The organism is Janthinobacterium sp. 1_2014MBL_MicDiv, from assembly GCF_001865675.1.
Classification (GTDB): Bacteria; Pseudomonadota; Gammaproteobacteria; order Burkholderiales; family Burkholderiaceae_D; genus Janthinobacterium.
In genome coordinates, this window is record NZ_CP011319.1 from 3,813,695 (window position 1) to 3,871,216 (window position 57,522).

The window sequence follows — 57,522 nt, forward strand, 5'->3', positions numbered from 1 at the left end:
AAAGCCGGGGCCATACTCTTCGCTGCTGAAGACGGCATCGACGGGCAGCTCCAGCACCGTCCAGCATAGCCAGCCCATGAAGTGGCGATGGAGATCGCCATCATCATCGTTATGCGGCAAGGTCCGTGCCGGCAGGCCGCGCGCCGCGCACAGGGCGGCCAGGCGCGCATCGTCCAGCACCACGACCGCCGCCTGAGGAAATTGCGCGCGCAGCCAGCCTTCCCTGCGCGCCGGTTCCAGTCCTGGAAATTCGGACTTGGTGTAGCTGACCACCAGCAGCTCTTCGCTGGCATCCAGCGCGCGCCGTATCAGCAGCTCATGACCCAGGTGCAGCGGGCAGAATTTACCCACGACGAGACCGCGCTTGTATTTGTTCACTGCAAATCCTGTCATGCCACCGCTTCCCGCAAATCCGACGTGTATTGAATGATCTTGTCTTCCGCCAGCAAGACTTCCACGCCGATGGCGCCAAAGAAAGGCGCCAGCAAGGCGCGCGCCTGATCCTCATGCGGCATGGCGTTCGGCGCCAGGCGCAGCACGACGGAGGCGTCGCCCTGCTGGTGCACGCCAAACACGGCGATGGCCAGCGGCTTCAGGGCGTGCGTGATGTCGATATTATTGATCCACCCGCCGTGGATCGTTTTGTAGCGCAGGGGACTGCGGCCCGCCAGTCCCACCAGCACGGGGCCGTGCGGACCATGCGCCAGCGAAGCGTAGTCGCCCGTGCGGTAGCGCACGAGGGGCAGGCAGAAATTGAAGCCGCCCGTCAGCGTGATCTCCCCGCGCGTGCCCTCGGGCACGGGCCGGCCAGCCGCATCGAGGATTTCCACGTACAGCCGGTGCTGCAGCAGCACGTGGCCGCCCGCCTGCTCGTCATAGACGGCCACGGGTCCCACCTCGTTGAGCGAATAGATATCGAGCACGGGACAGCCGAAAGCCGCTTCGAGACGCGCGCGCATGCCCGGCAACAGCATCATCGACACGGACAGCAGCGCGGCCGGCCGGTGCGCCATGGGCAGGGTCAACAGCTCGGCAAACGAGATGGGGTCGCCCGCGATCAGCTCGGGCGCCATGGCGTCGAGGTAGCGCGCGCGGTCGTCAGGGTCGCGCCAGTCGTCCACGTGCAGGTTGATCTTCGCCAGCCCCGACTCCCCCATCGTGGGCGTGACGGAGACATAGGTGAAGCAGCGGCGCTGGTGCCCCAGCAGCATGATGCCCACCTGTCCCGCGCCATGCCGCAGGGTCACGCCGAACCGCTGCAGCGCGCGCTTGTGGAAAGCCAGATAGCGCCCGGCCACCAGCGGGTGCGAGGCGATCAGCAGCGGGTGGCCCGTGGTGCCCGTGGTCTGGAAATTGATCATGCGCGCCAGGTCCGCATCGTCGGGCACGAAGGCGGCGATGTCGTGCGCCAGCTCGGCGCGGCTGATGGGCGCCACGTCGACAAGGCGCGCGGGCGGCGAACCGCAGGCGCGGTAATAGGGGACGGCGGCATAGGTCTTTCTGAGGAAATCCGCCAGCCAGGGCGGCGGCGCATCGGCGCTCCAGCCGATGCCGGCCTCCATCACCTCGCGCTCATAGGCGCGCAGCGCGTCGACTTCTTCGGCCAGCAGCTTGTTGCCGCTGCGGTTGCGGTAGCGGGGCGCAGAAGGGTGACTGCGCAAACGCTCCAGCATGTCCCTGCCCGCCTGCGTCAGCGTGGGACAATATTCGCGGTCGGATGCCCAGGCGCCGCCAGGCAGATTCGCATCCACGCTCATTCGCGCGACCACTTGTCGGCCGATTCCTCGGCCGCCTTCTTCGCCAGCGCTTCGCGTATCTCTCGCGCGCGCTGCTCGGCCAGGCGGCTCGCTTCGAGCAGCCTGCGGCGCTCCGTGCCGCTGATGGCCGACAGCCTGTCCGTGGCCTGCGCCACGCTTTCATCGGCGGGCCGGAAACCCAGGCGCGCCAGCACGATGCGCGCCAGTTCCTCGCGCCGCTCGGGATCGTGCGTGAACTGGTGGGCCGGCGTGGCCGCGGCCAGCTCGCGCGCCGCCTCGCCCAGCACCTGCAGCAAGTCCTGCTGCGCCAGCCGCTGGGCGATGAACCAGTCGTCGGCCAGCAGCCAGCACAGGACCATCGCCAGCGCGAGCCGGTTGCGGTCCGCCTTCACGTGGGCGCCGTGAAAACCCTGCAGCGAGGCGGCAGGCGCGCGCGCGCCATGCAGCAGCAGAATATCATTGACCAGCGCAGGCACCGCCACGGCCTGCGCGTTGGTGACGCCGGCGATGCGCGGCTCACCCAGGAACTCGACGGGGGTGTCGGCCAGGCGGTGGGTCAGGATTTCAAGGTGGGGACCGGGAGTATGCATGTCATGATTTTATATAGTAGCGCCGGCTGAACGCCCGCGCAAAGTCCAGCAAATCCTCGTAGCGCTCGACGGCGTGGATATCCCAGCCCTGTTCGCGGCGCGCGCGTTTCAGGTCCTCATAGGTTTGCTGCAGCCACGTGTGGGTTGCCGCGCCATCCCAGCCGCGTTCCAGGTTCAGGGCCATGGTGCCGCCCGCGCCGCCCTGGGCCAGCGCCTTGGCGGCAATATCCCAGCCGCTGTTGCCCTGTTCATCGCCGTCGAACATGGTGGTGATGCCGTCGTCGGAAATCATCAGGATGTGCGCGGGCCGTTCGCGCCTGGCCGCATAGGTCTTGCGCAGACAGTGAATGGGGAAACAGGTGCCGCCGCCAAAAAATCCCGTCAGCACGCCGAGGATCATGTCTTCGTCGCGCACGAAACCGGGCGTCTGCATCACCTCGTTCTTGCCGCTCCACAGGGTCACCTGCACTTTCGAGCCGGCGCGCAGGGCCGACAGCGCGATGACGGCGCCGGCCAGGGTCAGAAAAGAGGTGTGCGCCTGCGGATTCGGCATGGAACCGGAGCTGTCGACATACATGTCCAGGTCGACGGGCATGGCGTCCACGGCACGTGCCGGCTCGCGGCCGTACACGCGGCGCACCGTGGTCACGCCCGGCACGGGCCGGGGCGACTGCAGCACCGACTGCAGCCAGTCGATGTCTTCCAGCGGATCGCCGGTTTCCCACGCTTCCAGCCCCTCCATCTGCGGCTCCTGCGATTCGGGCGCTGGACGCGATGGAAACGCCACCAGGTGCGGCAAGGCCCGCTCGCGATAGTAGCGGATGGCGATTTCATGGTCGCTCAGGTCCACGCCCGACGCCTTCAGGATGTCGCCCAGCTCGAACGGCTCGCGCAGCTGGCCGCCAGCCGCCCTGGCCGGCGCATCGGCGGCGGCTTCTTCGCCATCGAGGCCCGAGATGCGCTGGTCGTGCACGGGATGGATGGCGCCGTCCTCCTCGTCATCCTCGATCTGCTGCGCGCCATACGTCTGGCAGCCGCGCGCCGCGTCGCGCGTGTCGTGCAGATAGCGGCTCGGACTCAAGGCATCCGTGTCTTCCACCAGGTAAGGCAGCAGCAAGGTGGCGAAGCGGCCCGCCGCCAGCATCCAGTCGTTCGCGTAGACGCGGATCAGACGCGCGCCCAGCCAGGCATCCGTATCCAGGCGCTCGTCCGCATCACTACCGGTCGCTGCGCCCCCCAGCTCGCCCTTTTTCAGCTGCCACAGGTTTTCATAGATGCGCATGTACAGGGTCCATACGCCGCCGCTGGCCCTGGCCTTGCCATCCGCTGCCGGCTCCCTGCCCTGCTGCAGCTTGCGGTAAATGTCCGCCATGCGCAGGTTCGCCTGGCGCTGCAGGCGGTCGTTGATGAACAGGTCCGTGTACAGGTTGGCCACCATGGGCGCGTGCTGCTCCAGCGTGGGCAAGGCGCGGCGCATGCGGGCCAGCAGGCGAAACTGGTCGCCGGCGCTGCCCGGCGCAAGGATGTGGTGGCCCACTTCATGCGCGAGGATTTCCAGCGCATAGGCGTCCAGGCCCAGCTCCGTCACCAGCGGCAGATCGACCACCACGCTCTGGTCCAGCAGGCGGATCATGGCGAAACTGCCGGACAAGCCTTCTTTGCTGGCCTGGACACGGCTGGCGCACAGGCTCGGGTCGCGCAGGCGCGTGAACTTGCTCCACACGGCCAGCGCCTCGGGCCAGGCGGCGCGCCAGGTGTCGATCAACGCGGTGTCGGCGCCCGGTTTCATACGAGCGGCAGCAGGCGGATCGCATGCGTGTAAGGCGACGTGATGGCCACGGTATGCGCATTGGCGGCGATGGCGATCTCGCCCGCCGGCAGGTCAAGTTCAATGCGGCGCGCGCCGATCTGCACGGCGGCGCCCTCAAGGCGCACGGACGCCGGCACGTCGCTTGACGCCTGCGCGTATTCTTCCGCCGTGGCGCCATGCAGCACGGCGCCACAGGCATCGGCCACCAGCAGATAATGGCGTTCGCCGCTGCACACGACAAAGCCCTCGGCCGTGGCGCGCACCTGCGGCGGCGTGCCGAAGGCGCCACCGAAGCCACTGAAGCTGCCGAACTCCCTGCCTTCGGCATTGCCGCGCCACGGATTGGCCAGCAATTGCGCGTGGACGTGCGGCCAGTGCGCACCCGGTTCGCCAAAGGCGGCCAGCGCCAGCGCGGGCGGCAGGGTATCGGCGGCAGCCAGCGCGCCAAGACGGAAATGCGCGACGCCGGCGCGCCAGGCCAGCACCTGGCCCACGGCGCGCAAGTCAGCCACAGCACTGATCTGCGGCGCCAGCGCCGCCAGTTCGCGCTGCCATTGCGCGGGGCGCGCGCCCGCCACGCCCGCAAGGTGGATGGCAGCGTTGCTGAGCAAGCCCAGCACGTCCACGGCAGCCGTCGCCAGCAGCGGCGCAAACTGCGGCGCCAGCGCGCGCCACACGCCATTCAGGAAAGGATTTTTCGCGGCCGGTCCGGCCAGGCCATGGCCCACCAGTTCCAGTGCCATGTCGTAGGCGGCCAGGGTGACGCTGCCGGCCCGCTCGGGCGCGGCAGCGTCCACCGCCGCCACCAGCGGATCGACGCCATCGTGCAAAAAGGCGCCGAAGGCGGCCATGTCGAGCGCGGGAAAACGCCGGCGCGCTTCCGCCGCGCGGCCGTTGAACTGGGCGCGGCCGCTGGCAAGGATGGACGCAAAGGCAGGAGAAATCATCGCCGTCCCTCAATCGCTGTGCGAAAAGTGCAGCAGATAGCGTTCGCCATCGCGCTCGAACGCGATCTCGTCCCAGTGGATCGCATACCAGACGCCAGGCGGCTGCGTCATCTTCACGCTGTGCACCGTAAATCCGCTCAGCGACATGTCCAGCGCTTCGAGGAAAGCGTTGACGAGGCAGGCGCGAAAACGGCCGGGCGGCGCCGTCTGCATGTGGTCCGACGAGAAGAACCAGCGCTGGCATACCTGTTCCAGCTGCGCGCGCCCGCACGGCGCCACCGTGATCTGCCACAGGGGCGCCGGCAGGTCGCGCGCCGGGGCGATCACATTCAAGGCGTAATCCTCGACGCGCAAGCCCAGCGCCGTGACCAGGTCCGGCGCGTCGGGCAGGCGCTGCAGTTCGTAGCTTGCGCACAGGTCGCTGGCCTCGCCGTTCAACACGGCCAGCGCATCGAGAAAGCCGCGGCAATGGTCGACGTTCAGCGCGTAATTCATTGTGAACGCAGCCAGCTGCGGTAATTCGTATAGCGCTGATGCAGATACTTCAATTTCAGCAGGTCGTCGTACAGGGGACCATACAGCTTGCGCCCTTTTGTACGTTCGCCGATCAGCTTTTCGATGCGGTTCAGGCGCGCCAGGGTCTCGCGCTCGCTGACGCCGTCGAGGCCCAGGTCGAATTCGGCCGACAGCACGCCGACGGGATCATCGCGGTCGAGGTCCAGGCGGTTGAATTCATCGTTCGACAAATCGAACAGGCGGCGCAGCCAGCCCAGCCTGTCGCTGCGGTAGGCGGCGTTTTCCGGCAGGGCGAAAAAGGGCGCATCCGGGTCCGGCTGCAGCTTGTTATGCAGCACAAACGGCAGCACCTGGCGCAAGTCTTCCAGCGCCACCTCGCTGGTGCCGCGAAAATACGCCATGGCCTTGGCATAGATCAGCAGCGCCATCAGGGTGCGCACGGAGATACCGTTCAAGGTCTGGCAGCCGAGGTCCTTCAGGCGGTCGCGCCCATTGTCGGCCGCCTGCGCGGCGCCCCGGTCGGCGCCGGACAGGCGCGCCGTATCCTTGGTCATGTATTCGAACTGGCCGCCGGCCGTCTCGAACAGCTCGAACTGGCTGGCGAAAAACTCCAGGCGGCGGCGCACGGCGTCGGGCACGGCCACCTGGCGGATCGATGCGCCGATCTGGTCGACCTCCGCTTCCGTGAAGATGATCTCGGGCGGCACCAGTTCCTCGGGGCGCACGTTTTCTTCCACGCGCAGCAGCAATTCACTTAAAAAGCGCGGATTGAAGGCCAGCGCCTGCACCGTCACGTCGACCCGGTCGCGCAGCGCCTCGATCACCTGATAGGTGCCGCCGCCCTGGTCGTCGTTGGCCGTCAGATACCAGGCCGCTTCCGGGCATTCGTAAATATGGTTCAGCACTTCCGCGTAGTTGTCGCCCATGACGGTGAGCAGCGCGCTTTGCGTGCGCGTGGGGATGCGGTTGTATTCATCGACGATTTTCACGCGCATGCCCAGCCAGGCGCGCCAGGCGATGCGGATATCGTCCATGCTTTGCGCGTTGACCAGGTCGGCCGGCAGCGGATTGCCGAGCAAGTCGGCCACCGTCATCTGCGGATGGCCGTGCTGCATGGCGCGCTTGACCTCCTTGACGGTGGAGCCGGCCAGCACGCCCATCAGCAGGGCGCTGGCCGTCTTGCCCCGCCCCGGACCGCCGACGAACAGGCATTTTCGGCGCGTGGCGAACGTCAGCAGCGGCAGCAGAATAAAACTGGAATAGCTTTGCGCCGACGGCAAGTTGAGCGTGCGCCGGCTGTCGCCCACGGCATACGTCTGCGACGGGCCATCGTTGTACTCGATGTCGTAATGGGGGCTGATGATGGCGTGGTTGACGATCCAGAAATAGGCCTGGCGCAGTTTTTCATCGAAAGGCCGCGCTTGCGCCTCGCCGTCGCCGCCCAGCGCGATGGGTCCCTGGTACAGGTCCGCCACGTCGAACTGGCGCGCGGCGGGCGCCGCCTTCGGCTTGGTGGGGGCTTGGGACAGGCGCTGGAACAGGTTGAAGGCGGACATGGCTGGTTGACGCCGATCAAAACCTGCTGCGCGTCGGTTTTGTCTGGCGTTGTTATTTAATGTGAAAACGAAATTATTGCATACCGTTCCCGTTACGCCTTGTTCAAATCGACAAGCGTCTCTTCCATCCTGCGCCAGCGCCACCAGCCCAGCGCCACGCAGGCCAGCAGCAAGCACAGCAATCCTGCCACTTCATGGCGGATTTCGTGCAGCGAGGCACCCATTTGATTGAGCGCAACAAAGCCCTGGATGCCGGCCGTGGACGGCAACAGCCAGCGCAGCCATTGCAGCACGACGGGCATGGACGACACGGGCCAGGTCAGGCCGGCCAGGAACAGCACGGGCATCGAGGTGGCGATCATCAGCTGCGTGCCCCGCTCGCGCGTGCGGAACAGCATGCCCAGCAGCATGCCGAAGGCCGCTTCCGCCAGCGAAAACAACAGCAGCAGCAAGAGCATGCCGCCAAAGTTGCCGCCGCGCGGGTAATCCTGGAACCAGAAGACGAAGCCGAAGAAATAGCAGCAGTTGAGGAATGCCACCGAGGCAAACGCCAGTAGCATGCCGAAGTAGCCGCCCGCCGTGCGCCGTTGCGCCAGCGGGAACGCCTTGCGCTGGTACCAGGTGCCGAACAGCATGGTCATGCCGATCAGCAAGGTCTGCTGCACGATCAAGGTCGCCACGCCGGGCACGACATAGGCGCCATAGCCTTCCTTGATGTTAAACAGGGGCACGGCATCGAAGGCGATGGGCGAGCGCTGCTGGTTGGCCTGGATGGCCGATGGCGTGCCCGCGCCCAGGCGTTTCAATTCGATGCCGGCCGACACCGTGCCCACCACTTCGGCCAGGCCATTCAGGGCCACCTTGTTCAACATCAGATACAAGCCATTGCCCGCCACTTGCGCATGGGCGGCGCGGCCGGCCAGCACGTCCGTCTGCAAGCCGTCGGGAATGATCAGCACGCCCATGACCTGCTCGCGCCACAGCAAGTCTTGCGCCACGGGCAAGTCTGGCGTCACGGCAATCACCTCCAGCGATGGATGGGCCATGGCAAAGCGCGTCATCTGGCGCGACATGGCGCTGCGGTCCTGGTCGACGACCGCCACAGGCACGCGCTGGACGATTTCCGTCGAATACGGCAAGGGGTAAAAAAACGAGTAAATGATGCCGCCGACAAACAGCAAGGTCAGCGCGCCCTTGTCCGTCAGCATGGCGCGCCAGGTGGCGAGAAAGGCGGACCAGATCATGTGCGCCCCCATGCATCGGGCCCATTCGCGCGGCGCGCCAGCAGCAACAGGCCCACGGCGCCGCAGCCGATGGCGATACCGGCCAGTATCAGCATTTCCTGGACGCCATAGCGCCATGGCGCGCCGGCCAGCCAGTATTTCGTTTGCAGCTGCAGATAATGCGTGAGCGGCAAGGCTTCGGCCCAGGCGCGCGCCAGCGGCGGCATCGACAGCAGCGGGAAAGCCTGTCCCGCAAATGCGAAGGCCGGCGCCGTGATGAAGGCCGCGCCCGACAGCGCCAGGCGCAGGGACAAGGTGGCGCCGATCAGCAGGGTGGCCAGGCCGCAGTAGGCAAGCACCAGCAGCAACATGCTCAGCAGCAGGGCCGGCAAGCTGCCCGCCACGGCCCAGCCCCGCGCCAGGCTGAAGAACAGCAGATACAGCAGCGCCAGCGCAACATAGGCAAGCAAGGGAAACAGCAGCTTGGCGCCGACGGCGCGCAGCCAGCTGCCGTTTGCCGAGGCCAGCCACTGCGGCACGGTGCCGTCGCGCAACTCTCGCCCGATGGAGGTGACGACGGCGACGACGATGAAAATCTGCAGCATGGCCGGCATCAGCGCCAGGGTAAGGAATGCTTCATAGCTGATGTTGTCGTTGTACAGGCTGTTCAGGGTGGTGCGGACAGGCTCGAACTGGGCCGCCGCCTGCACCGTCGACATGCCCTTCTTGCTCCTGGCCGTCATCTCGATGCCGGCCGACAAGGTGGTGCTGACCGTGCGCACGTCGCGCAGCAAGGCGCCCGCGTGCGAGGAAAATTGCGCGTTGTACAACCATTGCACGGTGGCTTGCCGGCCGCCCAGCAACTGTTTTTCAAAATCACCGGGGATCACGAGGTAGCCGAAGGCCGTGCGTTCGCGGATGTGATGCAAGGCATCGTCGCTGGACGCCACTTTCGCCGCCACGCTCATCCCCGGCGAGGCGTCGAGCCAGCGCGTCAGTTGCCGCGACAGGGCGGAATTGTCATTGTCGATGACGACGATGGGCAAGTCGCGCGCGATGCCGGCGGAAAAAATCAGCCACAGCATGCCGCACAGCACGACGGGAATCCAGCTGAGCATGCCAAGATCCCAGAAATCGCCGCGCAGCCGCGCCCACTCGCGCGCCAGCGCCGCCGGCTGTTCTTTGTCCGTCTCGCTCATCGGCGATCAGAGCGGCGGAAACACGACCGACATGCCGGGACGCAAGCCATCGACCTTGATGGCCGGGCGCAGGCGTATCTCGAACGTGCGCAAGTCCGTGCCGCCCGGACGGGCCGCGCGCCACGTGGCGAAGTCCGGCAGCACGGCCACGGAACTGACCTTGAAGCTCAGCTGCTGTTTCAGGGCCGGCACGTTGGCCGTGTGCGTGCTGCCCATGGAAAACGCCCCCATCTCATCTTCGCGCACCTGCAGCACGGCCCAGGCGTCGTCGAGGTTCACGAGGGTAATCACGGGGAAGCCTTGCGGCGCCAGTTCGCCGGGCTGTATCTGGATCTTGCTGACCTGGCCCGCCACCGGCGCGCCGATCTTCGTTTCGGCCAGGGCGATCTGCGCTTCCGTCAGCACGGCGCCCACCTGGCGCGCCTGGGCGGCGGCCGCCGTCTTGTCTTCCGGACGGGCGCCCTTTTGCGCCATGTCATATTGCGCGCGCGCAGCCTGCGCCAGCTGCTCGGCGGCGCGCCACTGCGCTTCCGCCTCGTCGCGTTTCTGGCGCGCGATCACGCCTTGCTCGAACATATTGTTGACGCGGGTAAATGTCGTTTTGGCGATGGTGGCGCCCGTCTGCGCCCGTTCCCAGTTGGCTTTCGCGGCCGCGATTTCCTCGGGGCGCGCGCCCGCTTCCGCTTTTTTCGCCACGGCATCGGCCGCCTGCGTGGCCGCCGTCGCCTGGGCGATCTTCGCGTCCACTTCCGGGCTCGTCAGCTGGAACAGCAACTGGTTTTTCTGCACATTCTGGCCCAGCTTGACGTACAGCTCGCCCACCCGGCCCGGCACTTTCGACGAAACGTTGACTTCCTGCGCATCCATCTGCCCCTGCAAGGGCAGGCGCTGCGGCTGGAACGCCTGGTACAGGCCCCAGCCCACGAAGGCCAGCACGATGATGGCGGCGCCGATGGCCACTGTTTTTTTGGAATTGCTCATTATTTGGTGTCCACAGGTAATTGGATGTCGGCCGCGGCGGCCAGGCTGCCCAGGCGCTGCGTCTCGCCCGTCGCTTCCAGCAATTGCGCCAGGCCCATCACATAGTTATAGGCCGTCTGCGCGCGCTGGGTCTCCACCTTGGCCAGGTTCAGGCGCGCGTCGACCACTTCCAGCGACGTCACCTGCCCTTGCTGGAAAGCTACCGTCTGCAGGCGGATATTTTCGCGCGCCAGCTCCACCGACGATGCCGTGGACAGGTACTGGATGCGGGCGTTTTCCAGCGCGCGCCAGTTTTTCTCGATCAGGGTGGGAATGTCGCGCTCGGCCTGGCGCGCCACCACTTCCACCCGTTCCTGGTCCAGCTTGGCGGCGGCGATCATCTTGCCCGTATTGATGCGGTGCACCAGCGGCACGGCCACCACCAGGCCGATGGCCCAGTTCGAGCGCACGAGCTTTTCATTGCCGCGATTCAAATTGTAGTTACCGATGGCAAACACGGTGGGCGCGTATTCCTTGCCGTGCAGCTTCAAGGCTTGCTCGGCCTGTACGCGCTTGCTGTCGATCTTTTTCCAGTTCGCATTTTCGCGCATGCCCGTGCTGATGAACGATTGCAAGGTGCCGACCGGCAAACTGTTGACGAACAGCGGCGTGCTGGGGCGCACCTGCGTATGGACGGCGAGCAAACGGTCGAGCGCCACCTGGGCGATTTCCTCGTCGCTGCGCGCCTGCGCCTCGTCGCTGCGGGCGCTGTCCAGGGCCACGTCGGCGCGCAGCCGCTCGGCGCGCGAAATCAGGCCGCCCTTTTCCAGCTTGGCCGCGTCGCGCTGGTGCTCGATGACGCCGGCAGTCACTTCGGCGCGCACGGCCACCACCCGTTTCGCCAGCAATAACTGGAAATAGCGCTGCGCCACCAGCGTGGCCAGCTGTTCTTCCGCCTCCGCGCGCTCCGCTTGCGCGGCCAGGGTCAGGCTGGAGGCCAGGCCCTTGACGGCGTCCAGGCGCCCGCCCGTGTAGATGGGCCACATGCCCAGCAAGCCGAACGAGGTCAGGTCAGTGACCACTTCGCGGTTCAGGGAATTGGGAATATGGGGCGTAGGCAAGCCCGGTATCGGCGGCAGCACCGACTCGATGCCGCCCACCACGCCGGACAGGCCGCTGGTATCGATATTCAAGTCCGTCGACAGGCGGCCGCGAAACGCCGTCAAGTCCACCGACGGGCCGTCGATATTCGACAAGGCCTCGGCCTTCAACGTTTTCGCGCGCACGTCGAGCGCCGCGCCCTGCACCGCGCCCGAGGCCGAGGCGGCTTGCTGCAGCGCTTCGCCAAAGGTCAGCGGCGCGCCCGCCGGCGTTTGCGCCTGGACCGGCAAGGCCGCGCCCATGGCGCTGGCCAGTAATAATGAGATGTATGCTTGCAATCTGCCCATGTAGCGTCCAGTCAATGAATGAGGGGAAAGCACGGGATTGCCATGTTTATACTTTCACAATAGCAATTATATGCAAGGAAGTCCATTCCAGCCTGCACTGGAGGAAACTGTCGCTTCCACGCAAAAACGGGCGCCTCCTGCGAAGCGCCCGTTGCGGTCAGTTGGCCAGCAAGCCCTTACTTTTTAGCTTTCTTGGCGCCCTTGCCCGCCTTTTCCTTCTCAAATACGGCGAAGAACTCGGACGCCATGCCACGGATGGCGCGGCCGATATTGGCGTAGTCGTACTCGTTCAGGTTGGCCAGCGAGACGCGGCCCGACGGATGCGTGGTGCCGAAGCCGCGGCCCGGCAGCAGGATCACGCCCGTTTCCTCGGCCAGGCGGAACAGCGCTTCGTTCGGTTTCAGCTTTTTCAGCAGCCACTGCGAGAATTCCTCGCCATGCATCTGCGCGGCCAGCGATTCCATGTCCAGCAAGTGATAGTAGCGCACGGAGTTGGCGTCGTGCACCATCGGCAAGCCCAGTTCACGGTACAGCGCTTCCTTGCGGCGCAGCACGATACGCTTCATCGACTGCTTGTACTTTTGCTCCTCATCCATCAGCGAGAACAGGGAGAACAGGGTCATCTGCGCCTGTACGGGCGTCGACAGGCCGGCCGTGTGGTTCAGCGCCACCGTGCGGCTGTCGGCCACCAGGCGGTCGATGAATTTCAGCTTGCGCGGCTCCGTGGTAATCGAATGGTAGCGCGCGTCGAGCTGCTTCTTGACGGTTTCCGGCAGTTTGGAAATTTTTTCGTCGAGGATATTGTTCTCGTGCGTAGCCACCACGCCCATGCGCCAGCCCGTTGCGCCGAAGTATTTCGAGAACGAGTAGACGAGGATGGTGTTGTACGGGCACATGGCAAACAGCGAGACGAAATTGTCGGCAAACGTGCCATACACGTCATCGGTAAGGATGATCAGGTCCGGGCGCTTCTTGATGATCTTGGCGATGTATTCGAGCGTCTCGTCGTCGATCTTGACGGATGGCGGATTGCTCGGATTGACGAGGAAGAAGGCCTTGACTTTCGGGTCCAGCAGCTTGTCCAGCTCCTTCTTGGTGAATTGCCAGTTATTCGATTGCGGCGCGTCAATATGCACGGTGTTCAGCTTGTAATCGTTCAGCTGGGGAATCTCGATATACGGCGTGAAGATCGGCATGCCCAGGGCGATGGTGTCGCCTTCCTGGATGATGTGGTTCGATTTCAGGCTGGCGAACAGATAGGTCATGGCCGCCGTGCCGCCTTCGACGGCGTACATGTCGAAGTTGCCCACAAAAGGATGGTCGCCCACCATTTCGCGGTGGATATACTGTCCGACGATCTTTTCCGACAGGCGCAGCATGCGGTCCGGCACCGGATAGTTGCAACCGAGAATCGCTTCGCACATCTCGTAGATGAAGTCGCCAGCGCTCAGGCCCAGCTGGTCGCGCACGTACGACACGGCCGCCTCGATGAAATGCACACCCGGCGTATCGGCATGCTTGCGCACGAAGATTTCAAAGCGCGCCTCGATGCCGTCGCGCGTGGGGAAGCCGCCCACGTCTTCCATGTAAACATAGGAACGCTCCGCCTCCGTCATGGCGAACTGGCCGAACTGGAAGAAACCGTGGCGCGGCGTGGTGGCCAGGAAGTTCGGGTTGCCGCGGCCCGCGTTCAGCATCAAACGGTTGCTTTGCTTGGCCGTCTGGATCAGCGCATCCTTCAATTCGAATGGGCTCAACAGGGCGAGTTTGCTTGGGTTACTGAAATCCATTTCTGCTACTCCTTATCAACTTACAGTGAGGAAGCCCCGTACCGGCGGCTGGGGTAGTACAAACACTCGCTGACTAAACAAAGGCCACGACAAGCGGGCCCAGCAAGGTCAGGAAGACATTGGCCAAGGCATACGTGATGGCAAATGGCACGGTGGGAATCGAGTTTTGCGCCGCGTTCAGCACTTCGCCGAAGGCGGGGTTGGCGCTGCGCGAGCCGGACAAGGCACCGGCAAACACGGCAACGTTGTCGTAGCGCAAGATATAGCGGCCGATCAACATGGTCAGTATCATCGGCAGGATGGTCACGACGACGCCCACGCCAAACAGGGTCAGGCCGTGCTGGCGCACGGTTTCCACCGCTTGCAGGCCCGACGTGAGGCCGACGACGGCGACGAAGCCGGCCAGGCCCAGGTCTTTCAGGATTTGCACGGCGCCGCTCGGCATGTAGCCAAAGGTCTGGCGCTTGGCGCGGAACCAGCCGAATACCAGGCCCGACAGCAGCACGCCGCCGCCGCTGCCCAGGGTCAGCGGAATCGAACCGATGCGCGCCACCAGCAAGCCCACCAGCAGGCCGACGACGAGGCCGGCGCCCATGTAGACGAAGTCCGTCTTGGCGCTCGGCACGATCATGTAGCCCACTTCGGCCGCTACGCGCTTGACGTCCTGCTCGGCGCCATAGATGGTCACCACGTCGCCCGTCTGCACGACGGTTTCCGACTGCATGGGCAGGATCTTGCCCATGCGGCTCAGCTGCACGACAAAGATGCCGTGGCGCACGCCCGGCGCCGTCGCGTTGCGGATCTCGCCCACCGTCTTGTTGTGGTACACCTTGTTGGTCAGCACCATGTCGCGGCGCTGCATGACCAGTTCCATGCCTTCGACGGCATGCAATTCCTTGCCCAGCTGGGAAGACACGCTGAGCATGGCTTCGCGGCGCCCCACCAGCAGCACGATGTCGTCGGCCGCCAGCACGAGGTCGGGGCTGACGTCGACGATCTGGCCATTGCGCTTGACGCGCTCGATGGTGATGGCCGTGTTCGGATTGGCGCTTTCGATCTCCGCCACGGAGCGGCCGGCGCCCGGGCCCACTTCATAGATGCGGCCGATGAGGTCGGGCGCGGCCGGCGTCTGGCCGGGTCCCAGCACCTGCACGCCCGCTTGCAGTGCCGTTTCCGCCTTGATCGCGTCTTCGCGGATGGTGCGGCCCATGAGCTTCGGCAGGATATTGACGCAGACGATGATGGCGCCGAACGAACCGAACACATAGGTCACGGCATAGCCGACAGCCACATTGCCTTGCAGGCGCGCCACTTCGTCGGCCGCCAGGCCCAGCTTGGTGATGGCGTCGCCGGCCGTGCCGATGATGGCCGACTGCGTCAAGCCGCCCGCCGCCACGCCGGCCGCCAGGCCCTTGTCGAGGCCGAAGATCTTGGCCATGATGACCACCGTCAACAGCGCCGTCACGGCCAGCACCACGGCCAGGATGATTTCGCGCACCGACTGCCGCCCCAGGGAATTGAAGAATTGCGGGCCGCTTTCATAGCCGACCGCATAAATGAACAGGGCAAACAGCACCGACTTGACGCCCGGGTCGATGGCGACGCCCACCTGGCTGACGAGCACCGCCACCAGGAGTGAACCGGCGACCCCGCCCAGCTGAAACGAGCCGAACTTGATCTTGCCGATGTAGTAGCCCACTGCCAGGGAGAGGAACAAGGCAATTTCAGGCGACTTCTTGAATAACTCATGCAACCATTCCATGCTAACCGCCTTTCGTTTTGAAGGAATTCATTGAAACCGGCCCGCGGCCGCGCTCACGCGTGCACCGAGCCGGCCAGGGCCACGATCAGGGGCCCCATCAGGGGCAACACCACATTCGAGATGGCATAGGTAATCGTGTAGCCCAGCAAGGGCGTCGAATTGCCGGCCGCGTTCTGCACGGCGGACAGGGCCGGCGTGCTGCACTGCTGGCCGGCAATGGCGCCCAGCAGCACGGGCGCTTCCAGCTTCAGGAAAAAGTGCCCGACGCACAAGGAGATCGAGGCGGGGATGACGGCGATCAGGACGCCCATCAGCGGCAGCGACAGGCCGTACTGGCGGATCAGGTCGATCGCCTGTGGCCCCGACGCCAGGCCCACGCAGGCGATGAAGGTGGCCAGGCCGATATCCTTCATCATGTCGAGCGCGCTGGGGTGGATGCCCGGCATGCCGGGCTTGCGCGCCTGGTACCAGCCAAACACGAGGCCCGTCAGCAAGGCGCCGCCCCCCGTGCCCAGCGAAAAGGGAATGCCGCCCAGCCTGGCGGAAAAACCGCCGATATACACTCCCAGCACGATGCCGATGCTGGCATACACGATATTGCTGCGGTCGCCCGTGGGCACGCGCTTGCCGATGGCGGCCAGGGCCGTGTTCAAGTCGCGCCCTTCCGTCGTGCCATACAGGCGCAGCACGTCGTCGCGCTGCAGGGTCAGGTCCGGCAGCGGGGGCATGCTGTGTTCGCCGCGCACGACGGCCGCCACATGCACGCCGGCCGGCAGCGCCACCCGGCGCAGCGACTGGCCCACCAGCGACGCCTGCTGCAACACCACTTCGACGGCGGAGACGGCCATGTTCAAGCCCGTCGTATCGGCGAATTCCTCGCCCAGGATGGCTTCGGCCGCCACCAGCGCGGGCCGGTGGCCGATCACCAGCACTTCATCGTTGGTGCGCAGGCGCAGTTCCGGCACCAAAGCCAGCACCTTGCCATGCCGGCGCACGCGCGTGATGCTGGCGCGGCCCGCAAAAATATGTTGCAAGGCATCGAGACGACGCCCCGCGCCACGGCTGATGCGGTAGGCGCGGCCCACCATTTCCGGCGTCGCCTGCAAGGCATCGGCGTCCGCCTGCGCGCCGCCCATCTGCGCCCACAATTTGTCCGCTTCCTCGCGCAGGTTGACGCGCAACAAGATGGGGAAAATCTGGCTGGTGGCGATGACGATGGTGATCAGGCCGAAGATATAGGTAATCGAATAGGCGGTGACGACGTTCGCCTGCAGCTCGGCGATGCGGGCCGCAGGCAAGGCCAGCTTGGAAATGGCGTCCGTGGCCGTGCCGACGACGGCCGATTCCGTCGCCGCGCCCGCCATCATGCCGGCCGCCGTGCCCTGGTCCAGGCCCATGATGCGCGTGGCCAGCAGCACCAGGGCCAGCACCGCCACCACCTCGATCAGGCACAGTATGCCGAGGCGCAAGCCCTTGGCATTCAGGTTGGCAAAGAACTGGGGGCCGCCCGCATACCCGAGGGCAAAGATGAACAGCATGAAGAAGACATTCTTCACGCTGGCGTCCAGGGTGATGCCCACCTGGCCGATCAGCAGCGCGGCGATCAGGGTGCCGCACACGCCGCCCAGCTGGATCGGACCGAAGCGTATCTGTCCCACCGCGTAGCCCAGGGCCAGGGCCAGGAACAAGGCCAATTCGGGAACCTGGTGCAATACCGACGCGATCGAATCGAGCATGAGCAAACCTTCGAAAAGATACGGATGGCTGCGCGTTCTTGGGCTGGCAGGCGCTGGCTGTCGAACGGGCGTATGGGGTCCCGCGCAACACCTGCCATAGAGGGGGAAGCACTGGGAAAATGTTGTAACGTGGAATCATGTTCGGCGAAAATTTTCTAAGTGTCAACAGGTGTTCTGTTGAACTCGTCTTGATATTTCTCAAACAGGCTGCGCACGATTGAAGTGCCTATTTGACACCGATCAACAATACCACTAGTAATATTTTGGACGGTACCAGAGCGCCTTGCGCGCCAATGGCGTCTCTTCGGGCAGGTCCGGATTGGCCAGGTCCAGTACATGACGCTGGGCCAGCTTCAGCTGGTCCGCCAGGCGGCCGAAATGGCGCTGGAACAGCTGGGTGAAACTGCCATCGGCGAGCATTTTTTCCAGTCCCGCCTCGATGTGGCGGGCCAGTTCGGGCCGGTGCTTGCCGACAAAAAAATACAGGGCCGCCGGATAGCGGATCACCAGGTGCGTATCGAGCGCCAGCGGCAGCCGCGCATGGCTGGCCAACTCGCTTTGCGCCTCGATCACGGAACGGGGGAAGTAATCGATGCGGCCCGCCGCCAGTTGCTGGAACAAGCCCTCATAAGTGCTCGACGTATCGATGCGCAAGCCGTTCGCCTGCAGGATGGCCGCGTCGGGCCAGTCGCGCATCTGCCCGGCGGACAGGCGCGCCAGGTCGGCCAGGCTGCGCACCTGGCGCAGCAGCTGAGCCTGGCGCGCCTGCACCAGGGCCACGCGCCAGCCGATCAGGCCACGGTCGATGGGTATGCGCACCGGCAACAACTGCGCTTCGCTGGCGCGGCTGGTCATGGCCCAGACGACATCCACGCTGCCCGTCGCCGTGGCGATTTCCTGCATGGCGCGCGTCTGCACCATGCGCAGCGCGGAACGGCGCAGCACGTAGGCATGGCCCGAACGGGCGAGCGCCAGCCGCAGCAAGGCCGTCACATAGGCTTGCTGCGGATCGTCTTGCGCCTGGTGGCGCGGGTATAGCAGTGCTTGCGGCAGCGACGGCGCGCCGATGGCCGCATCCAGCGGCCACAGGCAGGCGAGCATGAGCAGGGGGCGGCGCTGCATGGCCCCTCCTTTCCAGCATATTCTTACCAGAATAGCATTCTCGCGCAGCAGAGCACGCTTGTCGACTGGAATATGGAAACTGTGTATAAAACAACAGTAGTTTCAGGCAGTCCTGGATGAGCTGGAATTAATCCAGATCAATAAAAGCACAAATATAAAAAAATTTGTGCGTGCTGCTCTGGACGGCATGCACGCCCCTCGCCTACGCTCTTTTTTTATCTGAAAAACAAGAGGAATCCATGCAGACAGCGCGTTTGAATATTATCGGAATGGATCACGAAGGCTGCGCCGACAGGCTGACGGGCGCACTCGAAGCCGTCAGCGGCGTGGCCACGGTGTGCGTCTCGCTGGCCCGTCACGGCGCCACGGTGCAATTCGACGAGCGGCTGGCCAGCCAGGAGCGCCTGCTGGCCGCCGTCAACGATGCCGGCTTCATGGGCGAGGCATCCGATGAGGAGCAACTGCCGTCGTGCAGCGGCGCCTGCGGCCACTGCCGCCACTGAACACCCCCACGGCCGGTCAGCCGCCGCGCGCGCCGCGGTCGCGCAGATGGGCCAGCACGCGGCGCGGCCCCAGCGCCTGCAGGTCGAACGGCGGCAGCTCGATGGCGTCGAGCGTGTTCTTGAACAGCAGCCCCAGCTCCGTATCGCCTTCCAGGCTCAGGCGGCGGCTGAAAAACAGGGTGTCGGGATCTTCCTGGCGCCGCGCCAGCAGCATCAGGTCGTGCACGCTGGCGGCGATGCACAGCTCGGGCACGTCGACATAGCGCTCGGCCACGAAGACCGTGCCCTGCCACTCGAAATCGAAGGCGATGCCCGCATCCAGCAGGCGCAAGCGCAGACTGCGGCCTTCCAGGCTCTGCCGCACATCGTCGGGCAACTGGGGCGCCAGCAGGCGGTTCAGCCCCTGCACGAACAGCCAGGACGCCGGATACGGCGGCAGCTTCGACAGCAATTCGGCCAGTGGTTCCGGCAGCCGGTAAGCCAGCGGCCCCTTCGGCAGGCCCGCCCTGGCCTGGGCGGGGGCCGGCACGGGGACGGGCAATCTTTCCAGTTGATCTTGCATGGTGCTTCCTTTCGATGCGTTCAATGAGCGGCGTGCTGTTCCATGCCGGGCTGGCCATGCCAGTAGCCGTCGCAGGCGCCGGCCGGCTGGCAGGCCGCCAGCTGGGCCTGCGCACCGACGCCGCTGACCAGGCCGCGCCGCGCGCGGTCGAAAATGGCGATGACCTGGTCCGTATGCATGGCTTGCGGGCTGAGGCGCGCGACGGACACGCCCATGGCATGCATGGCGTCGAGTTCGCGCACCAGGTTGTAGACCAGGGCCGACTGCGTCTGCGTGCCGTTGAGCACGAGGAACGGCACTTCGTCGCGCGTGCGCAGCAGCAGGCCATCCGGCTCTTCCAGGCAGCTGTAGCCGCAATCGTCCTTCGGCAGGTTGCGGTTGCGCGCCGTGAAGCAGCGCGCGGAAAACGCCAGCGGCATGCGGCCATAGGCAAAGACTTCCGTTTCCAGCCCTTCCGGTTTCTGGCGCTGCATCTCGGCCAGCGCTTCCTGGCCCATTTCCAGCGGCATCACCCAGCGCCGGGCGCCCAGGCGCGCCAGCAATTGCAGGCTGGGACCATTGAACAGGTTCAGGTGCGGGCCGGCGATGAAAGGCGCGCCCTTCGCCATGCAATGCACGGCGCCCATGTCGTTCGCCTCGACCGCATAGCGGCCATTGCCCGTGATGCGGCGCAGGGTCGCCAGTTCGGCGCCCGCCTCGATCAGCGCCTGCGTCGACAGCACCACTTCCTTGCCGGCTGCGGCCAGCATGTCGGCGATATCGAGCCAGTCGGCCAGGCGCAGCTCATGCCGGCGCGAGCACACGGTTTCGCCCAGGTAGACGATATCGACGGCGGTGCCGGCGATCTGCTGGTAAAACTCGAACACAGTGGCACGCGGCCAGTAGTACAGCAAGGGGCCCAAAGAGAGTTTCAGCATGTTCATCCTTTATTTCCAGGAGCGGTGGTAAGCGCCCAACGTGTGCTGCTGGCCCTCGGCCAGCTTGTCCATGGCCGCCATCCAGCCCGGCTTGACGGCGTAGCGCGCATTGCCTTCGCGGCAGGCGTCGATCGCCTCGCGCCAGACGCGCGTCACCTGCGCCACGTAGGCGGGGCTGCGCTGGCGCCCTTCGATCTTCACGGCGCGCACGCCCATGGCGATCAATTGCGGCAGCAGCGCCAGGGTATTCAGGCTGGCCGGCTCCTCGATCGCGTAATACTCTTCGTCGTTGACCTCGAAACGTCCCTTGCACAGGGTCGGGTAGCTGGCGTTCTCGCCCGGCGCGTAACGGTCGATCAGCACGCCGTTCAGGCGCGACTCCAGGCCGTTCGGCGTCTCCAGCCAGCGCACGGATTTCGCCGGCGAGCACACGCCGTGGGTATTCGGCGCCTCGCCCGTCGCATACGAGGACAGCGCGCAGCGGCCCTCGACCATCACGCACAGGCTGCCGAAGCCGAAGACCTCGATCTCGACATCCGTCTTGGCGATCAATTGCTCGACCTGCGCCATGGACAGCACGCGCGGCAGCACGGCGCGGGCGATGCCGAAGTGTTCATGGTAAAAATTGATGGCCTCGTAATTGGTGGCCGACCCCTGCACGGACAGGTGCAGGCGCAGCTGCGGCTGGTGCTGGGCCGCATACGCCATCAGGCCCGGATCGGCGACGATCATGGCGTCGATGCCGGCCTGCGCGGCGCGGTCGATGGCGCTGCGCCATACGGCCCAGTTGTGCGGCTGCGGATAGGTATTCAAGGCCAGCAAGACCTTGCGTCCATACTGGTGCGCATAGCGCACGCCCTCGGCGATGGCCTTCTCGTCGAAATTGAGGCCGGCGAAATTGCGCGCGTTGGTGGCGTCGCGAAAACCCAGGTACACGGTGTCGGCGCCATTGTCGACGGCCGCTTTCAGGGCGGGCAGGCTGCCGGCGGGACAGACCAGTTCCAGCGGTCCGGCCACGCGGGTGGCGGTGGTTGCTTCAAGCATCATGATATTCACATTCCTGTGTCGGCTCAGGGTGCAGACTATAGCCCCGCCCATGGCGCCCAGTCCTTGACCCAGGTGAAGGAATGCATGCATGGCCGGCACGCGCGCGAATTGCTTGACCTGGCTGTAAAATGCCCGTCCCATTATCCGATTCCACTGACCGCCATGCCCCGCAAACCGCTGCTGATCTTCCTGCTGACCCTGTTCCTCACCGTGCTGCAGGTGCAGTGGGCGGCGCCGGCCGACGGCCTTGACGCCGAGACGCTGTCCATCCTGTCGCCCGAGGTACTGGGCGCGTATCCGGGCGTGCTGCTGCTGTTCCTGCAGGCCGCCTTGGCGCGCCGCGCCATGTCCGTGCCGCGCCAGGCGGCCATCTGCACGGGCCTGCTGGCCGTCTACTGGCTGCTGGCGAACTACGTCACCTTCGACTTGCGCGTCGCCAGCTGGAGCACGTTCTCGCCGCTGGAAATCTGGGCGCACGTGCTGCCCGCCTCCCTCCTCAGCATCGCCGTCTGCGGCGCCGCCTGGTTCGGCCTGAGCTGCTTCATCCTGCGCCAGGGACGCGCGAAAAAGTAAACGGGGGCGCTTTTTTCACCTGCGTCAAGGATTTGGCAAGCAACTGCACGCCCCCTTTGACGTCACTACATTTAGTGATTAATCTCCATGAAAACACCGCATGTTGTGTTTATTGGAGATTCCATGTCAACTACAGCACCAGCAAGAGCAGCCCCCGGCCAGGTCGATGTCGCCGCGTCCGTCAATGAATATCTGGACCGGCGCGACTGGCGCGTCAACGCCAACGCCAACCAGGGTTATTCCCTGGGCGGCCTGATCCTCAACGTCTCGGGCAAGGTCATCGCCAACTACTGGCTCGACCAGGTGTACCCGCCGGCTGTGGGCGCGGCGCACCGCGAAGCGGCCCTGCACATCCACGACCTCGACATGCTGGCCGGCTATTGCGCCGGCTGGTCGCTGCGCACCCTGCTGCACGAAGGCTTGAATGGCGTGCCAGGCAAGATCGAATCGAGCCCGCCGAAGCATATGTCGAGCGCCATCGGCCAGATCGTCAACTTCCTCGGCACGCTGCAAAACGAATGGGCCGGCGCGCAGGCGTTCAGCTCCTTCGACACCTACATGGCACCCTTCATCCGCAAGGACAGCCTGCGCTACGAGGACGTGCGCCAGTACATGCAGGAGCTGATCTTCAACCTCAACGTGCCATCGCGCTGGGGCACGCAGACGCCGTTCACCAACCTCACCTTCGACTGGGTCTGCCCGGACGACCTGCGCGAGCAGATCCCCGTCATCGCCGGCCAGGAGATGGATTTCTGCTATGGCGAGCTGCAGGCCGAGATGGACATGATCAACCGCGCCTACATCGAGATCATGATGGCGGGCGACGCCAAGGGCCGCGTCTTCACGTTTCCCATCCCGACCTACAACATCACCGAGGACTTCGACTGGCATAGCGAGAACGCCGAACGCCTGTTCGAGATGACGGCCCGCTACGGCCTGCCCTACTTCCAGAATTTCATCAATTCGGAACTCAAGCCGAACATGATCCGCTCCATGTGCTGCCGCCTGCAGCTGGACTTGCGCGAACTGCTGAAACGCGGCAACGGCCTGTTCGGCTCGGCCGAGCAGACCGGCTCCCTCGGCGTGGTGACGGTCAACTGCGCGCGCCTGGGCCATTTGTGGCGCGGCGACGAGAAAGCGCTGCTGGCCGACCTGGACCGCCTGCTGGAACTGGGCAAGTCCAGCCTGGAAATCAAGCGCACCACCATCGAGGAACTGATGCAGCAAGGCCTGTTTCCCTACACGAAACGCTACCTGGGCACCCTGCGCAACCACTTTTCCACGCTGGGCGTGAACGGCATCAACGAGATGATCCGCAATTTCAGCGGCGACGCCTATGACATCACGGCGCCAGAAGGCCATGCGCTGGCCGTGCGCCTGCTCGACCACGTGCGCGCCCGCATGCTGGCATTCCAGGAAGAGACGGGGCATATGTACAACCTGGAAGCGACGCCGGCCGAGGGCACGACCTACCGCTTCGCCCGCGAAGACCGCAAGCGCTTCCCCGCCATCCTGCAGGCGGGCACGCCGGACAACCCCTACTACACGAATTCCTCGCAGCTGCCCGTCGGCCATACGGACGACCCGTTCGAGGCGCTGGAACTGCAGGACGCGCTGCAGCGCAAGTACACGGGCGGCACGGTGCTGCACCTGTACATGACGGAAGCGCTGTCGGACGCCAACGCCTGCCGCGAACTCGTGAAGCGCGCCCTGGGCCGCTTCTCGCTGCCCTACATCACGGTCACGCCCACGTTTTCCATCTGCCCGCGCCACGGCTACCTGGCCGGCAAGCACGAATTCTGTCCCACCTGCGACGCGGAGCTCATCGCCCGCAAGCAGGCCCACCCTGTTGCATCTCTTGAGGAAACGCCATGAACGCACGTCCCGACTTCACTCCCGCCATCACCCTCGTCGACAGCGAACGCCAGCGCTGCGAAATCTGGACTCGCGTGATGGGCTATCACCGTCCCGTCGCCTCGTTCAACATCGGCAAGCAGGGCGAATTCCACGAGCGCCAGTACTTTACGGAAACGGGCGCCCGGCTTGGCCAGCCCGCCTGCCATGGCGGCTGAACTGAAAGTGGGCGGCCTGACGCCCTTTTCCGCCAGCGACTATCCGGGCAAGCTGGCGGCCGTGGTCTTCGTGCAGGGCTGCCCGTGGCGCTGCGGCTATTGCCACAATCCGCACCTGCAGGCGCGCACGCCGGACGGCGCGATGCCCTGGCGCGACGTCCTGACCTGGCTGCGCCGCCGCGTGGGCCTGGTCGACGCCGTCGTCTTCAGCGGCGGCGAGGCCTGCATGGACCCGGCGCTGGGGCGCGCCATCGGCGAGGTCAAGGCGCTGGGCTTCGGCATCGGCCTGCATACGGCCTGCATCTATCCGCAGCGCCTGACCGAGGTGTTGCCCCTGCTCGACTGGGTGGGCTTCGACATCAAGGCGCCGTTTGCCGACTATCGTCATGTGACCCGCGTCGCCGGCAGCGGCGATCCGGCGCGCGCCTGCCTGGACGCCATCCTGGCCAGCGGCGTCGCCTACGAATGCCGCACCACGGCCCACCCGGACCTGCTGCCCGATGAACAGCTGCTGGCCCTGGCCGCCACCCTGGCCGGCAAAGGCGTCAGCAACTACGTGCTGCAGCAGTTCCGCGCCGACGGCTGCCTCGATGCGGCGCTGGCCGGCCGCCCCCTGCACGGCTATCCGGCGGCGCAGACCCTGGCGCAACTGGGCGCCATGTTTCCCCGTTTTACATTCCGTAACCATGGCAATTGAGCCTGCAGCCACATAATTGCTGAAAGCCCCACAAAATTCCCCGTTCTGCAACGCTGAAATGCCCTGCTTGCTGTAATGTATCAACTGCGCCGCGCACCACGCGCGGCCCGTCTGATCCATCACACAGCACTACAGATAAGCGTCATCCATGAACGATTTCACCGCAGCCAGTCCAGGCACCCCCTCCACCCACGCCGACATCCTGTACGGTCCGCCGCGACCGGATTTGCTGCGCGAGGAAGTGCTGGCCGACCTGCTGGAAGCGACGGCGCGCCGCTGCCCGCAGCAAGTCGCCCTGATCGACGGCGCGCGCCGCATCACCTATGCGGAACTCGATGCCCAGGCCGGCCTGGCGGCGGCGCGCCTGGTGGCGGCCGGCGTCCAGCCCGGCGATATCGTGGGACTGTGGCTGCCGCGCGGCGCCCACCTGCTGCTGATGCAGGCGGCCATCGCCAAGGCGGGCGCCGCCTGGCTGCCCGTCGACGAAGACACGCCCGTCGAGCGTCTGCAAGTGTGCCTCGACGACGCCAATGGGGCCGGCGTCGTCAGCTGCGCGCAATTTGCGCCGCGCCTGGAAGCTGCCGGAGTCCAACGCCCCGTGTGGACGGCGGAAAGCCTGCTGGCGCCCGCCACGCCGGGAGAACGCCTGCCCGCGCGCGGCGCCGTGCAGCCCGACCACCCCGCGTATGTGATCTACACGTCCGGTTCCACGGGCAAGCCGAAGGGCATCCTGATCAGCCAGCGCAGCATCTGCCACTTCCTGCGCAGCGAAAACGCCGTGCTCGAAGTGCGGCAGGACGACACCGTCTACCAGGGCTTTTCCGTGGCCTTCGACATGTCGTTCGAGGAAATCTGGATTGCCTACCTGGTGGGCGCCACCCTGTGGCTGGGCCCCAAGGACATCTCGGGCGACCCGGAAGCGCTGCCGCGCGCGCTGGCGGCCAACCACGTCACCGTGCTGCATGCCGTGCCGACCCTGCTGGCCCTGTTCGCGGAGGACGTGCCGAGCCTGCGCCTGATCAACCTGGGCGGCGAAATGTGCCCGGAATCGCTGGTCGAGCGCTGGTCGCGCCCGGGCCGCGCCATGTTCAACACCTATGGCCCCACCGAGGCCACCGTGTCGTGCAGCCTGGCCCGCCTGCGGCCGGGAGAGCCCGTCACCATCGGCACGCCGCTGCCCAATTACGGCTTGCTGGTGCTGCAGGTGGCCGAGGCGGGAGAAAACCGTCCATTGGCCCTGCTGCCACGCGGCGAGACGGGAGAGCTGTGCATCATCGGCCCCGGCCTGGCCGAGGGTTACCTGGGCCGGCCCGACCTGACGCTGGAAAAATTCCTGCCCAATCCGTGGAGCACCTGTCCCGACGATGCGCGCCTGTACCGCACGGGCGACCTGGCGCGCATCGATCCTGACGGCCAGGTGCTGTGCCTGGGCCGCGCCGACGACCAGGTGAAGATCCGCGGTTTTCGCGTCGAGCTGGGCGAGATCGAAGCCGTGCTGGCGCAGCAGCCCGGCGTGGGCACGGTGGCCGTGTTGCTGCGCAAGGACGACGGCATCGACCAGCTGGTGGCCTACATCGTCGGCAGCGACGATGCGCAGGAAGACGCGCTGGCGGCGAAAACCCTGCGCGCGGCCCTGAACCTGCACCTGCCGCCGTACATGGTGCCGGGCCGCTTCGAACTGCTGCCGCTGATGCCGCGCCTCACTTCCGGCAAGATCGACCGCAAAGCGTTGAAAGCCATGCCTTTGTCCGCCCCGCCGCCGGGCGAAGCCGGTGCATCGGACGTGCCGGAAACGCCGGCCGAGACAGCCCTGTTCGCGGCGCTGGCGCAGCTGTTCCCCGGCCAGGCGATACTGCGCCAGCTCGATTTCTTCAGCGACCTCGGTGGCCACTCGTTCCTGGCCGCGCGCCTGGCGTCCAGCCTGCGCGCCAATCCGGCCTACGCGCACATGACGGTGCGCGACATTTACCAGAACCGCCAGATCGGCAAGATCGCCGCCGTGCTCAATGAAGCGCCCGCACTGGCCACGCCGGAAGCCGAGTGGACGCCGCCCTCGACGTGGAAACGCTGGATCTGCGGCGCGGCGCAGGCGGCGGCCGTGCCGGGCCTGGTGACCCTGCGCATGGCGCAATGGCTGGCGCCCTTCTTCACCTACCACTTCTTCACGGGCGACGCGGGCGACACGGTGCCGCGCGCCGTCGCCGCCTCGATCGGCGTCTTCCTGCTGGCGACACTGGCCGAATTTGCCATCGCCATCGGCGGCAAGTGGCTGATCGCCGGGCGCCTGAAAGCGGGCAGCTATCCGCTGTGGGGCATCACGTATTACCGCTGGTGGCTGGCCGACCGCCTGGTCGAATCGGCGCCCACCTACCTGCTCAGCGGCTCGTCGCTGAACAGCTGGTGGCTGCGCGCGCTGGGCGCGAAAGTGGGCAAGGAAGTCGTCATCGGCTCGATGACCCTGCGCGCGCCCGATTTGCTGGACATCGGCGACAACGTCAGCGTGGGCAATGCCGTCAACTTCGAAAACGCCCGGGTCGAACGGGGTCGGCTGCTGCTGGGCCAGATCCGCATCGCCGACGATTGCTGCATCAGCTCCTACGCGATCATGGAAGGCAATACCAGCATGGCTGCCTTCGCCCACCTGGAAGGGCAGTCGGCGCTGGCCGACGGCGTGGCCGTGCCGGCGGGCCGCATCTGGACCGGTTCGCCCGCGCGCGACATCGGGCCCTACGACCCGGCCAGCCAGCCGCCGCGTCCTGCCATCTCGCGCCTGCGCCTGATGGGCGAAACCGTGTTCTTCTGCTACGGCATGGTGCTCATCGCCGTGCTGTTCTTCATGCCCGTCTTCCCCAGCTTCGTGCTGATCGACTGGTTCGACGAACGCGAAATGATGCCGTGGCTGCAGGGCCGCGACGTGACGACGCAGCTGGCCCGCTACTTTGTGCTGGCCTTCCCCGCCAGCGCCGTGCTGATCGTGCTGACGGCACTGCTGTCGGCGGCCATCCGCTGGGGTGCGCTGCCGCGCCTGAAGCCGGGCAGCTCGCCTGTGCACAGCAATATCTATTGCGCCAAGTGGCTCGTCAGCCACATCCAGGAATCGAGCCTGAACGTGCTGCACGGCATTTACGCCACCGTGTACGCGCCGTACTGGTACCGGCTGCTGGGCGCCAAGGTGGGCAAGGGCGCCGAGATTTCCACGGCGCTGGGCGTGGTGCCCGACATGCTGACCCTGGGTGACGACACCTTCATCGCCGACGCCGTCATGCTCGGCGACGAACAGATCGACGGCGGCTGGATGACCATGCGCCCCACCGTCATCTCGCACCGCAGCTTCGTCGGCAACGGCAGCTACATCCCGGACGGCACCGTCCTGCCCGAGCACGTGCTGATCGGCGTGCACACGCACGCGCCGCGCAACGAACAGATGCACAGCGGCGACACCTGGCTCGGTTCTCCGCCCATGCACCTGCCGGCGCGCGAACAGGTCAGCGGCTTTGCCGAGCACCTGACCTTCAAGCCATCCATCCTGCGCCGCCTGGGCCGCAGCCTGATCGAAGCGTTCCGCATCGTCGCACCGCACGCGGTGGTGATCGCCGTCGGCTACACGCTGGTGCTCGACGTGATGCCGATCGCCGGCGCCGGACGCTGGGGCGAAGTGGTGGGCGACCTGGCGATTGCCGGCATCGCCTACGGCATCGGCAATTTCGTCGTCGTCCTGCTGTTCAAGTGGCTGCTGCTGGGACGCTACCGCAAGCACGCGGCGCCCATGTGGACGCCGTTCGTGTGGGTATCGGAAGGCGTGACGAATCTGTACGAAGGCATCGCCGTGCCCAACTTCATGCGCTACCTGCGCGGCACGCCGTGGCTGCCGCTGGCCTTCCGCCTGTTCGGCTGCAAGATCGGCCGCGGCGTCTACATGGATACCACCGACATCACGGAATTCGATTGCGTGCACATCGGCGACTACAGCGAATTGAACGCCCTCACCTGTCCCCAGACGCATCTGTTCGAAGACCGCGTGATGAAGATCGACCACGTGGAGATCGGCAAGCGCGTCTACATGGGCCCGCGCAGCTCCGTGCTGTACAGCGCCAGGGTGGGCGACAATGCGCGCCTGGGCCCGCTGACCCTGGTGATGAAGGGCGAACACATCCCCGCCGGCAGCAACTGGGCCGGCTGCCCGGCCGCGCCGCTGCGGACGTGATGGAGGCGACGCAGTACTGGTCCGGGGATGGATTGCTGGTGATCGGCATCCCTGCCCCGACCTCGCGCCCCGAGGCACGACGGCGGTTGCGGCTAGCCGTGCGCGAGGCCGTGGCGCGGTGGCTGAAGCTGGACATCACCGCCATCGCGCTGGAATCGACGCCAGGCAGCCCTCCCCGTTTGCTGCTGGCCGGCCGAACTGCGGGCCTGTCGTTCAGCCATGACGAGGGCATCTCGCTGGCCGCCATCGGCCTGCATGGCGCCGTCGGCATCGACGTCATGCGCGTGCAGGACATTCCCGACTGGGCGAATCTGGCACGCGACTACCTGGGGCCGCTGGTGACGCGGGAACTGGCCGCCTGCCCCGCCGCGCAGCGCCCGCTGCGGCTGGCGCAGGCCTGGACGGCGCGCGAGGCGGCGCTCAAGTGCGCGGGCTTGCCGCTGGCGGAGTGGAGCGCGGCCGCGCCAGCTTGCCGCCTGCAGGCGCTGACGTTGCCGGCACCGCATGTGGCGACCCTGGCATACTAATCTTCCTTGCCCTCGGCCGCCCCGCCGACCTGGACGAAAATCAGTTTTACGATAATACTGACGAGCAGCCCCAGTAGCCCGATCAATTCCAGCATGGTCTTTCCTTTGCAGTGACAGCAGACCAGTCCACTGTAGCGTGCTTGCGGGACCCAGGCTAATATCAAATCAGGCAGTCAACGATCTCGAAAAGGCATACGATTGATTTCCCTCAAACAGTTCAAGTACTTTGTCGAGATTGTCGATGCGGGCAGCTACTCGCGCGCGGCGGAAAAGCTGTATATCGCCCAGTCGGCCCTGAGCCGGCAAATCAAGGAGCTGGAAAACGAGGTGCAGGCGCTGCTGCTCACGCGCGACGCGCGCCATATCGAGCTCACGCCGGCCGGCCAGGTATTTTATGAACGCGCCAGGCGCATCCTCGAAGATATCGAGGAAACCGTGCGCCAGACGCGCCACGTGGGACAAGGGGCGCAAGGCATCATCCGCCTGCTGCATTCAAGCTCCGTCACCCTCACGCCCGCCATCGGCGCCGTGCTGAACCGGCTGCTGGCGCAGTTTCCCGGCGTCTCGCTCGATATCTCGAAAGGCTCGTCGGAAAACCAGGCGGCCGACATCGAGGAAGGCCGTGCCGACCTGGGCCTGGTGCGCCTGCCCACCCTGCGCAAGCACGCCAACATCGTCGTGCGCGAACTGTACGCGGAAAAGCTGGTGGTGGCCGTGTCGGCGGCGTCGCCGCTGGCGGTGCTGCAGAACACAACCATTGCCGCCCTGCGCGACGAAGCGTTCGTCTCGATCCCGCACAAGGACCGCGGCGGCCTCAGCTACCTGGTGGCGGGCCTGTGCCTGGCGCAGGGCTTCTTTCCGAAGGCGGCGCGCGCCCTGTCGCGCAAGACGTCGCAGCTGAACCTGATCGAAGCCAACATGGGCATCGCCATCGTCCCCGACAGCATGCGCCTGGTGGCGCCGCCCGGCGTGCGTTTTATCGCCCTGCCCGACGACGAGTCGCATTCCGTCGTCGGCCTGATCTCGCCGCGCGCAGCCAGCGGCATGGTGGCCGCGTTCACGGAAGCGTTCGTGCGCGAGATGAACGGGCTGCAGGCGGCGGATTAACCTTCCGCGTACAGCGCCGCATCGGCCTCGCGCACGGCCGCCATCAGCAAGGCCAGTTTCATGACATCGAGCTTGCCGTCGGTGCGCACGCGCGAGCACAGGTCGATGCCGTACGGGCGCACCTGGCGCAGCGCGTCCGCCACATTGGCCGCATCGAGGCCGCCAGCCAGGAAGACGGGACGCGGGCTGGCGCGCACGAAGCGCGCGCTGATGCCCCAGTCGTGCGTGCGGCCCGTGCCGCCCAGTTCCGGGACAGGCGCGCCGGGGCGGCCCGAGTCGAGCAAAAACGCATGCACATGGGGCGCGTAGGCGGGAATCAGCTCCAGCGCCTCGTCTCCCTCCACGTGGATCACCTGCACACGCCGCACGTGGGGCAGCAGGCGCGCCAGTTCGGCCACCTCGCCCGGGTCGACATGGCCGACGATCTGCACGGTGGTCGGCTGCGTGGCGCGCACGTGCCCGGCGATGGCCTGCGCCGTCGTTTCGGATGTCAGCAGGAAGGTGGACACGGGCGGCGGCGTCCACGCGGCGATCTGCGCGATGCGCGCATCCGGGATCGGGCCGGGGCCGGACGGCATGGCGCCCACCAGGCCCAGCGCGTCGGCGCCGGCAGCAATCGCCAGTTGCGCCTCGTCGATGGAAGCGATGCAGCAGATCTTGATGCGGGTTCTCATGGTCTTGGGTCGTCAGTATGAATGATCAACATTACAACACAGGGAGAGTGCGCACGCCAAGGCACGCGGTCAAGCGCGCATGCAATTGTGTGCCAGAATGGGGCCATCGCACACTTCCAGAGGAACCCATGGCCGACTACAAGAATCCCAGCTACGTGGCCCGCTCCATGCATCCGCGCTTCGACGAACTGACGTCGCCCGGCGAAGCCGTGCCGTATTCGGGCATTTACCGCTGCGACGGCTGCGCGCATGAAATCGTCTCGACGGAAGGCCACGTCATGCCGCCGCAAAACCACCACCAGCACAGCAGCGAGCAGGGCGCGATCCGCTGGCGCCTGATCGTCAGCCCCCGCTGACGGCGGCGCGCGATTGTGCGTGGATTGTGCGTGGATTGTGCGTGGATTGTGCGGCGCAGATTGACAGGCGCCGGGCGCCGGCCGATACTTGATTCATCCCGGATCGCCAATAGAACGCCACTGGAACGCCCGCATGCGCATCGTCGATTTTGAAGTCCGCAAGGAGTGCCCGCCGCAGCTGTGCGACTGCGAGCGCGAGCGGCTGCTCGCCGATCCGCAGGCGGATGTCACCATCCTGCGCCTGAACCTGACGGAAGAAAAGCGCCTGCTCGCGCATATCGACGGCATTGCCACGTATGCGCAGCTGAAACAGCTGCAGCAGCGCCTGCAGGCCAACCTGGGAGTGGAACTGCAGATTGCGCCGGGCGGCGGCGAAGTGCGCACCGTGCGCGGCTTCCAGATCCGCCTGCTCGAGCGTCCGGGCCTGTGCCGCAAGACGCGCGCCGCCATCCCCGCCGCCGTGCGGCGCTGCCTGGCCGCGCATCCCGAGATCGCGTTTGCGATCCTGAATGAAAACGATCTGCTCGGCGGGGTGTGAACCGGGCAGGTCGGATTAGCGGGCACCGCGTAATCCGACACCATTGTTGGCGTATGTGCGAATGTCGGATTACGCTCCGCTAATCCGACCTACGCCGTCACGCCGGCACGGATGGGAATGACCTTGCCTTTCGCCTCGCGCGCGCGTAGCTGCCCGCAGCCCCCTTCCACGTCCTGCCCCGCCGAATCGCGCAATTTGGTCAGCACGCCCCGCTCGTGCAATGCGGCGGCAAGCGCACGCGCCTTGTCCCAGCTGGGGCGCCTGAACGGCAAGTCGTCGATGGTGTTATACGGGATCATGTTCAGCACCGCATATTTCCCCTTCAGCAGGTCGACGATGCCATCCATCTCGTCGTCGCCATCGTTGACGCCTTCCATCAGGGTCCATTGATATTGCACCGGATAGCCGGTCAGGCGCGCATACGACTCGCCGAAGTCCACCAGTTCGCGCGGGGAGAGCCTGGGCGCGCGCGGCAGCAGCTGCTCGCGCAAGTCCTGTTTGGTCGTGTGCAGCGACAGCGCCAGCGCGGGCTTCACCCGTCCCTGCGGCAGGCGCTCGAAGGCGCGCGGGTCGCCCACGGTGGAAAACACGAGGTTCTTGTGGCCGATATTGCCCTCGGTGCCCAGCAACTCGATCGCTTCCATCACATTATTCAGGTTATGCGCCGGTTCGCCCATGCCCATGAAGACGACCTTCTTCACGGGGCGCAGCGTGCGCGCCAGCACCACCTGCGCGACGATCTCGCCGCTCGTCACCTGGCGGATCAGGCCATCGCGGCCCGTCATGCAGAACTGGCAGCCGACGGCGCAGCCGACCTGGCTGGAGACGCACAGGCCGTCGCGCGGCAGCAGCACGCTTTCCACCGTCTGGCCATCATGCAGTCCCACCAGCAGGCGCGCCGAGCCGTCCGCGCCCGGATGGGTGCTGAGCAGCTTGAGCATGCCCTGCAATTCGAGGTCCAGCGCAGGCAAGGCCAGCCGCACGGGCAGCGGCAGGAAATCCTCGGCGCGGCGCCGGCCCTGATCATGCGGCTGCGCCTGTATCCAGTCGCGCAGCACGCGCTGTTCGTGCAGGGGCTTGGCGCCGAGCGCGCGCAGGCGCTGGCGGAGGTGGTCGATTTGCATGGCGTCTGAATAAGAAAACGGCGCGCAGGAATGAAGCCCGGCGCGCCGTATTACGGGTAAAAGCGTTAGACTTTTTTGACGAATTCCGTCTTCAGGCTCATCGAGCCGAAGCCGTCGATCTTGCAGTCGATGTCATGGTCGGCATCGACCAGGCGGATGTTCTTGACCTTGGTACCCATCTTGACGACACCGCCGCCGCCCTTCAGCTTCAAGTCCTTGATGACGCTGACCGTGTCGCCGTCCTGCAGGATATTGCCGGCCGCGTCGCGGTACACCTTGACGCCCTCTTCCACCGCATCGCCAGCCGTGGCCGACCATTCATGCGCGCATTCAGGGCAGATCAACTGGCTGCCATCTTCGTACGTGAATTCGGATTTGCATTGCGGGCATGGTGGTAATGTGCTCATACTTCTCTCTGTCTGGTGAACAGCGTTGTGCTGTAAAAGCCGACAGTATACTGCCTACGCCCCGCATCAGCGTGCTTTTTTAGCCATCATTATCAAGTACGGCGCACAATTTCGATGGTGCTGTGGACGATTTCCTCGTGGACGCCGATGCGCGCGCGCAGCTCGGCGGCCGTCAAGGCCGGATCGCGGCTGACGACGGACAAGGCGCACGAATACAGTTGCTTGCCCACGCGCCAGACGTGCAGGTCGACGATGCGCGGCGTGTCGCCGGCGCTGTCCACCTCCACCGCCTCGCGGATTTCCTGCACCACGGGGTGGTCCATTTCGCGGTCCAGCAAGACCTTGCCCGTCTCCTGCATCAGCTTTTTCGCCCACAGCGCCACCAGCACGGCGCCGACGATGCCCATCACGGGATCGAGCCAGCGCCAGCCATACAGCCAGGCGCCCGCCAGCGCGACGATGGCCAGCACGGACGTGGCGGCATCGGCCAGCACGTGGACATACGCGGCCTTCATGTTCAGGTCTTCGCCATGGTGGTGGCCGTGGTGCTCGTGATGCTCATGCCCATGGTGGTGGCCGTGGTCATGGTGGCCGCCGAGTATCAGCGCGCATGCCAGGTTCACCAGCAAGCCAAAGGCGGCTACCGCCATCGCCTCGGGATAGTGGATGGCCTGCGGCGAGAACAGGCGCTCGACGGAAGCGGCCAGCATCAGCACGGCCACGCCCAGCAGCAGGATGGCGCTCGTGTAGCCGGCCAGCACCTCGATCTTCCACGTGCCGAAGGCAAAGCGGGGATCGCGCGCATAGCGGCGCGCCGCCGCATACGCAAACGCGGCCAGGCCGATGGCCAGCGCGTGCGAACTCATATGCCAGCCATCGGCCAGCAAGGCCATGGAGTTGTACCACCAGCCGGCGGCGATTTCCAGCGCCATGGTGGCCAGGGTGATCCACATGACGAGGCGCGCGCGGCTTTCCGCCTTGCCATTGGCGCCGTCAAACACATGCTCGTGCTGCCAGGCGGAGAGGTCTTCCGCCATGTTTTGCTGTTTCATGCCGTTCTTCCTTGCCGTGTCATTTGAGGTAGGTGCGCAAAATGCCCGCGATATCGTCGGCGCCCCTGGCCCGCTCGTCGCTGCCGATGTCCGGGCTGGCCACGTGCTCGCGCAGGTGCTCCTCGATGACTTCCGCCATCAGGCCATTCACGGCGCCGCGCACGGCGGCGATCAGCTGCAGCACCTCGCCGCAGTCGCGCCCCTCTTCCAGGCCCCGCTCCAAGCCTTCCACCTGGCCGCGGATGCGCTTCACGCGATTGAGCAGCCTGGTCTTGTTGTGCGATGTGTGTCCCATGATTTCGTCTCGATAAATACTATAGGGGGGTATACTATCAGAAACCACCGCGGCCGCGGCAAGGCGCAAAAAAAGCCGCGCATCCTGGCGGATGGGCGGCTGCATGGCGACGACGTTTTATGAGGCAGGATCGGCGATCTTTTGCAGCTTGCTGGCCAGCGACGCATCGGACAATTCACCCAGGTGCGTATCGACCAATCGCCCTTGCGCGTCGTAGAACAGGGTGGTGGGCAGGGCCGAGGAACCGGCCGCCTTGCCCAGCGCCGCCTCGCTGTCGAGCACCACATTGCGCAGCGCCAGGCCGCCCGGCGCAAGGAAGGCGTGGACGGCGGCGGCGTCCTCGCGCTGGTTCGCATACACGAAGACGATACCGGCATGCGCCTTCTGCGCGGCGGCCAGCACGGGCATCTCGCGCCGGCACGGCGGGCACCAGCTGGCCCACAGGTTGACCACCATGGGCTTGCCGCCGGCCAGCGCCGCCAGGGTCGTCGGCGCGCCGTCGACAGTCTGCAGCGCCACGGCCGGCAGGGCCGTCGGCTTGTCATATGCCAGCCCCAGGCCCGCACTCAGCACGCCCCAGGCCAGCGCGCCCGACGCCACGCTGAGCGCCAGCGGACGGCGCGCGGCCGCCATGGCGGGACGCCGGCAGCGCCACGCGGCCACCAGCAGCGCGCAGGCGATGCCGGCCGGTGCCAGGAAACCGCCATCGCGGATATTGATGATGGACCAGGGCGCCGCCAGGTACTGTTCATGCCAGCGCAGCACGAAGGCCAGCCGCGCCGCCAGCAGCCCGGCGATCAGCATGTCGGACACGAGGGGGCCGGCATCGGGCATCTGGCGCCGGCGTTGCAGCCAATGCGCCACGCCGTAGGCCACGCACAGCGAAACGATCAGCAGGACCAGGCCTGTGGGCAGGGCCAGGGGGCCGATTTGCAGGGACAGCATGGGCGCTCTCTATCTCGTCGAATGGACGACCATTCTGCCCCATGCGGATTAAGCAGGCGTTAAGCGGCGCGAAGTCAGGTGGCCAGCGCTTCCTTGCGCACGAAGTGCATGGCTTGCGGCTGGTCCACCAGCACGCACTGCTTGCCCGTGCGCTTGCAGTGGTCGTGCACGCGCCAATAGGCGTCATGGCTGACGCAGCCCGTCTGGCAAATCACCAGGTCGGCCGCCACCAGGCCCGCTTCCAGCGCCGCCGCATCGTCTGCGCCATCGTCGCCGCCTGCGTGATGCAGGAAGCGTCCGCCGGCCTGCTCGATGGCTTGCTGCGCCACGTTGGCGCCATCCGCGTCCTGGCCCGCTTCCGGGTGCAAATAGTTACCCACATACAGCACGGCCTTTTCGCGCACGCCCGCCAGCAGGTCCGCTTGCAGCGCGGCACGGGGCACGGCCGAGGGCGCAGGCACCCACTGCAGACGCAGCAATTCGCGCATCAGGTCCTGCACCCGCTCGGTCAGCCATTCGACCTTGCGCGCCAGCCGCGCGCGCGTCGGCAAACCCGGCGCGGCGGCAGCCAGCTCGGCCAGTTCCTCGCGCGCCAGCGCCAGCTTCGTGTCGCGGATGACGACCTGTGCCCGCGCGCGCATCAATTCCGCTTCCAGCTGCGCAATGCGCGCCGCCTGCCCGGCCAATTGCGCACTGCAGCGGGCCTGCGCCCGTCCATATTCGCCCATCAGCACGCGATGTTCGTGCGCAATCAAATCCTCGTTACCGTACAAACTGCCCATCATGCCCTCCTTCACACGCGTGGCGCCATTGCGCCGGCCCATCGCCACCCCATTGAGCCGCATTATAAATGAGAATCATTATTATTTGCGCATGCACGTGTGCGCAGTAGGGATATGCGAGCGCCGCCGGCGTCAGGCAGCGGGCGAACAGGACAGCATGTGCTGCCAGACGTCATCCTGCACCTGCCGCACGTGCCGCAAGCCGTCCGCGCCGCGATACGTGTCCAGGGCATTCGGCCACGCGATATCGATGAACAACAGCCGTTGCGGATCGATCAGCAGGGACTGGCCCACATAATTTCCCTTGATCTCGCCCTTGTTCACGGCCAGCAGGCGCGCGCCGCCGGCCAGCGCCCGCTCTTCGAGGACCACGCCGCTGCGTTCGGCCACATCGCGCAGCCAGCGCTCACGCCAGCGCGCCTGTTCCTCGAATTGCCCCGCCGGCGGCCGGTCGAGCTTGACCACGGCCGCCACGGGCCCGCCGATGCCCGCCTGCAGCGAAAAGCCCATGCGTTCCTGCAGTTCGACCGTGTACGCCTCGCCCTTGACCTCGATCCGGTAGCGCCCCGCCCCGTCCTGCACCCGCAGGTCGGCCTGGTGATAGGCGGGCCGGACGCAATTGGCATATTGATAGGCGAGCACATCGAGGAACGGCGGTTCGGCGGGGGCTGACGCCGCCATGGCGGGCGACAGGCTGGCACACAGCGCGGCGGCGGCGCATTTCATCGTATTCATACTTTCTCCGGTTCACGTGGCACGGCAATGACGGCCGGAAACAGGTCCGGCCCGCCATCATGTTGCTTCTACATAATATTTTGCACAATTTTTTATTGATGGTGGAATTGGCAAGAGCGGCACTCTACCTGACGGAGAAAAAATCGCCCGCACGGCCTGCGCAAGACAGCCCCTGGCGCGCGATTCAATTGAATCGCGCTTGTGAAATCGCTATTTCTAAGGTGTAATCTTATAAGCAAGTCATTGAATTAATTGCAAGTACGCTCATTTCGCCACACGGAGTTCCCTTCAATGTCCGAATTGGTCCAAGCAAGCGCGTCGCCGTCACCCGTCGCCAACGGCGTCAGCCAGGCCACGCGCCTGCTGAAGCTGAGCACGCCGCTGGGCCCGGACAAGCTGCTGGCCGAATCCGTGCGTGGCGAGGAAGGCTTGAGCCAGGGATGCGTGTTCCATATCACCGCCCTCTCGCTCGACGCGGCCATTCCGCTCAAGTCGCTGATCGGCCAGCCCGTCCTGCTGGAATTGCTCATGGCCGATGGCGGCTGGCGCCCGTTCCACGGCCACGTCACCGCCGTCGAACTGGCCGGCGCGAACGGCGGCTTTGCCCGCTACAAGCTGACGATGGAGCCGTGGAGCGCCTTTCTCGCACACGGCCGCGACAGCCGCATCTTCCAGGACATGGCGGTGCCCGACATCCTCGAGGTCCTATTCCAGCGCTACCAGGGCCAGGGCATGCTGGCGCCGGCCTGGCGCTTCGAGCTGCTCGACCGCACGCGCTATCCGAAGCGCAGCATCTGCACGCAGTACCAGGAAAGCGACTGGGCCTTTGCGGAGCGGCTGATGAGCGAGGAAGGCCTGTTTTACCATGTCGAGCACCTGGGCGACGCGGGCAGCGCCAGCCTGGGCAGCCACACCGTCGTGATCGCCGACCATAACGGCAGCTTCAAGCCGAATGCCCAGGCCAGCATCGCCTACACCCAGCCCGGCGCCGTCATGCCGCAGGACAGCATTGACCGCTGGCGCATGCATGTGCGCCAGCAAACCAACGGCATCGAGCTGTCGAGCTGGGATTACCGCACGCGCGGCGAGCGTCCCGTCAGCGCTGGCGGCGCCGCCGACGGCATGCCGCTGGTCAGCCGCGACGCGCCTGGCGCCTATGCCTATGCCTCGCGCGAGCAGGGCCAGCGCATCGCCGAGCAGCAGCTGCAGGCGCTGACTGCCGGCAAGGAAGTCTTTGTCGGCGCCGGCACCGTGCGCACCCTGGCGCCGGGCACCACCTTCACGCTCACCGGCCAGGCGCAGACCGATGCGGCGGCCAATGACGACGAACGCAGCTTCCTCGTCGTGCGCACCGTGCACCTGATGCACAACAATCTGGACGCGGAACTGGGCGGTGGCCTGCTGCAGCGCTTTGGCCAGGGCTTGCTGGACATGCTGACCGGCGATGCGGAAACGGACAGCCTGCAGGCGGCCGGCAAGTCAATCGCCGAGCGCGCGCCCTATCGCAACCGTATCGACGCCATCCGCAGCAAGATACCGTACCGCAGCAGCCGCGCCGACAGCCACGGCCACTTGCTGCATCCGCGCCCCACCGTCTTCGGCCAGCAGACGGCCATCGTCGTGGGGCCGGCCGGCGCGCAGCTGCATACGGACCGCGACCACCGCATCAAGGTGCAGTTCCACTGGCAGCGCGGCGCGCAAAGCCACAGCCGGCTGGCCCATCCTGCCGCCGATGGCCATGCGGGCGCGCCCGGCGACGACAGCGCCGGCACCTGGGTGCGGGTGGCAACGCCGCTGGCGCCCGTCGCCGGGGCCAACTGGGGCAGCAATGCCCTGCCCCGCGTGGGCCAGGAAGTACTGGTCGACTTCCTGGAGGGCAATATCGACCGCCCCGTCGTGATCGGCACCCTGTACAACGGCCGTGGCCAGGCCGATGCGCAAAGCAACCAGGTCAGCCAAGGCACGGGCGCGGCGACGGGCAATGCACCGGCCTGGTTTCCCGGCCAGACCGGCGCCCACGCCCACCCTGCCGCGCTGTCTGGCATCAAGACCCAGGCGATGCAGGCGAGCCAGGGCGGCGCCGGCGCCTACAGCCAGCTGGTGTTCGACGACAGCCCGGGCCAGGCCCGCGTCGCCCTGCAGCGCCATGCGGGCGTGCACGCGGGCACGGCCGAGCTGAACCTGGGCCATTTGCGCCACCAGAGCGATAACCAGCGGCTGGCGCCGGCCGGTTTCGGCGCCGAGCTGAAAACGGAACACAGCGCCGCCCTGCGCGCGGGAGCGGGCCTGCTGCTGTCGGCGCATGGACGCGATGGCGGCGCCGGCAGCCAGATGGATGCGCAGGAAGCGCTGGAGCAAGTCCGGCAAAGCCTGCAATTACAAACCTCGCTGGCCGAGCAGGCGCACAAGCATCAGGCACTCCAGCTCGCCATCCCGGAGGGCGCCGGCCCGCCAGCAACGGCGGCGCAGACGCAGCCGAACACGGCGCCGGAGGCGGCCACCTTGCCCGCCATCGTGCAAATGGAACACAGCATGACCGTCCTGGGCGCAACGGCCGCCGGCCAGGCGGCGGACCCAGGACAGGGCCAGCAGGCAGCGGGCGGCCAGGGCCAGGCCAGCGCCTACAGCGAAGCGCATCTGCAATTGTCCAGCCCGTCGGGCATCGCCGCCACCACGCCCGCCAATGCCGTGCTCACCGCGGGCGGCAGCGCCAGCGTGACGGCCGGCGCCGACATCAACTTCGCCGCGCAGGGCAACAGCATGTACGCGCTGGGGAAAGGCATCAGCCTGTTTACCTACGGCAAGGCCAGCAACAAGGACAAGCCGAACCAGGAAACCGGCATCCGCCTGCATGCGGCCAGCGGCAAGGTCAGCAGCCAGAGCCAGGCCGACGAAACGCGGCTCACGGCGGACAAGGCCGTCACCGTCACCAGCACGGCCAAGAGCGTCGGCGTGGCGGCCCAGCAGCACGTGCTGATGACGGCCCAGGGTGCCTACATCCGCCTCGAAGGCGGCAACATCATGCTGCACGGCCCCGGAAAAATCGACTTCAAGGCCAGCATGAAGGAATTGACGGGGCCGGCCAGCAGCACCCCAAAATTACCGTTGTTACCGCAGGCTGGGGATGCAAGCAATTTCATGGAATTGAATTATCGCTGGGATGATTTACAGCCCATGGTGGGGGCGCCGTACGTCTTGCTGTTCGACAACGGCACCCGCCTTGAAGGCAAGCTCGATGCCAACGGCTTTGCCCGCCTGGAAAACCTGCCTGATCGCAATGCCGTCGTGATCTACGGCGAAGACGAAAGGGAAGCGGTTCCACGCCACAAGCAGAAACCGAACCAGCTGGCTGGCAGCAAGCCGAAAAGTGACGACGAGGCGCAATCGGTCCTCGAACGTTACCTGGCACAGGAGGCGGCCTATTACAAAGACAATTTCTTTCCGGATGAGCTAGACGACATGGCGGACGACTTTCCTGCAGGCGCCACCGCCAGCACCCTGGAATACGATTTTCACTACGACGATTATCGCTACAAGGACGAAGACAGCAGTGCGGACAAGGCCGCAAGCAAAAGCTACCGCGACTTGCACGATCAGCAAGACGGCGAGTCATGAGCGGCCTCACGCCAGCCGTCCCGGCCAGCACCATCCGTGGCGCCTCGCCAGCCAGCCGCGCGCTCAGGCAAGCCGATGACGGCATCGGTACCTGGCTGAGCGACCTCGTCACCGGCTCCGGTTCCTCTCCCGCGCACATCATCATCACCGGCATACTCGGTGTCGTCCCTGGCGTGGGACAGGCCATGGATGCGCGCGACCTGATCCTTGGCATCATCGTCATCAGCAAATCACCGTCCGCCATCGGCGCCTGGGTGGAACTGGCCATCACCCTGGTCGGTTGCGTACCGGCCGTGGGCGATACGCTCAAGGTCGGTTTCAAGCTGATGAACAAGGGGCACAATTTCGGCCGCGTGCTGGAAGCCGTCTCGCCCAAGCTGCGCGGCAACGTCGAAAAATTCATGCGCAAGATCGACTGGAACGTGCTGGCCCATGAAAGCAAGGGGCTCTTCAAGGGCGTGATCGACACCTTCATCGACGGCATTGACAGCTGGGTCGTCAAAGCCGTGGCGGGAAAGTCGGAAGTCAAGCTGTTGATCCAGGAAATGCAGGCAATCCAGAAACGCGGCCCGAAAATGATCGAGGACGCCTTCGCCGAACTGAAAAAACTGCACGGCAAGATGATGGGCCATGACTTGCCGCATAACACGGCCGCCGTCGGCAACGCCACGGGAAAGACCGTGCAGCATGAAGCACGGGAGGTGGGAAAGGATATCGCCGGCAAGGAAGCAAAGGCCGCCAGCAAGGCCGAAAAGAGGCTCGCCGCGAAAAAGAACAAGGATGTCACAGGAAATCAGGCCAAGCCGAATTCCAGCAAGGTCAATACCAAGAAAAAAGGCGAAAAGAAAAAACAGAAATGGCGCACCGGCGTGCCGGCCGAGCACATCACCGATTACTTCGTAAAGAAAAGACATGCGCTGTTCAAGAAGGCAAACAATGCCGGCAAGCTGACGGAAGAGCATAGCGTGCCGCACACCGGACTCGATCACCTGTGGTTCAAGGGCGCCGGCCTTAGCCAGCCTTTCATTGTCGGCGAAACCAAGTCGAGCATCTTCGACTCCTTTCGCCTGATGGCGGCGCTGCCCGCCGATCTGCAGGAAAAATTCAGTTCCCTGAGGGCGGACGAAGCGGCGAATCCCACGCCAAACAATAACAAACCGAATATTTTCGATAACGCGGACCGCGATGCCCATGCGAATCAAAGCGCCAGCATGGGAAACAAGGAAGCGGATGAAAAAGAACTGAGAAAAGGCTTGAACAGGGAAAATAAGGAAACAAAGCTGCCCACGCAAATGAGCCACGCATGGATAGCCCGCTCGCTCAAACAGGAAAAACTGACGGCTACCGGACTCACCATCAAGCCCTTGATGAAAAAATACGCCACCGGCCAGCTCCTCAACCCCGACGCCAAGCCCCCGTATCTGCGCTGGATCTCGCTGGTCACCGGTCGTCAGTTGAACAAGCATCGGCAGTCAAAGGGAAGCAATCATGAAATCCAATTGATGCTGGATATTCCAGACAACATATTAAGGAAATAAGCATGCAGACACTGGATGAAAAGACTTTTCTCGCATCCCGCAGGGAATTGCTGTTGTCATACGCCATTTATGTTGAAAGCAAAACCAGCCAGGACGAGGGTTTCGACATGGTGCAGGCAGGTTTGCAACAGCCGGCGGAAGTACTGCAGAATATTCCCCCCGAAAATTTCATGACGGCGACGCGCGAGCGGGCCTGGGACGGCATCGACCAGCTCTCCCTCGCATACAGCGCCGGCCATGCCACGGCCGATCTGCGCGCGCTGTATCCCACGATACTGGAATACTGGGAAGAGTATGCCAAATATGACAAGGCTTTCGACGTGCAGGCAAGCGCCGCGGAACAGGGATTTCCCCACTTCGCCCTGCCCGACGTCGCGTACGAACAAGTCAACCGGATGATCTGCCTGGGCATACTCCTGGGTTGGGGCAACTTGCTACCCCGCCTGGCGCCAGTCATCGATTTCAACAACCATGAAAAAGATGGGCTGGTCGAACGCCTGCTGGCATTTTCCATCGCCGGCCGGGATACCGACTGGCCGGAATGCACGCGCCACCTGCCCTACTTCAAGACGCTCAAGATATTCGCCGCAGAAAAAAATGATCGCCCGGCGTTGATGCAGGACTACCTGGACGAATGGTATTACGCCAGCCGCCGCGAGCCCTACTATGGCAGCCACGAGCGCGACACCTCCTTTTCAGGCTACTGGTCATGGGAAGCGGCGGCCATTACTTGCCTGCTCGATATCGACGACAGCAGCTATCGCGATGCCAAATTCTATCCGGCAGACCTGACGGCCTTCTTCCGGCAGGCACGCATGGACTATGCGCCGGCCGGCAGCGGCCCTGTGCCGGCAAACGAATTGCGCGCCAAGGCCGGCGATCCCTGTCCCAAGGCGGGAACGTGGGAATCGCTCGATATTCCCGCGCGCGCCATGTCGTACGAGCGAGAGCAGCCCATGTTCGACCTTGGTTCAGGATATGGATTGACCGTCTGGCGCTATCTGGAAAACTGAGCATGCCCGCCTTTACCGCGACTGGAAGCAGCAGGCAAAGCAAAACCGCCGTCATGGCGGCCATCGCCGGGGCTGGCTGCCTGTTCCTCGCCGTGGCGCCGCCTTCGCATGCCGCCGACACGCCCTTCCCGGGGATTTATTCCGTCATCGATCCCGTCACGGGCATGGCCCGGGATGTGCTGAAAATCGAACCGTTCATCCACGGCGAATTCAACGTCTTTCCCCGCTTCGCGGGGGAACGGGCGTGGGCCGGCGTCCTTTCCGCCAAGGTCATGGGCGCCAGGGATCGCTATCTGGAGCAAGCATTATTTCCCCAGGATAGCAAGGTGCGCGCCCTGGCGATCGCCGACATCGGCTACCTCTACCACACGCCCGGCGACAGCTATTCGCGCGACGGCCGCTCGGAGTCCGGCTACCTGAGCCATATCTTTGCCATCGGCATCCAGTCCATGCAGCGCCGGCCGCTGCTGGCCGGCCATGCCGAACGCGGCGAGCGCGGCCAGCACGACTACCGGCCCGGGGCCGATGAAGCGAAGATATCGGTCAGCACCCTGAACTACAGCGCGCGTCCCATCCAGGTCGGCGTCAGCGACGCCGGCAATCCCGCGAATGCCGTCGATACGGATCCCCTGAACCCCTACATGAGCAGCGCCGCCAATTGCTGTTTCTACCTGCCGGCCGCATCGCAGCAGCCCCTGCAGGTCAACATCGAGTACCGCTGGCTGCCGGACGGCAAGCGGGAAACGCGCACGCTGGCGCTGCCGGCCGGCAATGCCACCGACGAGCTGCTGGTCGTCGTGCAAGCCGATGGCAAGCTGGCGCTGGAATTTCGCGCCCCGCACGAATCGCTGTCGATGACCTCGGATGGCAGCGTCAAGGCCGGCAATGGCAGGCCGTATCCGGCCCTGCCCGCTGCCGAGCGCAAGGCCGTGCTGGCGGCGGAGCTGGCGCGTCAGCAACGTTTTCTCAAAGACATCAGCAAGAAACTGGAGAAACTGCCCTCGTCGACACCGCAGCAGCTCACGCAGCGGGTGGCAGAACTGGTCGAAGAGCGGCAAGCCACCGTGACCTATCTGCAGGCGTTTTCCGCATGCAAAGCGGCCGTGCGCGAGTGCGACCAGCAAGCCGCCGCGGCGGCCCGCGCCCGATAGCGACAAGACAAGCCCGCTTGCCTGGCAGCTCAGGCGATGGCTTCTTCCGTCGCCTTGCCATTTCTCGAGATCAGCACGCTGTCATAGCCGCTGTACACCTTGCGGTAACGCAAATAGCCGGCCCGGCCGGACAGGCCATAGCTGGCCCAGCTTGAATCGAATGGTTCGCGTCCCTCCGTCTGCATGCGCGGAATCTTGCCCGTGCGATCAAACTCCTCGACAGCCTTGCGCTGCGCATCGTCCAGGCCATCCTTCATCGGCGTATAGGGCTGCAGGCCCGTTGTCGATTTCATGCCGTAGGCGCGCGCCATCATCTTTTGCCGTTCCTCGTGGGCCAGTGCTCCGCTGACATTCAGTTGCTGCACCCTTTTTCGCTTCGCGCTCCAGGATTGCAACTTCTCGATCAAATCCCCTTCATTGTCAGGATTTCCAGGAATCAATTTAAACCAGGCACGCGAGTCGTGCACGTAATTGTCAAAGAAATGGAGCGTCTCGGCGCCAGGCTGCGGCGCGCTGCCCCACCAGGTCGCGATCTCTTCCCATTCATTGTCGTGGTCATTGTCAAAACCCGGCTCCTGCGCCTTGGCTCTGTAGCCTTTGCCCTTCTCTGCCAGCCAGGTCTCGAACGCCCGAATTTCCTGTTCAAATTCCTGGTTGGCGCTTTGCAGATCGTTCTTGTCGAAGTTCGAGGCGCGGCCAAAGCTGGCCGTCGATTCCAGCGGGGTTTTGCTGGTCGGTCGTCGCGACCTGTGCCACAAGATATGATTCTTGCCCTGTTCGCGCATGATGGCAGTCAAGGTGCCCGTCTTCACCTTGCACGTGGCCAGGTAAGCGTTCAGTGCCGTGATCGTCTCCGGCGCGACCTTGAAACGCTCCTTGGCCACGGCGCTGGCGAATTCCAGCTTCAGGGGCACGCCTGCCAGCCTGGCCGCCCGGTACATATAGATCAACGGAATGCGCGACAGCATGTCGGCCCCCATCTTGTCCAGACCACGGCCCTGCTCGCCCGGCATGTAGCCGCAACCGAGGTCGGAGTGCACGCCAGGGACGACCACCTCATCGCAATTCGGCGGCAACGCCTGCTTGACGGAAATCGAATCGAGCGGAAAGCTGCGCCGCAATTCATGCGCGGCGACCAGGTGCAGGCATGGGATACCCGGGGGGATGCGCAAGCTGTCATCGGTATCGGCCCAGCCGCCATGGCCATCGAACATCTTGCCCAGCAGGCTGTTACCCAGGGTATTGCCCAGGCCGACGGATGCCACCGTATCGAACAGGCCGAGGAAATTGAATGCCACCTCGAAACCACCGAGCGTCATCACGCCCGCTTTTTTACACAGATGGGCATCGAGCGTGCACATCGACATGAGCCAGTTGACAAAGGCGCGCGCCTGGGTGGCGCCGCGCGAAAAGCCAAAAATGGAAATGAAGATTTTCTTCACCGTCGCCGGGTCTTTTTGCTTGACATTGCCATATTTATCCGGCATGTGCACGGCGATTGCCGCATGCAGGCGCTTCAGGATTTTTTCAAATTCGAGACGCGTCTTTTCATTCTGCTCGTCATTCGGCATCTCGCGTTCAAACCGCTGGCGCGGTTTCATCAGGCGCCGCCGTGCCCTGTCGAGCACGATTCTATTCAGGATCGACTTTGTTTCATCGGGCGATAACAGGGGTTTCTTCAAAAAATAGCGGTGTATATTATTAATCGCCTGCAGCAGCGCCCACAGAATGCGCGCTTCGCCGCCATAACCGGCAGCCGCGCCCCGCGTCAGTTGCAAGCCCTTGCCGCTGTCGCCGATCTGCTCGAACGGCGACGCCACGCCAGGAATATACACCTTGAAGAAATGCGAATACGCTGCCTTTTCGTGTACCCAATCGGTGGCATCGGGCAGCACCGTCGGCGTGCTCAGTCCGGGAAAACAGTCATACAGGCGGGCGACGTTCGAGTGATTCTTCCCGGCGTCGGCCTGAATATAATTATTTTTTGTGCCGTCAAAGAAAAAACCAAAAAAGAGATTGGTTTTGCAGGTTGCGCAGGGAGGCTTGACGACAGACTTCTCGATCTCCTCCGCTGTCTTGCGTATTTTTCTCGATTCAATAGCAGAAAACAAGGTATCGAAATCGGCAGCCTTGGAAAACTCCGCGGGGACAGGCTCGATCAATCTGAAACTCATGGACGCTCCTTTTTTAACTGTTCCAATTTGCTTCGGCTGCCAGCCAGCAAACGGGCATAGTCCGCGCGCAAATACGCGTGAAAGCGCGTATCGTCAGGTCCCGTATAGTCGCTGAACGCTTTCGGGTCTGATTTCCGCTCAGACTCCCACACTTCCCTGGCATGCTTGAGCGGCGCCAGGCGCATCTGTTCAAGCAGCTTTTCCCACAATTCGACGCCGCCCTCTTCATGCTGAATGTAGGCATCCCATTTCTCTCGCCGATACTCCAGCGACGGCAGCGGCCAGCCCTTGACCTTCCCTGGCCAGCTGGCGTGATCGGGCTGGTAGTCGCTGGAAATGATCGCCAGCTTTCCATCGGCGCCGCGCAGCACCCACAGCTCGCCCGGCTTGCCGTCGGCATACGCGGGAACTTCGAGCACCTGCGTCTGCTTCACTTCCGGCAGGCTGCCATCGGCCTTCCGGGGCAGCCAGTAGGTGGCGTCCACCTGCACCTGAATGCCGGGTCGCCAGCGCCGGGGCAAGTCGTAGCAGCACATCGTGCCGCCGGCGGCATACGGGTCGATCGTTTCGCCGCCGCCCGCATTGTCCTTGTTGGCGGGATCGACGATGGCGTAACGAAAGACTTCTCCGCTGTAATTGACGCCGTGTATGCTGACCGGCACGTTCTTGTCGGCGCAAGCGCTCAGCATGGGCAGCAACAGCACGCCCATTGCCAACGCGCGCCAGCCCGCGCCGGCGGCTGTTCGAACGATCATCATGCGTCCCCCTGCGCTTGCAGGCTGGTTTCAGGCGGCCGCGCGGCATCGGGCGCTGCGCCACTCTGCAGCCAACGCTCGCACCAGTCGGCCTTTTCATAGTAATCGAGCGGCTCGCCCTGGATGGCGGCCAGGGCTTGCGCCACGCCGCGGTAGGCGCCATGGCGGTCATGGCTGTGGTCGTGCCCGCATTCATGCAGCATGGCGAGGATTTCATCGGCTTCGCTGTCGCCGATCAGGCTGGCAAACTGCTGCTCGCTCAGCGCCACGGGCCGCTCCGCCAGCGCACTGTCCAGCCCAGGCACCGGCAACTGCCGCCAGTTGCCGTCGCGGGCGATATAGGACCAGCTGACGGCGGGCCCAGCCAGCTGCGCCTGCTGCACCGGTGTCAGCGCGGCATAGATGGCCGGCAGCCGGCGCGTGTCGGGGAAACGAAAATTGAAGCGCTGGCCTTCGCCTTCGATGACGCACCAGGCCGCCAGCCTTTCGGCCAGTGCCGCCTGGCTTTCCCGCGTGGCGATGGCGCTCAGCATGGGCCAGCCGCTGCAGCGCTGCAGCCAGGACGCCTCGGCCATGCCCATGCCCGGGCCGGGATACGCCAGCAGCAGCGGCGATACGTCGCGCGTGGCGTCATTGCAGCCTGGCAAGCTTTCAAACAGCAGGGCCGGCGACAGCGTGGCCAGCTTGCGCTGCAGCCCCGGCAGGAAGACGCCGTCGAGCAAGAGATACAGCCGCGCGTTTGCCGGCGCCGCCTCGCGCGCCAAGGTGTCGCACTGCGCCAGCCAGCCATCCGTATAAGGGGCAATCAGCATCGTCTATCCTGCCATGGTGAAAGCGGAGCCGGCCATCAGGGACTTTTTCAGGCACTCCACGCATATGCTGCTGGGCAAACCGGGCATCGCATACGCCATGCTTTCCGGGCCGATAAAACTTTTCTTGCCGGCATGGATCGTGATCTTGCCCGGACACTGGATGGTGATGTTGCCGCCCTCGATAGTGATATTCGCCCCGCCCGCCGTCGACAAACGGATGCTTTTCGCCGCCGCCCAGTCGATGTGCGCCGTGGCGCTGATCACATTGACTTCGTCGCGCGCCTGCACCTTGAGCACGTCGGCCTGCGCCTGCAGGTCGATGGCTTGCTTGGCGGCGATCATCTGCAGGCCGATATTGTTCTCGCCCGCCTTGACGACGCCGCCCAGGGTGCCGATGGCCTGGCCGGCATGCACGCGCAGCTGGCCGCCGCCGACGAACTGCGTATCGAGTCCGCTCATCAGCGACACGGTTTCGCCGTTCGCCAACTGGATATCCTTGCCGGCCAGCACGCCAAGCCCGGCCCGGGCAGCGATGGCAATGATGGCGTCGCTGCTGTGCGGCAGCTTGTCGTCGCCGGGAGTCGTGGGCTTGGCGGCCGCGTCGCGCCTGGCGGCTGTCGTATTGTCCTGGCTGAGCATGCCCGACGCCGTCGTCAGGAATGCCTTCAGCGGCGCCGCCTTGTCGTCCAGCACGCTGGCATCCGCCTTGGCCGCGCCCAGATGGCCGGCCAGGGCCACGGTCTGGTGCGTGACGGCGGCGGCGCTGAACGTTTCGCCCAGCTTGGCCGCCTGCTTGAGCAATACCATGCCAGGCGCATTGTCGCCGGCCGGGTCGCGCGCCTGCACGTCATGGTTGACGAGGTAGCTGGAGACCAGCAAGCCCGCGCCCGCCCGCACGGCGCCATAGTGATCCGTGCGCAACTCGGCGCCCGTGCCGCGCAGGCTGCCCCGGTAATTGTCTGCCGCGTGGATCAGGTGGCCAAGATTGAGCTCGCTTGCGCCATGGCTGCTTTTGAGCTGGATGCGGCCCTGCTGGTCCGTATCGTCGAACAGCAGCTGGTTATAGCCGCTGGCGCCGAATTCCTTGCTGCGGATGCCCCATTGCGCCGTGCCGTTGCGGTGGCCCGCAGTGCCGCCCGCCGCGCCATGCCACAGCGGACTGTTGCCACCGGCCACGTTGCCCTGCGCCGATGGGGCGTGGTCGTGCGCCGCCTCGAACACGCCGGCGGCGCTCGCATTCGCGCTGGCGGCGCCGCCCGGCGTCGGCGCCAGGCCGCCCTCGCCCTGGCCGTTGTACAGCGCGCCGACGATGATGGGGCGGTCGATATCGTTTTCCAGGAATTGCACCAGCACTTCCTGGCCGATGCGCGGCAGGAACTGGCTGCCCATGCCGCCACCGGCCGAGCGCTGCGCCACGCGCACCCAGCAAGTCGCACTGCCGTCCTGCTGCCAGTGAAAGCGGATGCGCACCCGGCCCAGCCTGTCGCAGTAAATCTCGCTGGCGCCGCCGGCCGCATTGCCGCCATCGGCGCCCACCACGATCGCGCTCTGGCTGCCCAAGGCCGTGGGTTTCGGATGGTGGCGCACGTCGCCGCCGTCCTGTGCCGGGCGCCATGGCGTATCGGCCGAGATCGCTTCAATATGGTTGGCATAGCCGCTCTCGGCCGCCTGCGCGATCACCTGTCCGAAATGCGCGATGTCGCGCGGCGCCAGCGCCTGGTCGGCCAGGCCTTCCTGCAGCAAGGCGGGAATGGGACCGAACAGCTCAGCCAGCCCCTCGCGGGCCGGCGCCGGCAAATTATTGACGCCCACGCTGCACACGCGCAACACGACCAGCGCGGGCGCCGCGCCGCCCTCCTGCTGCAATGGACCTTGCGTCAGCGTAAAACGGGTGCCGGCGCGCAAGGTGCGCACGGTGGAGCGCGCCTCCCAGCGTTCGCTGCGCGCTTCGATGGCCTGCATCTGCAGCAAGGCATAGCGCGCGGCCTGGGCGGCATCGGCATAGAAATACTGGCCCGGCGCATCATAGCTTTCCAGCACCATGGCGTTCTTTCCGCCCGGCACCAGCCGCGTCGGCACGCTGGCGCTGACGGCTTTCTTGGCCTTGTAATCGTAGCTGAGGACGGTCGCGACCGACGTGCTCAGCGCCCGCCCACGGCTGATCGCCTGAACCGCATCGGCCTGTTCCATGGCCCGCGCGCCATGGAAACGCAAGCCGCCGCCGGCAGCGCTGCTGGCGTCTTCCGGCACGGCGCTCAGCGCGCTGCTGTCGGCGAACAGCACCAGGCAGTGGCCGCCATCCTGTTCTTCGAAACGCCATGCCAGTCCTTCTTCTGCCAGCAGGCGGCTGACGAAGGCCAGGTCCGATTCGCGGTACTGGCAGCAATAGCTGCGCGGCGACGCCTCCTGCATGAACGGCCCCGTGTCATCGCTCCAGCGCCAGACGGCCTGCGGCGCATAGGCCTCGAAGACGCTGTCGACGATCTCGATCACGCTCTTGTCTTGCCACACGCGGCTATTGCGCGCCTGGCTCAGCAGCCACAGCCATGGCGTCAGGCGCAGCCGGAAACGGGCCAGTCCCCCTTCGCTGCCCAGCATGGCCGCCTCGCTGACATGGCCGCTGAATGCGGCACGGCTGCCGTCGGCCAGGCTGACCTGCAAGGTGGCAGGCTGGCCCAGCAGCGGCGCCAGCGCCAGATTGGCGTTGGTGGACAGCACGATGATGTCGCGCGCGCCCACCCCGTGCAAGCGCTCGTCGGACGCAAACGCTTCCACCAGCAATGCGTCCGCCGCATCGCCGCCCTCGCCGCCCAGGACCAGCTCGTACAGCCGCGTCACGCTGCTGAAACCGGCCAGCGACGCGCCGACCTGCGCGGCCTGGTCGGCGCGCGCGCCGCTCATGCGCCGGCCCTCGCGGCGGACCTGGCCGCCTTGCATTGCGCATTGCCGGCGCCGCGGCCCTTGCACACGCGTTCGCGGCAGGCGTCGGCGGCCGTCCGTTTCAACTTGGCGCATTGCTGAAGCTGGGATTGCAGGCTGGCGACGGGCGGTGCGGGAACAGGAGCAACTTGCGCGTGCGCCACGAGGGCCGCCAGCAAGGCGATGTCGCTTTCTTCCTCGCGGCTGGCTGCTGGCGCCGTCTCGGCCTTGGCGGCCGGCTTCTTCGCCGGCGGATGAGAGGCTTTAGGGACACTCCTGGCTGGCGTTTTGGCCGGCCGCGCCGCAGGCGCCGAGGGCGTTTCCAGGGCCTTGCTCAGCACATCGCCGGCAGGCGTGGCGGCGCTACGGGCGGGAGCGGCCGTCAGCATGTCATTCAGGCTTTGCCGCGGCGCCGGGTCGATGGCGGCCGGCACCTCGTCATGAATGCGGGCGACGGCGGGCGGCGCATCCGGGACAGTCGCGGCGGCGGCCGGCAAGGCCGCGACCACCGGCGCCTGTGCGTCCGCTCCCCGCTGCCCCAGCCAGACACCGGCCGCCAGCAGCAACAGGGCGGCAGCCGCCCCTGCCCCATAGCGTACCGCCAGCCGGCCACCCGTCGCGCCGCCTGCGACAGCCCCGCCCTTGCCGCCTTGCAGCGTGGTCAGGATACGGTTACGGTCGGCCTCGGCCTGCTGCGCTGGCGTCAATAGGCTGGGCCGGGCCGAGGCCCTGGGGCTGTCGTCGTGAGGTCGCAAAATGTGAGCTCCTGTAATATTTGCAAGACTTTACGCTATTCAACAAAATGATGACGCGTGCCATAAAATCAACAGTGCGCACCCCCGCACAATTGAAATGCACAGCCCGTTAATTAGCAGTTTTGTAAGATATACTCCCGAGCAATATCCGTGTCCATGCACCGGCATCGCGCCGCGGATAGCACAAACTCTGCAGCCAAACATTCTTTTGATTGAGGTGCGCGTGTTTCTACTCGCGGTAGCACTGTATTTCATACTGGCATGCCTGGTCAGCTGGCTGGCGCTGTTTCCGGCCGGGCGCGATTTCGTCATGCAAGCAATGTATGGCGCGGAGCAACGCCTTGCCGCGTACGTCAGCCGCTTCACCAGACAGCGGCAGGCGGGCCTGGCCAGCGTGCGCCAGGGCGGGACGGCGGCGCTCGGCCACACGGCGGCCTTCCTGCGGCGCCACTACCTGCTGTGCCTGGCGGGCATGGCGGTGATCAGCCTGCCGACGGCACTAGTCCTCATGACGGACAGCAAGCGCATGCTGGGCGCCTACGACGTCTCCACGCGTGAAATGAATGCCCAGGTCGCCAGCCTGCTGCAGGGCGAGCAACTGGTGCCGCCCGTCGACCTCCCGCCGCTCGTGTTTGCCACCGAAGAAGTGCGGCTGGAGCGGCCCTTGCTGATATCTGCCAGCCGCAACTGGACACTGTTGAATACGGAATACGCGCAACGTTTATTGCTTGTCTTTAAAATAATGAAGGAAAAGCATGGCTACGACATGGCGCTGCTGGAGGGCTATCGCAGTCCGGAGCGGCAAAACACCCTGGCGGCCATGGGGCCCAGCGTAAGCAACGCGGCCGCCTTCCAGAGCTGGCACCAGTATGGCCTGGCCGCCGATTGCGCATTTTTGCGCGACGGCAAGCTGGTCATCTCGGAAAAGGATGCGTGGGCCATGCGCGGCTATCAGTTGTATGGCGAAGTGGCCGAATCGGTCGGCATGACGTGGGGCGGTCGCTGGAAAATGATGGATTTCGGACATACCGAGCTGCGTTTGCCCGGTGTGATGAAAAAAGCTGACAGGAGCGCATATGGCGGGTCCGGTAATCAGATTGGGCGATAAAACCTCGCACGGCGGCACCGTGCTCGAAGCGTCGACCGTGAGCGACAGCGGCGGCATCGGCATCGCGCGCGTGGGCGACAAGGTTGCCTGTCCCCTGCCGGGCCACGGCGTCTGTCCCATCGTCAGCGGCGACCCGAGCCTGGTCGTCGATGGCCGGCCCGTGGCCCGCCATGGCGACAAGACCAGCTGCGGCGCGGTGCTGATCGCCAGCCAGCAAGCGACCACGGACCAGGCATGAGCGCGCGCCGGCACGAGGAACAGCGCTGATGCGCGCGTGGCTGCGGCGCTGCCTGCTGGTGCTGGCCGTATTCGCGCTGTGCTGGGGCGGCGCCATCTGGTACTGGCGCGCCGGCACGCGCGTGCCGACGGCGGGCGACCTGGCCGGCGCCATGCTGTTGCTGCCGCTGTCGCTGTTGCTGGCCTTCTGGCTCGGCAAAAAGCTGCTGGCCAGGCTGGCGGCCGCACCAGCCTTGGCGGCGGCCGTTGCGGCGACGCCACAGGCCGACGCCGCGCCCACGGCGCCGCCGCCGGCGCCGCTGCATATCGTCGCGGCCGCCCTGCGCATGCCGGGCGGCGCCACGCCCGAGGAACTGACTACGGCCATGCAAGCGAGGCAGGCCCGTCCCGCTCTCGACCCGGACCTGCTCGATGAAAACGGCTACCCTTTGCTGTGTGGAAAAGTGGCCGGGGTACAGGAAGACACGCAGCAGCAAACCCTGGCCGCCTGGCTGCGCCAGCATCCGCAGCCAGGATTGGATGCAGAACGCTTCCCCTTCAATCCTGAGGATGTGCGCGCGCTGGCCCTGGGCGCCGAAGTGCTGGCCGACCTGATGTACGCAGCCATGCGGCATCCGCTGCTGCCCGCATGGTTGATGGCGCCCGCCTCGGCCCGCGCGGCCATGGCGCTGCCCACGCTGCAACTGCACCTGCTGCTGCCGGCGGCGTGGAGCCCCGCCCAGTCGCAGGCGGGCAGCGCCTGGCTGCACCGGCTGCTGCTGGAGCAGGGCTGGCCGCCCGAAAAGCTGGCCTTGCCGACGCTGTCCGCCACACCGCAACCGGCGCCGTTCGCGCTGCTCGCACAGATTGCCGCGCGCGCGGCGCAGGACGGGCAACCTGTCCTGGCCATCGTACTGGCCTGCAACTCCTACATCGGCGAGATGAGCGTGCACGACTGGGCCAGCAGGGAGCAGCTGTTCAGCGCCGGGCAGGCCGACGGACAGATACCAGGGGAAGGCGCGGCAGGCCTGCTGCTGGCGAACTCGGCCGAAGCGGCGCTGCTGGAAGCGCCGCCGTCCGTACTGCTGCACCGCGGAGCCGCGCAGGCGCGCGACAGCGCCGCCGGGCCGCGCAAGCAGGGCGAGCCGGGCTTGCTGGCAAGCCTCGCCACGCAGGCGCTGGCCAGCGCCGCCGTGGCCAGCGCCGACATCACGCTGGTAAGCGCCGATACGGACCAGCGCGCCGGCCGCATGCTCGAACTGATGAATTGCACCAGCGCCCTGCTGCCTGAACTCGATCTCGGCACCCAGGTGTTGAGCGTCGGCACGGCGTGCGGCCATGCCGGTCCCGTCGCCGCCCTGGCGGCGCTGGCACTGGCGCAGCACGCGGCGGCCAGCGGCGGCCAGGCCTTATGCCTCAGCAACCTCGATCCACTGCACTACGGCGCCATCGTCGTCGGCCCGCCCGCCGGCAACGGCGACGCCGCCGGCTGACGCTGACACCTTCCACCCACGCACATTAACGGCTTGCTCACTACACTATGATGCAACGATTTTGGCACCTCCTCACTACCCGCTTCAGCCTGCTCATCCTGGGCGGCGTGGCTTTCGTCCTGCTGCTCCTGGTGTGCACCGTCATCTTCGAATGGCCTTACCTGCCCGTGCTGGCGGTCTTGGCCGCGGCGGCGCTGCTGGTCGCCATCGCGTGGTGGTGGCGCCAGCGGCGGCGGCGGCGCGACGGCGCCAGCTTCAGCAACATGCTGGAACAGCAGGCGGCCGGCGCCGCGCCGAAGGCGGGAGCGGTGCAGCGCGAGGAAACCGAAGCCATCCGCAAACGCATGCTCGAAGCGATCGGCACCATCAAGACCTCCAGGCTGGGCCAGCTGTCGGGCGACGCGGCCCTGTATGAATTGCCCTGGTATATGATCATCGGCAACCCCGCCGCCGGCAAAAGCACGGCCATCGCCAATTCCGGCCTGCAATTCCCCTTTGTCGACAGCAAGATCGTGCAAGGCCTGGGCGGCACCCGCAATTGCGACTGGTTCTTCACCACCGACGGCATCCTGCTCGACACGGCAGGCCGCTACTCCGTCAACGACGAAGACCGCGCCGAATGGTTCGGCTTTCTCGGCCTGCTGAAAAAGCACCGCAAGCGGGCGCCCATCAACGGCATCATCATCGCCGTCAGCATCGCCGAACTGACGGGCAGCCGGCCCGAATTCGCCATCGAACTGGCGAAGAACCTGCGCCAGCGCGTGCAGGAACTGACGGAAAAGCTGGAAGTCCACGCCCCCGTGTACGTGGTATTCACCAAGGCCGACCTGATCACGGGCTTCACCGAATTTTTCCAGGATGCCGAACGCAGCGAGCGCGACAAGGTCTGGGGCGCCACCCTGCCCTACAGCGTGAGCAGTTCGAAACAGGACGTGCTGGAACAGTTCGACCAGCGCTTCGACGAACTGTACGATGGTTTGAAGGACCTCAGCCTGGCCAGCATGGCCCTGCTGGGCCGCGAGCGCATGCCGCCCGGCGTGTTTACGTTTCCGCTGGAATTCAGCTCGATCAAGGGGCCGCTGCGCACCTTCATCGCCACCCTGTTCGAGGAAAACCCGTTCCAGTTCAAGCCCGTGTTCCGTGGCTTCTATTTCACCAGCGCCTTGCAGGAAGGCGTGTCGGTCTCGGCCTCGTCGGAACGGGTGGCGCAGCGCTTCGACCTCAAGCTGCAGCCGCAGGAACAGGCGGCGGTACAGGACCAGCACGGCTACTTCCTGCTCAACCTGTTCCGCAAGGTCATCTTCGCCGACAAGGACCTGGTGGCCCAGTACGCCAGCCCGCGCAAGACCCGGCTGCGCTACGCCACCTTCTTTGCCGCCATCGCGCTGGCCGGCCTGGCGCTGGGCGGCTGGAGCTGGTCCTACCTGGCCAACCGCCAGCTGGCGGCCAATGTGCAGGCCGACCTGGACCAGGCCATCAAGGTGCAGGACAAGCGCCTGGACCTGCATTCGCGCTTCGAGGCGCTGGAAATCCTGCAGGACCGCATCGAACAGCTGGAAGCGTACCGCAGCAAGCGCCCGCTGGCCCTCAGCCTGGGCCTGTACCAGGGCGACTTCCTGGAGCGCAAGCTGCGCGAAGAATATTTTTCCGGCGTGCGCGAAGTCATGCTCAAGCCCGTGACGCAATCGCTGGAAGCGTTCTTGTCGGAAGTCAATGCTGGCGCCGGCCGCCTGCAGCCGATGGCCGGCACGCCGCCAGCGGCCGCCGTGCCGGCAGCAACGGCCACTGTCGCCGTCGCCCCGGCTGCGGCTGCGGCTGCCCCAGCGGCGCCTTCCGCCACACCTGCCGTCCAGCAATTCAAGGATGCCGCGCCGGCGAACGTGGAAGACGCCTACAACGGCTTGAAGACGTATCTGATGCTGAGCGACAAGTCGCGTGCCGAGGCCAGCCACCTGAACGACCAGCTGACGCGTTACTGGCGCGGCTGGCTCGACGCCAACCGGGGCAGCATGCCGCGCGAACAGATGATACGCAGCGCCGAGCGCATGATCTCGTTCTACCTGACGCAGATCAATGATCCGTCGTGGCCGCAGATCGACAGCAAGCTGGCCCTCGTCGACCAGTCGCGCGACAGCCTGCGCCGCGTCGTGCGCGGCATGCCGGCGCGCGACCGCGTGTATGCCGACGTCAAGGCGCGCGCCGCCACGCGCTTCCCGTCGATGACGGTGGCCCGCATCGTTGGCGAGCAGGACAAGGAACTGGTGCTGGGCAGCTACGCCATCCCCGGCACGTTTACCCGTGACGCCTGGGAGAAATACATCCAGCAAGCGTTCCAGGAAGCGGCCAACCGCGAATTGCAAAGCGCCGACTGGGTATTGAAAACGGCGTCGAAGGACGACCTGACCCTGGAAGGCAGCCCCGAGCAGATCCAGAAAGCCCT

The 57,522-nt window shown here is 65.5% G+C and carries 49 protein-coding genes (2 of these 49 only partly in view); 18 read left to right on the forward strand and 31 right to left on the reverse strand.

Annotation, left to right across the window (positions count from 1 at the left end; genetic code table 11):
• The 15 genes from YQ44_RS16500 to YQ44_RS16570 form a co-directional block, all read right to left on the reverse strand.
• On the reverse strand, nt 1–393 hold the 5' end (the start) of the coding sequence (locus YQ44_RS16500; RefSeq protein ID WP_071324322.1) for an AAA family ATPase. 657 nt of this gene lie to the left of the window's left edge; the window shows 393 of its 1,050 coding nt (coding positions 1–393); the start codon lies at nt 391–393; its stop codon lies off the left edge, out of view.
• The gene (locus tag YQ44_RS16505; RefSeq protein WP_232250923.1) at nt 390–1,751 is read right to left on the reverse strand and encodes a capsule biosynthesis protein CapK; all 1,362 of its coding nucleotides are present in this window, start codon (nt 1,749–1,751) and stop codon (nt 390–392) included. Before YQ44_RS16505 ends, YQ44_RS16500 begins: the two co-directional genes overlap by 4 nt.
• Nucleotides 1,752–1,753: 2 nt before the next feature.
• Nucleotides 1,754–2,347, reverse strand: a complete 594-nt coding sequence (locus tag YQ44_RS16510) for a hypothetical protein (protein ID WP_071324324.1) — start codon at nt 2,345–2,347, stop codon at nt 1,754–1,756.
• 1 nt (nt 2,348) lies between these two features.
• A complete protein-coding gene (locus YQ44_RS16515; RefSeq protein ID WP_071324325.1) occupies nt 2,349–4,136 on the reverse strand; it encodes a vWA domain-containing protein in 1,788 nt (595 codons plus the stop codon).
• Nucleotides 4,133–5,104 carry a hypothetical protein gene (locus YQ44_RS16520; protein ID WP_071324326.1) on the reverse strand — a complete coding sequence of 324 codons (972 nt, stop codon included), beginning with the start codon at nt 5,102–5,104 and terminating at the stop codon, nt 4,133–4,135. The genes YQ44_RS16515 and YQ44_RS16520 overlap by 4 nt, the downstream gene beginning before the upstream one ends.
• A gap of 9 nt (nt 5,105–5,113) precedes the next feature.
• Nucleotides 5,114–5,599: a hypothetical protein gene (locus YQ44_RS16525; protein WP_071324327.1), complete on the reverse strand. Its 486-nt coding sequence runs from the start codon at nt 5,597–5,599 to the stop codon at nt 5,114–5,116.
• Nucleotides 5,596–7,176 carry an AAA family ATPase gene (locus tag YQ44_RS16530; protein WP_071324328.1) on the reverse strand — a complete coding sequence of 527 codons (1,581 nt, stop codon included), beginning with the start codon at nt 7,174–7,176 and terminating at the stop codon, nt 5,596–5,598. Before YQ44_RS16530 ends, YQ44_RS16525 begins: the two co-directional genes overlap by 4 nt.
• Nucleotides 7,177–7,268: 92 nt before the next feature.
• Complete coding sequence (locus tag YQ44_RS16535) at nt 7,269–8,420, reverse strand: ABC transporter permease (RefSeq protein ID WP_083411901.1); 1,152 nt, start codon at nt 8,418–8,420, stop codon at nt 7,269–7,271.
• Nucleotides 8,417–9,598, reverse strand: coding sequence for an ABC transporter permease (locus YQ44_RS16540; RefSeq protein ID WP_071324330.1), 1,182 nt, complete (start codon nt 9,596–9,598; stop codon nt 8,417–8,419). Before YQ44_RS16540 ends, YQ44_RS16535 begins: the two co-directional genes overlap by 4 nt.
• Nucleotides 9,599–9,604: 6 nt before the next feature.
• The gene (locus tag YQ44_RS16545; protein WP_071324331.1) at nt 9,605–10,579 is read right to left on the reverse strand and encodes an HlyD family secretion protein; all 975 of its coding nucleotides are present in this window, start codon (nt 10,577–10,579) and stop codon (nt 9,605–9,607) included.
• Nucleotides 10,579–12,006, reverse strand: coding sequence for a TolC family protein (locus YQ44_RS16550; RefSeq protein ID WP_071324332.1), 1,428 nt, complete (start codon nt 12,004–12,006; stop codon nt 10,579–10,581). The genes YQ44_RS16545 and YQ44_RS16550 overlap by 1 nt, the downstream gene beginning before the upstream one ends.
• A gap of 176 nt (nt 12,007–12,182) precedes the next feature.
• Nucleotides 12,183–13,796, reverse strand: coding sequence for a bifunctional aspartate transaminase/aspartate 4-decarboxylase (locus tag YQ44_RS16555; RefSeq protein ID WP_071324333.1), 1,614 nt, complete (start codon nt 13,794–13,796; stop codon nt 12,183–12,185).
• 73 nt (nt 13,797–13,869) lie between these two features.
• Nucleotides 13,870–15,558, reverse strand: coding sequence for an aspartate-alanine antiporter (gene aspT, locus YQ44_RS16560; RefSeq protein WP_071324334.1), 1,689 nt, complete (start codon nt 15,556–15,558; stop codon nt 13,870–13,872).
• 53 nt (nt 15,559–15,611) lie between these two features.
• Nucleotides 15,612–17,294 (reverse strand): aspartate-alanine antiporter, encoded by a 1,683-nt coding sequence (gene aspT / locus YQ44_RS16565; RefSeq protein ID WP_071324335.1) that lies wholly within the window; start codon nt 17,292–17,294, stop codon nt 15,612–15,614.
• 252 nt (nt 17,295–17,546) lie between these two features.
• Entirely contained in the window at nt 17,547–18,416 is an 870-nt protein-coding gene (locus YQ44_RS16570; protein ID WP_071324336.1) for a substrate-binding periplasmic protein, read from the reverse strand.
• Between the two features lie 269 nt (nt 18,417–18,685).
• Here YQ44_RS16570 and YQ44_RS16575 point away from each other — a divergent pair, with 269 nt between their 5' ends.
• On the forward strand, nt 18,686–18,919 hold the full coding sequence (locus YQ44_RS16575) for a heavy-metal-associated domain-containing protein (RefSeq protein WP_198043720.1): 234 nt from the start codon (nt 18,686–18,688) through the stop codon (nt 18,917–18,919).
• Nucleotides 18,920–18,935: 16 nt separating this feature from the next.
• On the opposite strand, the gene ubiT is transcribed toward YQ44_RS16575, so the two are convergent.
• The 3 genes from ubiT to ubiU are packed head-to-tail and all read right to left on the reverse strand — an operon-like array spanning nt 18,936 to nt 21,445.
• Nucleotides 18,936–19,481, reverse strand: coding sequence for a ubiquinone anaerobic biosynthesis accessory factor UbiT (ubiT, locus tag YQ44_RS16580; protein WP_083411902.1), 546 nt, complete (start codon nt 19,479–19,481; stop codon nt 18,936–18,938).
• A 20-nt stretch (nt 19,482–19,501) separates the two neighbouring features.
• Nucleotides 19,502–20,398 (reverse strand): ubiquinone anaerobic biosynthesis protein UbiV, encoded by an 897-nt coding sequence (gene ubiV / locus YQ44_RS16585; RefSeq protein WP_071326559.1) that lies wholly within the window; start codon nt 20,396–20,398, stop codon nt 19,502–19,504.
• 9 nt (nt 20,399–20,407) lie between these two features.
• Complete coding sequence (gene ubiU, locus YQ44_RS16590; RefSeq protein WP_442905830.1) at nt 20,408–21,445, reverse strand: ubiquinone anaerobic biosynthesis protein UbiU; 1,038 nt, start codon at nt 21,443–21,445, stop codon at nt 20,408–20,410.
• A 162-nt stretch (nt 21,446–21,607) separates the two neighbouring features.
• Here ubiU and YQ44_RS16595 point away from each other — a divergent pair, with 162 nt between their 5' ends.
• From YQ44_RS16595 to YQ44_RS16625, 7 genes are all read left to right on the forward strand, one after another.
• A complete protein-coding gene (locus YQ44_RS16595) occupies nt 21,608–22,018 on the forward strand; it encodes a hypothetical protein (RefSeq protein ID WP_156894884.1) in 411 nt (136 codons plus the stop codon).
• 123 nt (nt 22,019–22,141) lie between these two features.
• Nucleotides 22,142–23,893 carry a ribonucleoside triphosphate reductase gene (locus YQ44_RS16600; protein WP_083411903.1) on the forward strand — a complete coding sequence of 584 codons (1,752 nt, stop codon included), beginning with the start codon at nt 22,142–22,144 and terminating at the stop codon, nt 23,891–23,893.
• On the forward strand, nt 23,890–24,090 hold the full coding sequence (gene nrdD, locus YQ44_RS29645; RefSeq protein WP_071324339.1) for an anaerobic ribonucleoside-triphosphate reductase: 201 nt from the start codon (nt 23,890–23,892) through the stop codon (nt 24,088–24,090). Before YQ44_RS16600 ends, nrdD begins: the two co-directional genes overlap by 4 nt.
• Entirely contained in the window at nt 24,080–24,787 is a 708-nt protein-coding gene (locus YQ44_RS16610; RefSeq protein WP_071324340.1) for an anaerobic ribonucleoside-triphosphate reductase activating protein, read from the forward strand. The genes nrdD and YQ44_RS16610 overlap by 11 nt, the downstream gene beginning before the upstream one ends.
• 148 nt (nt 24,788–24,935) lie before the next feature.
• A complete protein-coding gene (locus tag YQ44_RS16615; RefSeq protein ID WP_071324341.1) occupies nt 24,936–28,991 on the forward strand; it encodes a Pls/PosA family non-ribosomal peptide synthetase in 4,056 nt (1,351 codons plus the stop codon).
• A 38-nt stretch (nt 28,992–29,029) separates the two neighbouring features.
• On the forward strand, nt 29,030–29,518 hold the full coding sequence (locus tag YQ44_RS16620; RefSeq protein ID WP_198043722.1) for a 4'-phosphopantetheinyl transferase family protein: 489 nt from the start codon (nt 29,030–29,032) through the stop codon (nt 29,516–29,518).
• Between the two features lie 198 nt (nt 29,519–29,716).
• Nucleotides 29,717–30,625 carry a LysR family transcriptional regulator gene (locus YQ44_RS16625; protein ID WP_071324343.1) on the forward strand — a complete coding sequence of 303 codons (909 nt, stop codon included), beginning with the start codon at nt 29,717–29,719 and terminating at the stop codon, nt 30,623–30,625.
• Here the strand turns inward: YQ44_RS16625 and YQ44_RS16630 are convergent.
• Nucleotides 30,622–31,299: a phosphoribosylanthranilate isomerase gene (locus tag YQ44_RS16630; RefSeq protein WP_071324344.1), complete on the reverse strand. Its 678-nt coding sequence runs from the start codon at nt 31,297–31,299 to the stop codon at nt 30,622–30,624. The genes YQ44_RS16625 and YQ44_RS16630 overlap by 4 nt on opposite strands.
• 128 nt (nt 31,300–31,427) lie before the next feature.
• On the opposite strand from YQ44_RS16630, the gene YQ44_RS16635 reads away from it, so the two are divergent.
• Nucleotides 31,428–31,655, forward strand: coding sequence for a hypothetical protein (locus tag YQ44_RS16635; RefSeq protein ID WP_070218305.1), 228 nt, complete (start codon nt 31,428–31,430; stop codon nt 31,653–31,655).
• 133 nt (nt 31,656–31,788) lie between these two features.
• On the forward strand, nt 31,789–32,193 hold the full coding sequence (locus YQ44_RS16640; protein ID WP_071324345.1) for a hypothetical protein: 405 nt from the start codon (nt 31,789–31,791) through the stop codon (nt 32,191–32,193).
• A gap of 89 nt (nt 32,194–32,282) precedes the next feature.
• Here the strand turns inward: YQ44_RS16640 and YQ44_RS16645 are convergent, their stop codons facing one another.
• The 7 genes from YQ44_RS16645 to YQ44_RS16675 form a co-directional block, all read right to left on the reverse strand.
• Entirely contained in the window at nt 32,283–33,317 is a 1,035-nt protein-coding gene (locus YQ44_RS16645; RefSeq protein ID WP_071324346.1) for an RNA methyltransferase, read from the reverse strand.
• Between the two features lie 65 nt (nt 33,318–33,382).
• Nucleotides 33,383–33,724, reverse strand: a complete 342-nt coding sequence (locus tag YQ44_RS16650) for a zinc ribbon domain-containing protein YjdM (RefSeq protein WP_071324347.1) — start codon at nt 33,722–33,724, stop codon at nt 33,383–33,385.
• A gap of 92 nt (nt 33,725–33,816) precedes the next feature.
• On the reverse strand, nt 33,817–34,776 hold the full coding sequence (gene dmeF / locus YQ44_RS16655; RefSeq protein ID WP_083411904.1) for a CDF family Co(II)/Ni(II) efflux transporter DmeF: 960 nt from the start codon (nt 34,774–34,776) through the stop codon (nt 33,817–33,819).
• A gap of 19 nt (nt 34,777–34,795) precedes the next feature.
• Nucleotides 34,796–35,071: a metal/formaldehyde-sensitive transcriptional repressor gene (locus YQ44_RS16660; RefSeq protein WP_071324348.1), complete on the reverse strand. Its 276-nt coding sequence runs from the start codon at nt 35,069–35,071 to the stop codon at nt 34,796–34,798.
• Nucleotides 35,072–35,188: 117 nt separating this feature from the next.
• Nucleotides 35,189–36,016 carry a TlpA disulfide reductase family protein gene (locus tag YQ44_RS16665; protein ID WP_071324349.1) on the reverse strand — a complete coding sequence of 276 codons (828 nt, stop codon included), beginning with the start codon at nt 36,014–36,016 and terminating at the stop codon, nt 35,189–35,191.
• 74 nt (nt 36,017–36,090) lie between these two features.
• A complete protein-coding gene (locus tag YQ44_RS16670; RefSeq protein ID WP_232250924.1) occupies nt 36,091–36,801 on the reverse strand; it encodes a DUF2325 domain-containing protein in 711 nt (236 codons plus the stop codon).
• 129 nt (nt 36,802–36,930) lie between these two features.
• Nucleotides 36,931–37,533 (reverse strand): hypothetical protein, encoded by a 603-nt coding sequence (locus YQ44_RS16675; protein ID WP_156894885.1) that lies wholly within the window; start codon nt 37,531–37,533, stop codon nt 36,931–36,933.
• 291 nt (nt 37,534–37,824) lie between these two features.
• On the opposite strand from YQ44_RS16675, the gene YQ44_RS16680 reads away from it, so the two are divergent.
• From YQ44_RS16680 to YQ44_RS16695, 4 genes are all read left to right on the forward strand, one after another.
• On the forward strand, nt 37,825–41,148 hold the full coding sequence (locus YQ44_RS16680; RefSeq protein ID WP_071324351.1) for a type VI secretion system Vgr family protein: 3,324 nt from the start codon (nt 37,825–37,827) through the stop codon (nt 41,146–41,148).
• Between the two features lie 254 nt (nt 41,149–41,402).
• On the forward strand, nt 41,403–42,686 hold the full coding sequence (locus YQ44_RS16685; RefSeq protein ID WP_156894886.1) for a hypothetical protein: 1,284 nt from the start codon (nt 41,403–41,405) through the stop codon (nt 42,684–42,686).
• A 2-nt stretch (nt 42,687–42,688) separates the two neighbouring features.
• Entirely contained in the window at nt 42,689–43,699 is a 1,011-nt protein-coding gene (locus tag YQ44_RS16690) for a PoNe immunity protein domain-containing protein (RefSeq protein ID WP_071324353.1), read from the forward strand.
• A 2-nt stretch (nt 43,700–43,701) separates the two neighbouring features.
• The gene (locus tag YQ44_RS16695) at nt 43,702–44,850 is read left to right on the forward strand and encodes a hypothetical protein (protein WP_071324354.1); all 1,149 of its coding nucleotides are present in this window, start codon (nt 43,702–43,704) and stop codon (nt 44,848–44,850) included.
• A 29-nt stretch (nt 44,851–44,879) separates the two neighbouring features.
• Here the strand turns inward: YQ44_RS16695 and YQ44_RS16700 are convergent, their stop codons facing one another.
• From YQ44_RS16700 to YQ44_RS16720, 5 genes are all read right to left on the reverse strand, one after another.
• Nucleotides 44,880–46,745: a T6SS phospholipase effector Tle1-like catalytic domain-containing protein gene (locus YQ44_RS16700; protein ID WP_335589225.1), complete on the reverse strand. Its 1,866-nt coding sequence runs from the start codon at nt 46,743–46,745 to the stop codon at nt 44,880–44,882.
• Nucleotides 46,746–47,020: 275 nt separating this feature from the next.
• Nucleotides 47,021–47,782, reverse strand: a complete 762-nt coding sequence (locus YQ44_RS16705) for a DUF3304 domain-containing protein (RefSeq protein WP_083411906.1) — start codon at nt 47,780–47,782, stop codon at nt 47,021–47,023.
• Complete coding sequence (locus YQ44_RS16710) at nt 47,779–48,591, reverse strand: DUF4123 domain-containing protein (RefSeq protein ID WP_071324357.1); 813 nt, start codon at nt 48,589–48,591, stop codon at nt 47,779–47,781. The genes YQ44_RS16705 and YQ44_RS16710 overlap by 4 nt, the downstream gene beginning before the upstream one ends.
• A gap of 3 nt (nt 48,592–48,594) precedes the next feature.
• Complete coding sequence (locus tag YQ44_RS16715) at nt 48,595–51,492, reverse strand: type VI secretion system Vgr family protein (RefSeq protein WP_071326564.1); 2,898 nt, start codon at nt 51,490–51,492, stop codon at nt 48,595–48,597.
• Nucleotides 51,489–52,265, reverse strand: a complete 777-nt coding sequence (locus YQ44_RS16720) for a hypothetical protein (RefSeq protein WP_156894887.1) — start codon at nt 52,263–52,265, stop codon at nt 51,489–51,491. Before YQ44_RS16720 ends, YQ44_RS16715 begins: the two co-directional genes overlap by 4 nt.
• 223 nt (nt 52,266–52,488) lie before the next feature.
• On the opposite strand from YQ44_RS16720, the gene YQ44_RS16725 reads away from it, so the two are divergent.
• The 4 genes in view from YQ44_RS16725 to tssM are tightly spaced (at most 50 nt apart) and all read left to right on the forward strand, a layout consistent with a single transcriptional unit that may run on beyond the window.
• A complete protein-coding gene (locus YQ44_RS16725) occupies nt 52,489–53,373 on the forward strand; it encodes a M15 family metallopeptidase (RefSeq protein ID WP_071326565.1) in 885 nt (294 codons plus the stop codon).
• Complete coding sequence (locus YQ44_RS16730) at nt 53,342–53,611, forward strand: PAAR domain-containing protein (RefSeq protein ID WP_071324359.1); 270 nt, start codon at nt 53,342–53,344, stop codon at nt 53,609–53,611. Before YQ44_RS16725 ends, YQ44_RS16730 begins: the two co-directional genes overlap by 32 nt.
• 28 nt (nt 53,612–53,639) lie before the next feature.
• A complete protein-coding gene (locus YQ44_RS16735; RefSeq protein WP_071324360.1) occupies nt 53,640–55,082 on the forward strand; it encodes a hypothetical protein in 1,443 nt (480 codons plus the stop codon).
• A gap of 50 nt (nt 55,083–55,132) precedes the next feature.
• Nucleotides 55,133–57,522: the 5' portion of a type VI secretion system membrane subunit TssM gene (gene tssM, locus YQ44_RS16740; protein ID WP_071326566.1), read on the forward strand. 1,399 nt of this gene lie beyond the right edge of the window; 2,390 of the gene's 3,789 nt are visible here — the first part of the coding sequence; its start codon is at nt 55,133–55,135; its stop codon lies off the right edge, out of view.

What these genes read in the sequence shown, in the direction of transcription:
- YQ44_RS16555 (WP_071324333.1), bottom strand. Translation starts at nt 13,796, where the DNA reads ATGGATTTCAGTAACCCAAGCAAACTCGCCCTGTTGAGCCCATTCGAA.
- YQ44_RS16595 (WP_156894884.1), top strand. Translation starts at nt 21,608, where the DNA reads ATGCCCCGCAAACCGCTGCTGATCTTCCTGCTGACCCTGTTCCTCACC.
- YQ44_RS16530 (WP_071324328.1), bottom strand. Translation starts at nt 7,176, where the DNA reads ATGTCCGCCTTCAACCTGTTCCAGCGCCTGTCCCAAGCCCCCACCAAG.
- YQ44_RS16615 (WP_071324341.1), top strand. Translation starts at nt 24,936, where the DNA reads ATGAACGATTTCACCGCAGCCAGTCCAGGCACCCCCTCCACCCACGCC.
- YQ44_RS16695 (WP_071324354.1), top strand. Translation starts at nt 43,702, where the DNA reads ATGCCCGCCTTTACCGCGACTGGAAGCAGCAGGCAAAGCAAAACCGCC.
- YQ44_RS16610 (WP_071324340.1), top strand. Translation starts at nt 24,080, where the DNA reads ATGGCGGCTGAACTGAAAGTGGGCGGCCTGACGCCCTTTTCCGCCAGC.
- YQ44_RS16545 (WP_071324331.1), bottom strand. Translation starts at nt 10,579, where the DNA reads ATGAGCAATTCCAAAAAAACAGTGGCCATCGGCGCCGCCATCATCGTG.
- YQ44_RS16730 (WP_071324359.1), top strand. Translation starts at nt 53,342, where the DNA reads ATGGCGGGTCCGGTAATCAGATTGGGCGATAAAACCTCGCACGGCGGC.
- YQ44_RS16705 (WP_083411906.1), bottom strand. Translation starts at nt 47,782, where the DNA reads ATGATGATCGTTCGAACAGCCGCCGGCGCGGGCTGGCGCGCGTTGGCA.
- YQ44_RS16690 (WP_071324353.1), top strand. Translation starts at nt 42,689, where the DNA reads ATGCAGACACTGGATGAAAAGACTTTTCTCGCATCCCGCAGGGAATTG.
- YQ44_RS16525 (WP_071324327.1), bottom strand. Translation starts at nt 5,599, where the DNA reads ATGAATTACGCGCTGAACGTCGACCATTGCCGCGGCTTTCTCGATGCG.
- YQ44_RS16550 (WP_071324332.1), bottom strand. Translation starts at nt 12,006, where the DNA reads ATGGGCAGATTGCAAGCATACATCTCATTATTACTGGCCAGCGCCATG.
- nrdD (WP_071324339.1), top strand. Translation starts at nt 23,890, where the DNA reads ATGAACGCACGTCCCGACTTCACTCCCGCCATCACCCTCGTCGACAGC.
- ubiT (WP_083411902.1), bottom strand. Translation starts at nt 19,481, where the DNA reads ATGCAAGATCAACTGGAAAGATTGCCCGTCCCCGTGCCGGCCCCCGCC.
- YQ44_RS16535 (WP_083411901.1), bottom strand. Translation starts at nt 8,420, where the DNA reads ATGATCTGGTCCGCCTTTCTCGCCACCTGGCGCGCCATGCTGACGGAC.
- aspT (WP_071324335.1), bottom strand. Translation starts at nt 17,294, where the DNA reads ATGCTCGATTCGATCGCGTCGGTATTGCACCAGGTTCCCGAATTGGCC.
- dmeF (WP_083411904.1), bottom strand. Translation starts at nt 34,776, where the DNA reads ATGAAACAGCAAAACATGGCGGAAGACCTCTCCGCCTGGCAGCACGAG.
- YQ44_RS16640 (WP_071324345.1), top strand. Translation starts at nt 31,789, where the DNA reads ATGCGCATCGTCGATTTTGAAGTCCGCAAGGAGTGCCCGCCGCAGCTG.
- YQ44_RS16665 (WP_071324349.1), bottom strand. Translation starts at nt 36,016, where the DNA reads ATGCTGTCCCTGCAAATCGGCCCCCTGGCCCTGCCCACAGGCCTGGTC.
- YQ44_RS16630 (WP_071324344.1), bottom strand. Translation starts at nt 31,299, where the DNA reads ATGAGAACCCGCATCAAGATCTGCTGCATCGCTTCCATCGACGAGGCG.
- YQ44_RS16575 (WP_198043720.1), top strand. Translation starts at nt 18,686, where the DNA reads ATGGATCACGAAGGCTGCGCCGACAGGCTGACGGGCGCACTCGAAGCC.
- YQ44_RS16680 (WP_071324351.1), top strand. Translation starts at nt 37,825, where the DNA reads ATGTCCGAATTGGTCCAAGCAAGCGCGTCGCCGTCACCCGTCGCCAAC.
- YQ44_RS16570 (WP_071324336.1), bottom strand. Translation starts at nt 18,416, where the DNA reads ATGCAGCGCCGCCCCCTGCTCATGCTCGCCTGCCTGTGGCCGCTGGAT.
- YQ44_RS16635 (WP_070218305.1), top strand. Translation starts at nt 31,428, where the DNA reads ATGGCCGACTACAAGAATCCCAGCTACGTGGCCCGCTCCATGCATCCG.
- YQ44_RS16660 (WP_071324348.1), bottom strand. Translation starts at nt 35,071, where the DNA reads ATGGGACACACATCGCACAACAAGACCAGGCTGCTCAATCGCGTGAAG.
- YQ44_RS16515 (WP_071324325.1), bottom strand. Translation starts at nt 4,136, where the DNA reads ATGAAACCGGGCGCCGACACCGCGTTGATCGACACCTGGCGCGCCGCC.
- YQ44_RS16710 (WP_071324357.1), bottom strand. Translation starts at nt 48,591, where the DNA reads ATGCTGATTGCCCCTTATACGGATGGCTGGCTGGCGCAGTGCGACACC.
- YQ44_RS16735 (WP_071324360.1), top strand. Translation starts at nt 53,640, where the DNA reads ATGCGCGCGTGGCTGCGGCGCTGCCTGCTGGTGCTGGCCGTATTCGCG.
- YQ44_RS16520 (WP_071324326.1), bottom strand. Translation starts at nt 5,104, where the DNA reads ATGATTTCTCCTGCCTTTGCGTCCATCCTTGCCAGCGGCCGCGCCCAG.
- YQ44_RS16540 (WP_071324330.1), bottom strand. Translation starts at nt 9,598, where the DNA reads ATGAGCGAGACGGACAAAGAACAGCCGGCGGCGCTGGCGCGCGAGTGG.
- aspT (WP_071324334.1), bottom strand. Translation starts at nt 15,558, where the DNA reads ATGGAATGGTTGCATGAGTTATTCAAGAAGTCGCCTGAAATTGCCTTG.
- YQ44_RS16670 (WP_232250924.1), bottom strand. Translation starts at nt 36,801, where the DNA reads ATGATGGGCAGTTTGTACGGTAACGAGGATTTGATTGCGCACGAACAT.
- ubiU (WP_442905830.1), bottom strand. Translation starts at nt 21,445, where the DNA reads ATGATGCTTGAAGCAACCACCGCCACCCGCGTGGCCGGACCGCTGGAA.
- YQ44_RS16650 (WP_071324347.1), bottom strand. Translation starts at nt 33,724, where the DNA reads ATGAGCACATTACCACCATGCCCGCAATGCAAATCCGAATTCACGTAC.
- YQ44_RS16600 (WP_083411903.1), top strand. Translation starts at nt 22,142, where the DNA reads ATGTCAACTACAGCACCAGCAAGAGCAGCCCCCGGCCAGGTCGATGTC.
- YQ44_RS16510 (WP_071324324.1), bottom strand. Translation starts at nt 2,347, where the DNA reads ATGCATACTCCCGGTCCCCACCTTGAAATCCTGACCCACCGCCTGGCC.
- ubiV (WP_071326559.1), bottom strand. Translation starts at nt 20,398, where the DNA reads ATGCTGAAACTCTCTTTGGGCCCCTTGCTGTACTACTGGCCGCGTGCC.
- YQ44_RS16715 (WP_071326564.1), bottom strand. Translation starts at nt 51,492, where the DNA reads ATGAGCGGCGCGCGCGCCGACCAGGCCGCGCAGGTCGGCGCGTCGCTG.
- YQ44_RS16675 (WP_156894885.1), bottom strand. Translation starts at nt 37,533, where the DNA reads ATGAATACGATGAAATGCGCCGCCGCCGCGCTGTGTGCCAGCCTGTCG.
- YQ44_RS16645 (WP_071324346.1), bottom strand. Translation starts at nt 33,317, where the DNA reads ATGCAAATCGACCACCTCCGCCAGCGCCTGCGCGCGCTCGGCGCCAAG.